At 69.8% G+C, this 47,980-nt stretch carries 47 protein-coding genes and 1 tRNA gene; 25 read left to right on the top strand and 23 right to left on the bottom strand.

Translation table 11 applies throughout. The annotated features are described in order from the left end of the window. From NS331_RS03255 to clpB, 3 genes are all read right to left on the bottom strand, one after another. The coding region (locus tag NS331_RS03255; protein WP_058640625.1) for an amidase family protein at positions 1–939 on the bottom strand (939 nt) is incomplete at its 3' end. A gap of 67 nt (positions 940–1,006) precedes the next feature. After that, positions 1,007–1,354: a hypothetical protein gene (locus NS331_RS03260; protein WP_242873633.1), complete on the bottom strand. Its 348-nt coding sequence runs from the start codon at positions 1,352–1,354 to the stop codon at positions 1,007–1,009. A gap of 156 nt (positions 1,355–1,510) precedes the next feature. Beyond that, entirely contained in the window at positions 1,511–4,132 is a 2,622-nt protein-coding gene (gene clpB / locus NS331_RS03265; protein ID WP_058640586.1) for an ATP-dependent chaperone ClpB, read from the bottom strand. A gap of 195 nt (positions 4,133–4,327) precedes the next feature. Here clpB and NS331_RS03270 point away from each other — a divergent pair, with 195 nt between their 5' ends. After that, the gene (locus NS331_RS03270) at positions 4,328–5,317 is read left to right on the top strand and encodes a Bug family tripartite tricarboxylate transporter substrate binding protein (RefSeq protein WP_058640587.1); all 990 of its coding nucleotides are present in this window, start codon (positions 4,328–4,330) and stop codon (positions 5,315–5,317) included. A gap of 135 nt (positions 5,318–5,452) precedes the next feature. Here NS331_RS03270 and NS331_RS03275 read toward each other — a convergent pair whose 3' ends face one another. Continuing rightward, on the bottom strand, positions 5,453–5,932 hold the full coding sequence (locus NS331_RS03275) for a molybdenum cofactor biosynthesis protein MoaE (protein ID WP_058640588.1): 480 nt from the start codon (positions 5,930–5,932) through the stop codon (positions 5,453–5,455). A gap of 274 nt (positions 5,933–6,206) precedes the next feature. Here NS331_RS03275 and dapA point away from each other — a divergent pair, with 274 nt between their 5' ends. Then, a complete protein-coding gene (gene dapA / locus NS331_RS03280; protein WP_058640589.1) occupies positions 6,207–7,121 on the top strand; it encodes a 4-hydroxy-tetrahydrodipicolinate synthase in 915 nt (304 codons plus the stop codon). A 63-nt stretch (positions 7,122–7,184) separates the two neighbouring features. Here the strand turns inward: dapA and moaD are convergent, their stop codons facing one another. The 6 genes from moaD to NS331_RS03310 form a co-directional block, all read right to left on the bottom strand. Beyond that, positions 7,185–7,445: a molybdopterin converting factor subunit 1 gene (gene moaD, locus NS331_RS03285; protein WP_058640590.1), complete on the bottom strand. Its 261-nt coding sequence runs from the start codon at positions 7,443–7,445 to the stop codon at positions 7,185–7,187. Beyond that, entirely contained in the window at positions 7,442–8,731 is a 1,290-nt protein-coding gene (locus tag NS331_RS03290) for a molybdopterin molybdotransferase MoeA (protein WP_058640591.1), read from the bottom strand. Before NS331_RS03290 ends, moaD begins: the two co-directional genes overlap by 4 nt. Continuing rightward, positions 8,724–9,269: a molybdopterin-guanine dinucleotide biosynthesis protein B gene (gene mobB, locus NS331_RS03295; RefSeq protein ID WP_058640592.1), complete on the bottom strand. Its 546-nt coding sequence runs from the start codon at positions 9,267–9,269 to the stop codon at positions 8,724–8,726. The genes NS331_RS03290 and mobB overlap by 8 nt, the downstream gene beginning before the upstream one ends. Continuing rightward, entirely contained in the window at positions 9,266–10,684 is a 1,419-nt protein-coding gene (gene thrC, locus NS331_RS03300; protein ID WP_058640593.1) for a threonine synthase, read from the bottom strand. The genes mobB and thrC overlap by 4 nt, the downstream gene beginning before the upstream one ends. 10 nt (positions 10,685–10,694) lie before the next feature. Continuing rightward, positions 10,695–12,017: a homoserine dehydrogenase gene (locus tag NS331_RS03305; protein WP_058640594.1), complete on the bottom strand. Its 1,323-nt coding sequence runs from the start codon at positions 12,015–12,017 to the stop codon at positions 10,695–10,697. A 65-nt stretch (positions 12,018–12,082) separates the two neighbouring features. After that, positions 12,083–13,306, bottom strand: a complete 1,224-nt coding sequence (locus tag NS331_RS03310) for a pyridoxal phosphate-dependent aminotransferase (protein WP_058640595.1) — start codon at positions 13,304–13,306, stop codon at positions 12,083–12,085. Between the two features lie 67 nt (positions 13,307–13,373). On the opposite strand from NS331_RS03310, the gene NS331_RS03315 reads away from it, so the two are divergent. The 6 genes from NS331_RS03315 to NS331_RS03340 all read left to right on the top strand — a co-directional run bounded on the left by NS331_RS03315 (position 13,374) and on the right by NS331_RS03340 (position 18,210). Continuing rightward, positions 13,374–13,760 (top strand): Mth938-like domain-containing protein, encoded by a 387-nt coding sequence (locus NS331_RS03315; RefSeq protein ID WP_058640596.1) that lies wholly within the window; start codon positions 13,374–13,376, stop codon positions 13,758–13,760. Positions 13,761–14,002: 242 nt separating this feature from the next. Further along, positions 14,003–14,476 (top strand): peroxiredoxin, encoded by a 474-nt coding sequence (locus NS331_RS03320; protein ID WP_058640597.1) that lies wholly within the window; start codon positions 14,003–14,005, stop codon positions 14,474–14,476. Between the two features lie 208 nt (positions 14,477–14,684). After that, on the top strand, positions 14,685–16,415 hold the full coding sequence (locus NS331_RS03325; protein WP_058640598.1) for a PhoH family protein: 1,731 nt from the start codon (positions 14,685–14,687) through the stop codon (positions 16,413–16,415). Positions 16,416–16,573: 158 nt separating this feature from the next. Then, the gene (locus NS331_RS03330) at positions 16,574–16,945 is read left to right on the top strand and encodes a VOC family protein (protein WP_058640599.1); all 372 of its coding nucleotides are present in this window, start codon (positions 16,574–16,576) and stop codon (positions 16,943–16,945) included. A gap of 4 nt (positions 16,946–16,949) precedes the next feature. Further along, a complete protein-coding gene (locus NS331_RS03335) occupies positions 16,950–17,453 on the top strand; it encodes an EVE domain-containing protein (RefSeq protein ID WP_242873634.1) in 504 nt (167 codons plus the stop codon). 10 nt (positions 17,454–17,463) lie between these two features. Further along, positions 17,464–18,210, top strand: a complete 747-nt coding sequence (locus tag NS331_RS03340) for a helix-turn-helix transcriptional regulator (RefSeq protein ID WP_058640600.1) — start codon at positions 17,464–17,466, stop codon at positions 18,208–18,210. Here the strand turns inward: NS331_RS03340 and dnaB are convergent. From dnaB to ppsA, 6 genes are all read right to left on the bottom strand, one after another. Beyond that, complete coding sequence (gene dnaB, locus NS331_RS03345; protein ID WP_058640601.1) at positions 18,207–19,619, bottom strand: replicative DNA helicase; 1,413 nt, start codon at positions 19,617–19,619, stop codon at positions 18,207–18,209. The two genes, NS331_RS03340 and dnaB, sit on opposite strands and share 4 nt — an antisense overlap. 198 nt (positions 19,620–19,817) lie before the next feature. Next, positions 19,818–20,270, bottom strand: a complete 453-nt coding sequence (gene rplI, locus NS331_RS03350) for a 50S ribosomal protein L9 (RefSeq protein ID WP_058640602.1) — start codon at positions 20,268–20,270, stop codon at positions 19,818–19,820. 19 nt (positions 20,271–20,289) lie between these two features. Then, positions 20,290–20,571: a 30S ribosomal protein S18 gene (gene rpsR / locus NS331_RS03355; RefSeq protein ID WP_017757858.1), complete on the bottom strand. Its 282-nt coding sequence runs from the start codon at positions 20,569–20,571 to the stop codon at positions 20,290–20,292. Positions 20,572–20,592: 21 nt separating this feature from the next. Next, a complete protein-coding gene (gene priB, locus NS331_RS03360) occupies positions 20,593–20,898 on the bottom strand; it encodes a primosomal replication protein N (protein ID WP_058640603.1) in 306 nt (101 codons plus the stop codon). Between the two features lies 1 nt (position 20,899). Continuing rightward, complete coding sequence (gene rpsF, locus NS331_RS03365) at positions 20,900–21,280, bottom strand: 30S ribosomal protein S6 (RefSeq protein ID WP_017757860.1); 381 nt, start codon at positions 21,278–21,280, stop codon at positions 20,900–20,902. Positions 21,281–21,521: 241 nt separating this feature from the next. Further along, entirely contained in the window at positions 21,522–23,915 is a 2,394-nt protein-coding gene (gene ppsA, locus NS331_RS03370) for a phosphoenolpyruvate synthase (RefSeq protein WP_058640604.1), read from the bottom strand. Between the two features lie 202 nt (positions 23,916–24,117). Here ppsA and ppsR point away from each other — a divergent pair, with 202 nt between their 5' ends. Then, positions 24,118–24,939 (top strand): posphoenolpyruvate synthetase regulatory kinase/phosphorylase PpsR, encoded by an 822-nt coding sequence (ppsR, locus tag NS331_RS03375; protein WP_017757862.1) that lies wholly within the window; start codon positions 24,118–24,120, stop codon positions 24,937–24,939. A gap of 11 nt (positions 24,940–24,950) precedes the next feature. On the opposite strand, the gene NS331_RS03380 is transcribed toward ppsR, so the two are convergent. Together NS331_RS03380 and NS331_RS03385 are read right to left on the bottom strand one after the other, a co-directional pair. Then, the gene (locus NS331_RS03380) at positions 24,951–25,271 is read right to left on the bottom strand and encodes a DUF3861 domain-containing protein (RefSeq protein WP_058640605.1); all 321 of its coding nucleotides are present in this window, start codon (positions 25,269–25,271) and stop codon (positions 24,951–24,953) included. Further along, positions 25,268–26,026: a PadR family transcriptional regulator gene (locus NS331_RS03385; RefSeq protein ID WP_153012733.1), complete on the bottom strand. Its 759-nt coding sequence runs from the start codon at positions 26,024–26,026 to the stop codon at positions 25,268–25,270. The genes NS331_RS03380 and NS331_RS03385 overlap by 4 nt, the downstream gene beginning before the upstream one ends. Before the next feature lie 12 nt (positions 26,027–26,038). On the opposite strand from NS331_RS03385, the gene NS331_RS03390 reads away from it, so the two are divergent. Then, positions 26,039–28,912: an adenosylcobalamin-dependent ribonucleoside-diphosphate reductase gene (locus tag NS331_RS03390; protein ID WP_058640607.1), complete on the top strand. Its 2,874-nt coding sequence runs from the start codon at positions 26,039–26,041 to the stop codon at positions 28,910–28,912. A 267-nt stretch (positions 28,913–29,179) separates the two neighbouring features. Continuing rightward, on the top strand, positions 29,180–29,848 hold the full coding sequence (locus NS331_RS03395) for a Crp/Fnr family transcriptional regulator (protein WP_058640608.1): 669 nt from the start codon (positions 29,180–29,182) through the stop codon (positions 29,846–29,848). 50 nt (positions 29,849–29,898) lie between these two features. On the opposite strand, the gene hrcA is transcribed toward NS331_RS03395, so the two are convergent. Continuing rightward, a complete protein-coding gene (gene hrcA / locus NS331_RS03400) occupies positions 29,899–30,912 on the bottom strand; it encodes a heat-inducible transcriptional repressor HrcA (protein WP_058640609.1) in 1,014 nt (337 codons plus the stop codon). A gap of 96 nt (positions 30,913–31,008) precedes the next feature. Here hrcA and NS331_RS03405 point away from each other — a divergent pair, with 96 nt between their 5' ends. Genes NS331_RS03405 through rapZ form a run of 3 tightly spaced genes read left to right on the top strand, consistent with a single transcriptional unit; the run spans position 31,009 to position 34,469 of the window. Next, positions 31,009–31,908: an NAD kinase gene (locus NS331_RS03405; protein ID WP_058640610.1), complete on the top strand. Its 900-nt coding sequence runs from the start codon at positions 31,009–31,011 to the stop codon at positions 31,906–31,908. Next, positions 31,909–33,585, top strand: coding sequence for a DNA repair protein RecN (gene recN / locus NS331_RS03410; RefSeq protein ID WP_058640611.1), 1,677 nt, complete (start codon positions 31,909–31,911; stop codon positions 33,583–33,585). It abuts the gene before it with no gap. 2 nt (positions 33,586–33,587) lie between these two features. Continuing rightward, complete coding sequence (gene rapZ / locus NS331_RS03415; RefSeq protein ID WP_242873635.1) at positions 33,588–34,469, top strand: RNase adapter RapZ; 882 nt, start codon at positions 33,588–33,590, stop codon at positions 34,467–34,469. Positions 34,470–34,505: 36 nt separating this feature from the next. Here the strand turns inward: rapZ and mutY are convergent, their stop codons facing one another. The 3 genes from mutY to mutM form a co-directional block, all read right to left on the bottom strand. Next, the gene (gene mutY / locus NS331_RS03420) at positions 34,506–35,570 is read right to left on the bottom strand and encodes an A/G-specific adenine glycosylase (protein ID WP_058640627.1); all 1,065 of its coding nucleotides are present in this window, start codon (positions 35,568–35,570) and stop codon (positions 34,506–34,508) included. A 50-nt stretch (positions 35,571–35,620) separates the two neighbouring features. Next, the gene (locus NS331_RS03425; protein WP_058640613.1) at positions 35,621–37,603 is read right to left on the bottom strand and encodes a dynamin family protein; all 1,983 of its coding nucleotides are present in this window, start codon (positions 37,601–37,603) and stop codon (positions 35,621–35,623) included. 209 nt (positions 37,604–37,812) lie between these two features. Continuing rightward, positions 37,813–38,628: a bifunctional DNA-formamidopyrimidine glycosylase/DNA-(apurinic or apyrimidinic site) lyase gene (mutM, locus tag NS331_RS03430; RefSeq protein WP_058640614.1), complete on the bottom strand. Its 816-nt coding sequence runs from the start codon at positions 38,626–38,628 to the stop codon at positions 37,813–37,815. Positions 38,629–38,865: 237 nt separating this feature from the next. Here mutM and NS331_RS03435 point away from each other — a divergent pair, with 237 nt between their 5' ends. The 8 genes from NS331_RS03435 to NS331_RS03470 all read left to right on the top strand — a co-directional run bounded on the left by NS331_RS03435 (position 38,866) and on the right by NS331_RS03470 (position 45,173). Continuing rightward, positions 38,866–40,494 carry a tetratricopeptide repeat protein gene (locus NS331_RS03435; protein WP_242873636.1) on the top strand — a complete coding sequence of 543 codons (1,629 nt, stop codon included), beginning with the start codon at positions 38,866–38,868 and terminating at the stop codon, positions 40,492–40,494. Then, positions 40,491–40,991, top strand: coding sequence for a lipoprotein insertase outer membrane protein LolB (locus tag NS331_RS03440; protein ID WP_058640616.1), 501 nt, complete (start codon positions 40,491–40,493; stop codon positions 40,989–40,991). The genes NS331_RS03435 and NS331_RS03440 overlap by 4 nt, the downstream gene beginning before the upstream one ends. Continuing rightward, a complete protein-coding gene (ispE, locus tag NS331_RS03445; protein ID WP_058640617.1) occupies positions 40,988–41,857 on the top strand; it encodes a 4-(cytidine 5'-diphospho)-2-C-methyl-D-erythritol kinase in 870 nt (289 codons plus the stop codon). Before NS331_RS03440 ends, ispE begins: the two co-directional genes overlap by 4 nt. A gap of 70 nt (positions 41,858–41,927) precedes the next feature. Continuing rightward, positions 41,928–42,004: transfer RNA gene (locus NS331_RS03450), tRNA-Gln, on the top strand. A gap of 54 nt (positions 42,005–42,058) precedes the next feature. Next, complete coding sequence (locus tag NS331_RS03455; RefSeq protein WP_058640618.1) at positions 42,059–43,033, top strand: ribose-phosphate pyrophosphokinase; 975 nt, start codon at positions 42,059–42,061, stop codon at positions 43,031–43,033. 128 nt (positions 43,034–43,161) lie between these two features. After that, positions 43,162–43,797, top strand: a complete 636-nt coding sequence (locus NS331_RS03460; protein WP_058640619.1) for a 50S ribosomal protein L25/general stress protein Ctc — start codon at positions 43,162–43,164, stop codon at positions 43,795–43,797. 204 nt (positions 43,798–44,001) lie between these two features. Next, the gene (pth, locus tag NS331_RS03465; protein ID WP_058640620.1) at positions 44,002–44,631 is read left to right on the top strand and encodes an aminoacyl-tRNA hydrolase; all 630 of its coding nucleotides are present in this window, start codon (positions 44,002–44,004) and stop codon (positions 44,629–44,631) included. 32 nt (positions 44,632–44,663) lie between these two features. Beyond that, positions 44,664–45,173, top strand: a complete 510-nt coding sequence (locus NS331_RS03470; RefSeq protein WP_153012734.1) for a hypothetical protein — start codon at positions 44,664–44,666, stop codon at positions 45,171–45,173. Between the two features lie 24 nt (positions 45,174–45,197). Here NS331_RS03470 and NS331_RS03475 read toward each other — a convergent pair whose 3' ends face one another. Beyond that, positions 45,198–45,476, bottom strand: coding sequence for a YfhL family 4Fe-4S dicluster ferredoxin (locus NS331_RS03475; RefSeq protein ID WP_058640622.1), 279 nt, complete (start codon positions 45,474–45,476; stop codon positions 45,198–45,200). 102 nt (positions 45,477–45,578) lie between these two features. Here NS331_RS03475 and NS331_RS03480 point away from each other — a divergent pair, with 102 nt between their 5' ends. The 3 genes from NS331_RS03480 to NS331_RS03490 all read left to right on the top strand — a co-directional run. After that, complete coding sequence (locus NS331_RS03480) at positions 45,579–46,538, top strand: ABC transporter permease (protein ID WP_058640623.1); 960 nt, start codon at positions 45,579–45,581, stop codon at positions 46,536–46,538. Beyond that, positions 46,535–47,428 carry an ABC transporter permease gene (locus NS331_RS03485; RefSeq protein ID WP_058640624.1) on the top strand — a complete coding sequence of 298 codons (894 nt, stop codon included), beginning with the start codon at positions 46,535–46,537 and terminating at the stop codon, positions 47,426–47,428. The genes NS331_RS03480 and NS331_RS03485 overlap by 4 nt, the downstream gene beginning before the upstream one ends. A gap of 48 nt (positions 47,429–47,476) precedes the next feature. Next, positions 47,477–47,980: ATP-binding cassette domain-containing protein (locus NS331_RS03490; RefSeq protein WP_153012735.1), on the top strand; the 504-nt coding region annotated here is incomplete at its 3' end.

Raw genomic sequence — 47,980 nt, forward strand, 5'->3', positions numbered from 1 at the left:
GGCGCGCCTGTCGGCCGCCGCCTCCACGGGCGAGAAGCCACCGGGGGCGTTGATGCGCGCGATCTCGGCCAGTTCGTTCAGCGGCAGCTCGACCACGAGGGCGCCGGCGGCCGACAGGCGCGCCAGGGCACGCTCGACGGCCCGCCCCACGGCCGGTTCGGCGCCGTCGAACATCAGCGCACGGGGCACCGCCAGACGCAGTCCGGCCACGCCGTCGCGGCGGCGCACGGCCAGCGGCGCGTCGGCGATGGCACTGTCCATGGCGAGGCAGTCTTCCACCGTGCGCGCCATGGCGCAAACGGTGTCCAGCGAACGGGCCAGCTCGAAGGCACCGTCGCGGGGCGTACGGCGCTGCGTGTTCTTGAAGCCCACCAGCCCGCACAGCGCGGCCGGGATGCGGATGGAGCCGCCGGTGTCCGAACCCAGCGCGCCCACGGCCAGTCCCAACGCCACCGACACGGCCGCACCGCTGGAGGAGCCGCCCGGGATGCGCGCCACCTGCGCATCGGCCGGGTTGCGCGGCGTGCCGCGGTGCGGGTTGATGCCCACGCCGGAGAAGGCGAACTCGGTCATGTTGGTCTTGCCGACGATGGCCGCGCCCTGCCGCCGCAGGCGGGCGACCGCCGCGGCATCGCGCGCGGCGGGCGCCTCACCCTCGCACACCACCGAGCCGGCGAGCGTGGTTTCGCCGGCCACGTCGTAGAGGTCCTTGACCGACACCGGCAGCCCGGCCAGCGGCGGCAGCGGCACGCCGGCGGCCTGCATCGCATCCGCATGGCGGGCGGCGGCGCGTGCGGCCTCCGGGTAAAGGCGGGTGAACACATGGGCCGCCTCGGGGGCCGACGCGCCGTCGAGCACCTGCTCGATCAGCGCTTCATGCGTGAGCGCGCCAGCGGCGATGCGCTGGCGCAATTCGGCGAGAGGGGGAAGAAAAGTCATGCGGGCGTTTCTAGCACGCCCCTGCTTGCCTCGGTGGCCCAACGGGCCCCGCGCGGCCCGGTGCCGCTCAGTCTTCGCGCCCCGCCGGCTTCGCGCTCACGTCGCTGACGTCGGCACCGAAGCCGCGGCGGCCGGCGGGCACCAGTTCGCCCCGGGCACGGGCCGCCATCTCGTCGGCCGCGGAGCGGGCAGGCTTGCGGGCCTCGGCCGCGGCGCGGAAGCGCTCGAAGCCGGCACGCGGGTCGAAGCGGCCGCCAAAGGCGGCCGCCCCCAGCGGCGACACGGGCTTGCCGGTGAGCCGCGCCCAGGCGCTGTGAACCATCCAGCCCAGTGCCAGCAGCAGCGCCACCACGGCGAGGCTCGCCGCGAAGACGAGGCCGAGGAACACGAGGACGAGACGGATCAGGAAGTTCATCATGAAAGCTTAGTCGACCGGCATCCGCGAGGGTTCCGCATCGATACGAATTGAAAAGAAGCATCGGCCGCCGACGCAGCCAAAAAAGAAGGCCCGCGCCCCGATGGGGCGCGGGCCAGGGGCGACATCCGCGACACGCCGGGCCGCCGCGCGATCTCAGGCCGCGGCCTCGGCCGCCTCGCCCGCCTTGGCGAAGTGGAAGGCGCCCGGCTCGCGGATCGGGTCCACGGTGACGCGCACCTCGTCCTTCGGCCCGAAGCGGCCTTCCAGCAGCAGCTTCGACAGCGGGTTCTCGATGCGCTGCTGGATCGCCCGCTTGAGCGGCCGCGCACCGAACACCGGGTCGAAGCCCACCTTGGCGATCTCGGCCAGGGCGGCCGGCGCCACGTCCAGGCCGATCTCCAGCTTGGCCAGGCGCGCCTTGAGCACCTCCAGCTGGATCGCGGCGATGGCCTCGATGTTCTTCGCGTCCAGGCCGTGGAACACCACCGTCTCGTCGATCCGGTTCAGGAACTCGGGGCGGAAGTGGTTGCGCAGCTCGTCCCACACCGCGTCCTTGACCTCCTGCTGGTCGCGTCCCGCCATCGCCTGGATGATCGGCGAGCCGATGTTGCTGGTCATCACGATCACCGTGTTCTTGAAGTCCACGGTGCGGCCCTGGCCGTCGGTCAGGCGGCCATCGTCCAGCACCTGCAGCAGGATGTTGAACACGTCCGGATGGGCCTTCTCCATCTCGTCGAGCAGCACCACGCTGTAGGGCTTGCGGCGCACGGCCTCGGTCAGGTAGCCGCCTTCGTCGTAGCCCACGTAGCCCGGGGGCGCGCCGATCAGCCGGCTCACCGAATGCTTCTCCATGAACTCGCTCATGTCGATGCGGATCAGGTGGTCCTCGCTGTCGAACAGGAAACCCGCCAGCGCCTTGCACAGCTCGGTCTTGCCCACGCCCGTGGGGCCGAGGAAGAGGAAGGAGCCGGTCGGCCGGTTCGGGTCGGACAGGCCCGAGCGCGAGCGCCGGATGGCATTGGCCACCGCGGTGATGGCCTCGTCCTGGCCCACCACGCGCTCATGCAGCTTGTCTTCCATGCGCAGCAGCTTCTCGCGCTCGCCCTGCATCATCTTGGACACCGGAATGCCGGTGGAACGCGAGACGACCTCGGCGATCTCTTCGGCGCCCACCTCGGTGCGCAGCAGGCGGTTGCCGCTGCCCTTGCCGTCGGCGCCGGCTTCCTTGTCCTGGGCTTCCTTCAGCCGCTTCTCCAGCTCCGGCAGGCGGCCGTACTGGATCTCGGCAACCTTGTTGAAGTCGCCCTTGCGGGTGGATTCCTCGATCTGGAAGCGCAGCTTGTCGATCTCTTCCTTGATCTGCGCCGAGCCCTGCGCCGCAGCCTTCTCGGACATCCAGATTTCTTCCAGGTCCGAATACTCCTTCTGCACCTTATCGACCTCCTGGTCGAGCAGTTCGAGCCGGCGGATGGAGGCCTCGTCGGTCTCTTTCTTCATGGCCTCGCGCTCGATCTTGAGCTGGATCAGGCGCCGGTCCAGCCGGTCCATCTGCTCGGGCTTGGAGTCGATCTCGATCTTGATCTTGGCCGCGGCCTCGTCGATCAGGTCGATGGCCTTGTCGGGCAGGAAGCGGTCGGTGATGTAGCGGTTGGACAGCTCGGCCGCCGCCACGATGGCCGCGTCGGTGATCTCCACGCCGTGGTGCACCTCGTACTTCTCCTGCAGGCCGCGCAGGATGGCGATGGTGTCCTCCACGCTGGGCTCGCCCACCAGGATCTTCTGGAAGCGGCGCTCCAGGGCGGCATCCTTTTCGATGTACTTGCGGTATTCGTCGAGCGTGGTGGCGCCGATGCAGTGCAGTTCGCCGCGCGCCAGGGCGGGCTTGAGCATGTTGCCGGCGTCCATGGCGCCCTCGGCCTTGCCGGCGCCGACCATGGTGTGGATCTCGTCGATGAAGACGATGGACTGGCCCTCTTCCTTGGCCAGCTCGTTCAGCACGTTCTTCAGCCGCTCCTCGAACTCGCCGCGGAACTTGGCGCCGGCCAGCAGTGCGGCCAGGTCGAGCGAGAGCACGCGCTTGCCCTTGAGCGAGTCGGGCACCTCGCCCGCCACGATGCGCTGGGCCAGGCCCTCGACGATGGCGGTCTTGCCCACGCCGGGCTCGCCGATCAGCACCGGGTTGTTCTTGCTGCGGCGCTGCAGCACCTGAATCGCGCGGCGGATTTCCTCGTCGCGGCCGATGACCGGGTCGAGCTTGCCGATGCGGGCCCGCTCGGTGAGGTCCAGCGTGTACTTCTTGAGTGCCTCGCGCTGGCCTTCGGCGTCGGCGCTGTTGACCGACTGGCCGCCGCGCACGGCGTCGATGGCGGCCTCCAGCGACTTGCGGGTCAGGCCGTTCTGGCGGGCGATGTCGCCCACGCTGCCCTTGGCATCGGCCACGGCCAGCAGGTAGAGCTCGCTGGCGATGAACTGGTCGCCGCGCTTGATGGCTTCCTTCTCGGTGGCCTGCAGCAGCCGGCCCAGTTCGGGGCCGACCTGTACGCCGTCGGTGCCCTGCACCTGCGGCAGATTCTTGACGGCCTGCTCGGCCGCCTGGCTGAGCCCGGAGACGTTGACGCCGGCCCGCTCGAGCAGCGGACGTGGGCCGTCGGACTGCCGCAGCATGGCGAGCAGCAGATGCACGGGTTCGATGTAGGCGTTGTCATTGCCGAGGGCGAGCGATTGGGCATCGACCAGGGCTTCCTGGAATTTGGTGGTGAGTTTGTCTTGGCGCATGGTGGTGCAAAACCTCCGTATTGGGAGGGAGATTGGGCCCCCGGCCGGCGATTCAAGCCCGGCGCGGCGTCAAACCACGTGCTGGCTCAAAGTTCGCTTCTGATCCATTGGTGAAACCGTGAACCATTGCGACAACAACAGGCCCGAATCCTGCATGCGTTTTGGGTACCCTCGCCTTTTCTCTGGAGCTTCCCCATGTCCCTTCCGTCTCTCTCCCGCCTGGGCCTTGTGCGCCGCACCCTCGCCCTGGGCGCGCTGCTGGCCGTGGCCGGCATCGCCCAGGCGCAGACCAGCACGCCGATCCGCCTGCTGGTCGGCTTTCCGGCCGGCGCCGGCACCGATGCCCTGGCCCGCACCATCGCCGACAAGCTCAAGGACGAACTGGGCGCGCCGGTGGTGGTCGAGAACCGCGCCGGCGCCGGCGGCCAGATCGCCGCGCAACTGCTGAAGAACTCGCCGGCCGACGGCCACACCTTCTTCGTCTCACACGACCACACGATCTCGATCCTGCCGGCCGTGACCAAGAACCCCGGCTTCAACCCCGCCACCGACTTCACGCCCGTGGCCGGCATCGCCACCTTTGCCAACGTGCTGGCCGTCTCGGGCGGCACGCCGGCCAACAACATCCAGGAGTACGTCAACTGGGTCAAGACCAAGAAGGACGGCAAGGACTCCATCGGCGTGCCGGCGCCCGGCTCCATCCCCGTGTTCCTGACCCAACTCATCGGCAAGAAGTACGGCATCGACGTGCAGGCCGCGCCCTACCGCGGCGGCGCACCGCTGCTGGCGGACATGATGGGCAACCAGATCGCCGCGGGCATCGCCGGCGTGCCCGACCTGATGGAGCTGCAGCGCACCGGCAAGGTCCGCGTGGTGGCGGCCGTGGGCGCCAAGCGCGATCCGCTGCTGCCGCAGGTGCCCACCTTCACCGAACTGGGCTTCGACAACCTGGCCGACTATCCCTGGTACGGCGTCTTCGCGCCGGTGGGCACGCCGCAGCCCGTCGTCGACAAGTTCGGCGCCGCGCTGCAGAAGGTGCTGGCCCAGCCCGACACCAAGAAGAAGCTCAGCGACATGGGCCTGCACGTCAACTACGAGTCGCAAGGCCAGTTCGCCGGCCGCGTGCGCAGCTACACCCAGACCTGGGAAGGCATCATCAAGGCGAGCGGCTTCCAGCCGCAATGAGTGGACGAGGCCCGCACAGGGCCTCGCCGCGCCGGAGCGAAGCAGACGCGGCCCTGGCCCCACCAGCCCCCGGCGCAACGCCGCGGGGCTTTTTTGTCGCCCGCGGCATCGATCCGGGGCACAACGCCCCATTCCTCAGGCGTTGGGCAGGTGCAGGCCCCAGCGCGCCAGCGCGTCGTCGTCGCTCACGCGGGCATCGACCCAGCGGGCCCCTTCGGGCGTGGACTCCTTCTTCCAGAACGGCGCCTGCGTCTTGAGGTAGTCCATCAGGAACTCGCAGGCCTGGAAGCTCTGGCCGCGGTGGGCCGAGACCACCGCCACCATCATGATCTGGTCCGTGGGCGCCAGCGGGCCCACACGGTGCACCACCCGCGCGCCCAGGATGTCGAAGCGGCGGTGCGCCTCGTCGATCATGGCCTCGATGGACGACTCGGTCATGCCCGGATAGTGCTCCAGCGTCATCGCCGCCACGGTGCTGCCCTCGCTGTGGTCGCGCACGGTGCCGACGAAGGAGCACACGGCGCCGATGCCCGCCTGGCCGGCCCGCAATTGCGCCACCTCGGCGGAAAGGTCGAAGTCCTGGGTCTGGATGCGCACGCGCGGGGCAACGGTCATGCGCACATTCTGCCGCGCCGCCGTTTAGACTCGCGCCCCATGGCCCTGCGCATGCTCTCGTCCCCGAACGCCCGGCGTCCCGCCGGCGGCAGGACGCCGCACGCCGCGGCCAAAGCCAAAAAAGTCCAGCTCATCTGACCGGAGCTGCGGCTGCCGTCGTCGGATGAGCGACACGGCAGCCGGGGGCCGCAGCAGTGGCCCGCCCGTTTCCCCGCACGCACATCCTTCGCCGGTCCGTCCTCGGTCGGACCCCTCGTTGCCAAGGAAAAAGCACGTGCCGTCCCTTCCCTCCTCTTCCGTCGCCGACCCCACCCCGCCCGACTTCTCGGGCCTGTGGGTCGCCCTCGTCACGCCCTTCCGTGCCGATGGCGCGGTGGACCATGCGGCCCTGGCCGCCCTGGCGCGGCGCCTCGCGGCGGCGCCCATCGCCGGCTTCGTGGTCTGCGGCTCCACCGGCGAGGCGGCCGCCCTCGACGAGCCGGAGCAGGACGCGGTGCTGGCCACTGTGGCGGAGGCCGCGCCGGGCGTGCGCCGCATCATGGGCGTGTCGGGCCATCACCTGGGCCGCACGGCGGCGCGGCTGGGCAGCCTGGCGGGCGCCGGGCTGGCCGGCGTGCTGCTGCCGGCGCCGGTCTACATCCGTCCGTCGCAGGCCGGCCTGCTGGACTGGTTCGGCCAGCTGGCGGACCGGAGCCCGGCGCCGGTGCTGATCTACGACATTCCCTACCGCACCGGCAGCACGCTCGCGCGCGAGACCTTGCTGGCGCTGGCCGCCCATCCCCGCATCGCCGGCATCAAGGACTGCGGCGGCGACGCGGACAAGACCCGCGCCCTGATCGCCGACGGCCGCTTGCAGGTGCTGGCGGGCGAGGACGCGAACATCTTCGCGACGGTGGCCGAAGGCGGCGCCGGCGCCATCGCGGCGAGTGCCCACGTGCACACGGCCCGCCTCGCCCGCGTGATCGCGCTGCTGCGCGACGACCGGCTGGCCGAGGCGCGGGCGCTGTGGCAGCCGCTGCTGCCGCTGATGGAGGCGCTGTTCGCCGAGCCCAATCCCGGCCCGATGAAGGCGCTGCTGGCGGCCCGCGGCGAGATGGCCGCGGTGTTGCGTGCGCCGATGACGGCGGCGAGCGAGGCGCTGTGCGCCCGCCTGCAGGCGCTGGATGCCGCGGTGGACGCGGCGGGCTGATCGTGGCCTGTGGGCGGACGCCGTGGGCGGTCGGTGCGCGTGGAGGCGGCCCGGTCTGCAGGCTCAGCCGCCGGTGACCGGCGGGAAGAAGGCGACCTCTGCGCCGTCGCGCAGGGCGGCGTCCTCCTTCGCCATCAGCTGGTCGACCGCCATGCGCACCGCGCGGCCGCGCGCCAGTGCCGAGGCGTAAGGCTCGCCGCGCGCGATCAGTTCGTCGCGCAGCGCGCCGAGCGTCGCCGCGGTGGTCTGCGCGCTTTCCTCGCCGCGCCCGAGCGTCTCGCGGATCGAGGCGAAGTAGCGCAGCTGCACGGTCTTGTCGCTCATGCCAGCCACGCCGAGAAGGGAATGAAGCGCACCGTGTCGCCGGCCGCGATGGCCTGGCCGCCGGGGTTGTCGATCACGCCGTCGCCCCACACGGTGGAGGTGAGCACGCCCGAGCTCTGGTTGGCGAAGAGTTCGAGCCGGCCGTCGGCCCCGATGCGCGCGCGCAGGAACTCGCGCCGCCGGTCGGGCCGCGGCCAGTCGAAGCCCGCCATCATCTGCACCGCGGCCGGCACGGTGTGGCGCGCGCCCAGCAGCGCCATCAGGAAGGGCCGCACCAGCAGCAGGAAGGTCATGAAGCTCGAGACCGGGTTGCCCGGCAGCCCGCAGACGTGGCACAGGTCGCGCCCGCCTTCTTCGATGGCCGGCCGCGCGATGGTGCCGCAGGCGAAGGGCTTGCCCGGCTTGATGGCCAGCGCCCAGTGCTCCAGCGTGCCGAGCGACTGCACGGCGGCCTTCACGTGGTCTTCCTCGCCGACGGACACGCCGCCGGTGGTGATGATCAGGTCGTTCTGCGAGGCGGCGGCGCGCAGGCCGTCGATGGTGGCCTCCAGCCGGTCGGGCACCAGGCCCAGGTCCTGCACCTCGCAGCCCATGCGCAGCAACAGCGCGCGCAGGAAGAAGCGGTTGGAGTTGTAGATGGCGCCGGGCGGCATGGCCTCGGGCGCGATGGTGCCGGGCATGACCAGTTCGTCGCCGGTGGAGAGCATCGCCACCCGCGGCCGGCGGCGCACCGGCAACGTGGCGAAGCCGATGCTGGCCGCCAGGCCCAGGGCCTGCGGCGTGAGGCGCTGGCCGGCGGTCAGCACCACGCTGCCGCGCTGCACGTCCTCGCCGGCGCGGCGGATCCATTGGCCGGCCTGCGGCACGGCCTGCACGCGCACCCGGCCCAGGCTGCCGTCTTCGGCCAGGGCTTCGGTGTCTTCCTGCATGACCACCGCGTCTGCACCTTGCGGGATGGGCGCGCCAGTGAAGATGCGCGCCGCCGTACCCGCTGCCAGGGGTTCGCCGGTGCTGCCGGCCGGGATGCGCTGCGCCACGCGCAGTTCGGCGCCCGGCGCCGCGCAGTCGGCCGTGCGCACCGCATAGCCGTCCATGGCGCTGTTGTCGGTCGGGGGCACCGTCAGCGCGGCGATCAGGTCCTTCGCCAGCACGCGGCCGTCGGCGTCGAAGGTGTTGCAGTCCTCGATGGCGGCGAGCGGCTGCGCCTGGGCCAGCAGGCGCGCGAGCGCCTCGTCCAGCGGCATCAGGGGGCGGCGACCGGCGGGGTTGGCGTTGGCGTCAGGCATGGTGGTCGGGCTCGTAGACGAAGCGCTCGCCGCTGGCGAGCAGCCATTGCGCCACGCCGGCCGCGTCGTCGAGGTCGAACATCGGCAGGCCGGTGGGCTGCGGCAGGTTGTCTTTCGTGTCGGTGGCGATGGCGCACACGGCGCCGTCCTGCGGGTAGAGCGCCGGGCGCGGCGCCTGGCCCGGCTCGATGCGGCGCATGACCTCGATCTTGGGCAGGTCGCAGTGCTTGAAGCCTTCGACCAGCACCCAGTCCACGCCGTCCCACAGCTCGGCCAGCAGGCGGTGCACGTCCGGCTCGGCCGGCTGCTCGTATTCGCGCATCAGCGCCATGCGCCGGTCGGAGGCGACGAGCACCTCGAAGGCGCCGGCCTGGCGGTGGCGCCAGCTGTCCTTGCCGGGATGGTCGATGTCGAACTTGTGATGCGCATGCTTGATGACCGACACGCGCTGCCCGCGCTGGCGCAGTTCGGCGATGACCCGCTCGACCAGCGTGGTCTTGCCCGCCCCGGAGTAGCCGGCAAAGACCACGACCTTCATGCGGCGCAATGCTCGGCGATGTAGCGCTTGACCTGCTCGGCATCGGCCGGCAGGCGCACCACGCGTTTGGGCAGGGACTCGATGCCGTCGAACCTGGCCGGCCGGTCCGGCTCGCGGCCGAGGGCTTCGACGATGGTGGCGGCGAACTTGATGGGCAGCGCCGTCTCGAGGACGACCATGGGCACGCCCGGCTCGACGTGCTCGCGCGCCACCTTCAGGCCGTCGGCCGTGTGGGTGTCGATGAGCACGGCGAAGCGCTCGTCGGTGTCGCGGATGGTCGCCAGACGGTCGGCATGCGTGCTGCGACCGGAGCGGAAGCCGAAGCGGCCGGCCGCATCGGCGAAGACTGGGTCGGTGCTCAGGTCGAACTGGCCCTCGCGCGCCAGCGCGTCCTGGAACAGCGCCTTGGTGCGCGCGCCGTCGCGGCCCAGCAGGTCGAACACGAAGCGCTCGAAGTTGCTGGCTTTGCTGATGTCCATGGACGGGCTGGAGGTCTCGTGCGTGTCGGCGGCGCCGCGCACGCGGTAGACGCCGGTACGGAAGAACTCGTCCAGCACGTCGTTCTCGTTGGTGGCCACCACCAGCTTGCGGATCGGCAGGCCCATCATGCGCGCCACGTGGCCGGCGCAGACGTTGCCGAAGTTGCCGGAGGGCACGGTAAAGCTCACCTCGCCGCCTTGCGGGCCCGTGGCCTCGATCCAGCCCTTGAAGTAGTACACTACCTGGGCCAGCAGGCGCGCCCAGTTGATCGAATTGACGGTGCCGATGCGGTACTCGCGCTTGAAGGCCAGGTCGTTGCTCACCGCCTTGACGATGTCCTGGCAGTCGTCGAACACGCCGGCGATGGCGATGTTGTGGATGTTGGCGTCCTGCAGACTGAACATCTGCGCCTGCTGGAAGGGGCTCATGCGGCCGTCGGGCGAGGTCATGAAGACGCGCACGCCCTTCTTGCCCTTCATGGCGTACTCGGCCGCGCTGCCGGTGTCGCCGCTGGTCGCGCCCAGGATGTTGAGCTGCTCGCCGCGGCGGCCCAGTTCGTACTCGAACAGGTTGCCCAGCAGCTGCATCGCCATGTCCTTGAAGGCGAGCGTGGGGCCGTTGGACAGGCCCTCGAGGTAGACGCCGTCTTCCAGCTCGCGCAGCGGCGTGATGTCGGCGCTGCCGAACACCTCTTCGGTGTACGTCTTCGCGCACAGGGCGCGCAGGTCCTCGGCCGGGATGTCGTCGATGTAGAGCGAGAGGATCTCGAAGGCCAGTTCGTGGTAGGCCAGCGTGCGCCAGCGGGCCAGCATGTCCGCATCGACCTGCGGATAGCGCTCGGGCAGGTACAGGCCGCCATCGGGCGCCAGACCTTCGAGCAGGATTTCGCAGAACTTGCGGGGCGTCGGGTCGCCGCGGGTGGAGAGGTAGTTCATCGCGTCGTGGTCAGCGCAGTTCTTCCTTGCGCAGGCGCACCACCGGTGCCAGCACCGTGGGCAGCGCCTGCAGCTCGGCGATCACGCTGTCGACGGCGCCTTCACGCGCGTCGTGGGTCAGGATGATCAGGTCGGTGTCGGTGGAGCCTTCGCCGCCCACATCTTCGGCCTCGCGCTGCAGCACGGCGTCGATGCTGATGCCGGCCGTGGCCAGCAGGCCGGTCACCTTGGCCAGCACGCCCGCCTGGTCGGCGACGCGCAGGCGCAGGTAGTAGCTGCTGGTGACCTCGCTCATCGGCAGCACCGGCAGGTCGCTCATCGACTGCGGATGGAAAGCCAGGTAGGGCACGCGGTGCTGCACGTCGGCCGAGTGCAGGCGGGTGATGTCCACCAGGTCGGCGATCACGGCACTGGCGGTGGGCTCGCTGCCCGCGCCCTTGCCGTAGTACAGCGTGGTGCCGACGGCATCGCCGTGCACGACGACGGCGTTCATCGCGCCTTCCACATTGGCCAGCAGGCGCTTGGCCGGCACCAGCGTGGGATGCACACGCAATTCGATGCCCTTGTCGGTGCGGCGCGTCACGCCCAGCAGCTTGATGCGGTAGCCGAGCTGCTCGGCGTACTTGATGTCCTGCGCAGCCAACTGCGTGATGCCCTCGACGTAGGCCTTGTCGAACTGCACCGGCACACCGAAGGCGATGGCGCTCATCAGCGTGAGCTTGTGGGCGGCGTCCACACCTTCGATGTCGAAGGTGGGGTCGGCCTCGGCATAGCCCAGGCGCTGCGCTTCCTTCAGCACGGTGCCGAAGTCCAGGCCCTTGTCCCGCATCTCCGACAGGATGAAGTTGGTGGTGCCGTTGATGATGCCGGCGATCCATTCGATGCGGTTGGCCGTCAGGCCTTCGCGCAGCGCCTTGATGATCGGGATGCCGCCGGCCACCGCGGCCTCGAAGGCCACCATCACGCCGCGCTGGTGGGCGGCCGCGAAGATCTCGGTGCCGTGCACGGCCAGCAGCGCCTTGTTGGCGGTGACCACGTGCTTGCCGGCCGCGATGGCCTCCAGCACCAGCGCCTTGGCGATGCCGTAGCCGCCGATCAGCTCGATCACGATGTCGATCTCGGGATTGGCGATCACCTCGCGCGCGTCGCCCACCACCTTCACGCCATCGCCGACCACGCGGCGCGCGCGCTCGGTGTCGAGGTCGGCCACCATGGCGATCTCGATGCCGCGGCCGGCGCGGCGGCGGATCTCTTCCTGATTGCGGCGCAGCACCTCGAAGGTGCCGCTGCCCACGGTGCCGATGCCGAGCAGGCCGACCTGGATGGGTTTCATGGATTCAGTCGTCATAGCGGGTCACTCCCTCTTCGTTCATCTGGATGCGCAGCGCGCAAGGGCGCTCAGGCGTGGCGCTGGCGGTAGCGCGCCAGGAAGCGCTCGATGCGGCCGATGGCCTCGCGCAGGTCGTCCTCGTGCGGCAGGAAGACGATGCGGAAATGCTGCTGGTCGGGAAAGTTGAAGCCGGTGCCCTGCACCAGCATCACGCGGGTTTCCTTGAGCAGCTCCAGGAAGAACTGCCGGTCGTCCGCGATGGGATAGACCTTGGGATCGAGCCGCGGGAACATGTACAGCGCCGCCTGCGGCCGCACGCAGCTCACGCCGGGAATGGACGTGATCAGGTCGTAGGCCAGGTCGCGCTGGCGGCGCAGCCGGCCGCCGGGACCGACCAGTTCGTTGATGCTCTGGTAGCCGCCCAGCGCCGTCTGGATGGCCCACTGGCCCGGCACGTTGGAGCACAGCTTCATGTTGGCCAGCATGTTCAGGCCTTCGATGTAGTCGCTGGCAGCGCGCTTGTCGCCCGAAACCACCATCCAGCCCGCCCGGTAGCCGCAGGAGCGGTAGCTCTTGGACAGCGAATTGAAGGTCAGCGTCAGCACGTCGGTCGACAGGCTGCCCAGCGCCGTGTGTCGGATGCCGTCGTACAGCACCTTGTCGTAGACCTCGTCGGCCAGCAGCACCAGTTCGTGCTCGCGGGCGATCTCCACCAGGCCCTTGAGCAACTCGTCGCTGTAGACCACGCCCGTTGGGTTGTTGGGGTTGATCACCACGATGCCCTTGGTGCGCGGCGTGATCTTGGCGCGGATGTCGTCCAGGTCGGGCATCCACTGGTTGGCCTCGTCGCACAGGTAGTGCACCGGCTTGCCGCCCGACAGGCTGGTGACCGCCGTCCACAGCGGATAGTCGGGCGCGGGCAGCAGCAGCTCATCCCCGTCGTCCAGCAGCGCGTTGGTGGCCATGGCGATCAGCTCGCTGGCGCCGTTGCCCAGGTAGATGTCCTCCAGCGTGACGCCGGCGATGCCCTGCTGCTGGGTGTAGTGCATCACCGCCTTGCGCGCCGCGAAGATGCCCTTGCTGTCGGAGTAGCCCGCCGACGCCGGCAGGTGGCGGATCATGTCCTGCTGCACCTCTTCGGGGGCGTCGAAGCCGAACGGCGCGAGGTTGCCGATGTTCAGCTTGATGATCTTCTGGCCCTCTTCCTCCATCTGCTTGGCCGCGTCCATGATGGGGCCGCGGATGTCGTACAGCACATGGGCCAGCTTGGCCGATTTCTTGATCGCTTTCAAAGTCCCTCCGAGGGGCGCCGCTAAAGGGGAAACCTACAATTGGAACACAGATGAAAGCCCAGGACCGATGAAGCTCCAGCCCGACAAACACGACGTCCAGACCGTCACCGGCACCGGGCCGGGCTGGGTCGCGATCAACGGCGAGCGGGTCGACAGCAGCGTCGTGGTGGGCTCGCGCAACGAGCGCTTCGGCTGGCCCTGCGAGGACTACGACGCCCTGACGGCCGAGCATTTCGCGCAGTTGGCGGCGCTCAAGGCCGAAGTGGTGATCTTCGGCAGTGGCGAGCGCATCCGCTTTCCGCGGCCGGCCTGGATCGCGCCGCTGATCGCGGCCGGCACCGGCGTGGAGACCATGGACACCGCGGCCGCGTGCCGCACCTACAACATCCTGGCCGGCGAGGGGCGCCACGTCGTGGCCGCCCTTCTTCTGGAAGCACGTACCGCTATCCGCTGACGGGCAATCCGGATAAAATCGGCGATTGCCGACCGGACCGCGTCCAATTGTGGAAAGTGGGAAAGCGCAGCAATTCCAGCAGGAGCGAGCGCTGGAATTCGGCATGTGGATTCCAGCACCGCGTGAGCCTCTTCGTGCAGCTTTGGCGTGACCTCGAAAACGCCGGGCGCATGGCGACGCTTGCTCAGCGTGCCCGGTTTTGCGTCACTTCTCGGGAACCCAGAGCGGAGATTACAAGTTTCATGGCGATCGTTGTCAACAAACCCATTCCCGAATTCGATGCCAGCGCCACCGGCGGAATCAAGGTCTCGAACACGTCCCACCTCGGCCAGACCGTCGTGCTGTACTTCTACCCCAAGGACAACACACCCGGCTGCACCACCGAGGCCATGCAGTTCCGCGACCACTACAAGGATTTCGTGAAGGCCGGTGCCGTCGTGTTCGGCGTCTCGCGCGACAACATGAAGTCGCACGACGAGTTCAAGGCCAAGCTGGAACTGCCCTTCGAGCTGATCGCGGACACCGAAGAGAAGATGTGCCACATGTTCGGCGTGGTCAAGAACAAGATCATGTACGGCAAGAAGGTCAAGGGCATCGAGCGCAGCACCTTCCTGATCGGTCCCGACGGCGTGCTCAAGGCCGAGTGGCGCGGCCTCAAGGTGCCCGGCCACGTGGACGAGGTGCTCAAGGAAGTGAAGGCGCTGAAGAAGGCCTGAATTGCCGCCTGATGCGGAGGTTGCCCACGCGGCAATGTCCGTCACGCAGGCGGTCAGGAGCGGTGTGCATAATGGCCACATGGTCTTGAGCCATCCGCTACCGACCCCCGTCTCCCCCATCCAAGCCGCTCTGGGTTTCCAGGCGGCTTTTTCGTTTTTTGGCCCCTCCCGCGCCAGCCGGCGCCTTTTTCAGCGAGTCTGATCCTCCATGCCCCTGCCTCCCGCCCCGACCAAGCGTGCAGCCCTGCTCTCGCCGGAAGCGCTCGACGCGCCGGCCCGCGCCGCCCCCAAGGCGCGCCGTACTTCGGCTGAACGGCAGACGGACGCGCGGAAAGAATCTCCCACGCTGTTCGACGACCGCCAGTTGCCCGACGCCGGCGGCCCGGCGCCTGTCGCGGTCCCCGCCCCCACGGCCGCACCCGTGGTGGCGCGCCAGCCCGAACCCGTGGCACCGCTGCCGCCCGCGCCGCTCGCCAGCCGTGCGGAAGCGCCCGCGCCGGCACGCGCCAAGCGCAGCGCCCGCAAGACCGGCCCCAAGCGCCTCTTCGTGCTCGACACCAACGTGCTGCTGCACGACCCGACCTGCCTGTTCCGCTTCGAGGAACACGACATCTACCTGCCGATGATCGTGCTGGAGGAGCTCGACGGCCACAAGAAGGGCACCACCGAAGTTGCGCGCAACGGCCGCCAGGCCAGCCGCACGCTCGACGCCCTGGCCGCCGCGCAAGGCGCCGACATGCGCGAGGGGCTCAAGCTCGACACCACCGGCCACAAGGAAGCGGGCGGCCGCCTGTTCTTCCAGACGCAGCCGCTGGACTACCAGCTGCCCACCAGCCTGCCGCAGGGCAAGGCGGACAACCAGATCCTGGGCGTGGTGCAGGCGCTGCGCACGCTGCACGAGAAGAACAAGGGCCCGGACCAGCGCGAGGTGGTGCTGGTGTCCAAGGACATCAACATGCGGGTCAAGGCCCGTGCGCTGGGCCTGGACGCGGACGACTACCAGAACGACAAGGCGCTGGAAGACGGTGACCTGCTCTATTCCGGCTCGCTCGCGTTGCCGGCCGACTTCTGGACCCGCCAGAGCAAGGCCGTGGAAAGCTGGCAGTCGGGCAGCAGCACCTTCTACCGCGTCACCGGGCCGATGGTGCCCAGCCTGTACATCAACCAGTTCGTCTACTTCGAGGCCCCTGGCGAGCCCAGCATGTACGCCCGCGTGACCGAGGTGCGCGACAAGACGGCGGTGCTCAAGACGCTCAAGGACTACAGCTCGGGCAAGCACGCCGTCTGGGGCGTGACCACGCGCAACCGCGAGCAGAACTTTGCCATGAACCTGCTCATGGACCCGGACATCGACTTCGTCACCCTGACCGGCACGGCCGGCACGGGCAAGACGCTGATGGCCCTGGCCTCGGGCCTGACGCAGGTGCTGGACGACCGCCGCTACACCGAGATCATCATGACCCGCGCCACCGTGAGCGTGGGCGAGGACATCGGCTTCCTGCCCGGCACCGAAGAAGAAAAGATGGGCCCCTGGATGGGCGCACTGGACGACAACCTGGAGTTCCTGGCCAAGGGCGACAACGGCGGCGCCGGCGAGTGGGGCCGTGCGGCCACCAATGAACTGATCCGCTCCAAGATCAAGATCAAGAGCATGAACTTCATGCGCGGCCGCACCTTCCTCAACAAGTACGTGATCATCGACGAGGCGCAGAACCTGACGCCCAAGCAGATGAAGACGCTGATCACCCGCGCCGGCCCGGGCACCAAGATCATCTGCATGGGCAACCTGGCGCAGATCGACACGCCCTACCTCACCGAGGGTTCGTCGGGTCTGACCTTCGCGGTGGACCGCTTCAAGGGCTGGCCGCACAGCGGCCACATCACGCTGGCGCGGGGCGAGCGCTCGCGCCTCGCCGACTTCGCCAGCGACGTGCTCTGACGCTGCGCCGCCTGAGGCGGCGGGCGGCACGGCCCGAACGAAAGCCCGCGCAGCCGCAAGGCCGCGCGGGCTTTCTCTTGGTGCCTCCTGACAACACGCTGTCAGGAGCCCCGGCGCAGCATCACGCTCCTGTTCAACACCACCGGAAGGAGCTTTCCATGCGCAACGCCAACAACTGGTTCGAGATTCCCGTCACCGACCTCGCCGCCGCCCAGCGCTTCTACGAACGCCTGCTCGACCGTCCCATGCGCGGGTCCGAGGACGTGGGCGGCGACCTCATGGTCGTGTTCGCGCACGACAAGCCCGGTGCCGGCGGCTGCCTGGTGCGTCGCGAGGGCCATCGCCCGGCCGAGGGCGGCATCGTCGTGTATCTGGACTGCGAGCCGGGCGTGCAGGGCGCCCTCGACCGCGCCGTGGCCGCGGGTGGCCAGATCGTCACGCCGCGCACGCTCATCGCCCCCGGCATCGGCTACTTCGCGCTCGTGCGCGATCCCGAGGGCAATGTGGTCGGCCTGCATGCCCAGGGCTGAAGCGATGCCGCCTCCGCCCTTCGGCCTGCTCATGCCACCGTGCAGCCCGCCCGCCCGGGCGGCGCGCCACTGGATCGCGGTGGCCAGCGCCGAGCATGCACGCCTGGGCCGCGACCATCGCCCTGCCGGCTTCATGCAGGTCTGCCACGGCCGCGGCGCGCCGCTGCGGCGCCTGGCGGCGGGCGATGCCGTGGCCTACTACGCACCCTCCAAGCGCTTCGGCGCGCGCGACCGGCTGCAGGCCTTCGTCTCGGTCGGCACGGTGGCCGCGGCAGAGCCCTACCAGGCCGACATGGGCGGCGGCTTCCTGCCCTGGCGGCGCGACGTGCATTACGCCGACGCGCAGGAGGTGCCCATCGCCGCCTTGATGGACGACCTGGACTTCACCCGCGACCGCCGCGGATGGGGCTATAAGCTGCGCTTCGGCCTGTTCGAGATCGGCGCGGCGGACATGCGCCGCATCGCGGACGCCATGCAGGCCCGCCTCCCCATCGCCGATCCTTGCTGACCCCTTGCCCATGCGCCGCGCCGACCGCCTGTTCCAGATCGTCCAGTTGATCCGCGGCCGGCGGCTCACCACCGCCGCCTTCCTGGCGGGGCGGCTGGAGGTGTCCGAGCGCACGGTCTACCGCGACATTGCCGACCTGCAGCACCAGGGCGTGCCCATCGAGGGCGAGGCCGGCCTGGGCTACCGGCTGGGCAGCGGCTTCGAGCTGCCGCCGCTGATGTTCTCGCAGGACGAGGCCCGGGCCCTGGTGGCCGCGGCCCGGCTGGCGCAGAGCTGGGTCGATCCGGCCCTGGGTGCGGACATCGACGCCGCGCTGGGCAAGATCCTGTCGGTGCTGCCCGCGGCAGCGCGGGCGGCCGCCGAATCGCTGGCGCTGTATGCGCCCACCATCGCCATGGACGAGGCCACGCGCGGGCACCTCGGCCTGCTGCGGGAGGCCCTGCAGACCCGCCGCAAGCTCTGGCTGGACTACCGCGACGAGCGCGGCGCGCCGAGCGAACGCACGGTTCGGCCGCTGGGCTGCTTCTACTGGGGCAAGGTCTGGACGCTGGCCGCCTGGTGCGAGCTGCGCGAGGACTTCCGCACCTTCCGCATGGACCGCATCCACGATGCGCGCATGCTCGACGCGCGCTTCCGCGACGAAGCCGGTCGCACGCTCGCCGACCTGCGGCGGCGCATCGAAGCCAACTGCCCGGAAGGCTTCGGCCCCGCCGGCCCGCGCGTGGGCGCGGCCGAGGGGCTACGCGCCCAACCCTAGTAGTCGTCGCCTCCGAAGCCGCCCGCCAGGTTCTCGAACTTGGTCAGCGGCTTCAGGAAGGCCAGCTTCACCGTCCCGGTCGGGCCGTTCCGCTGCTTGGCGATGATCACCTCGGCGACGCCGGGCTCCTTGGAGTCCTTGTTGTAGTAGTCGTCGCGGTAGATGAACATGATCACGTCCGCGTCCTGCTCGATGGCACCGGATTCGCGCAGATCGCTCATCATCGGGCGCTTGTCGGTGCGGCTTTCCACGCCGCGCGACAGCTGCGACAGCGCGATCACCGGGCACTTGAGTTCCTTGGCCAGCATCTTGAGGCCCCGCGAGATCTCGCCCACCGCCGTCGCGCGGTTCTCGTCGGCCATGCCGCCCGAGACGCTCATCAGTTGCAGGTAGTCGACCACGATCAGCCCCAGCTGGCCGCACTGGCGCGCCAGGCGCCGGGCATTGGCCCGCAGCTCGCTGGTGGACAAACCGGGCGTCTCGTCGATGTGCAGCGAGATGTTGCGCAGCTTCTCGATGGCTTCGGTCAGGCGCGGCCATTCCTCGTCGGTCAGCTTGCCGGTGCGCAGGTGGCCCTGGTCGATGCGGCCGATCGAGCCGACGATACGCACCGCCAGCTGCGAGGCGCCCATTTCCATCGAGAACACCGCCACCGGCAGCCCCTCGTTGAGCGCCACGTGCTCGGCGATGTTGATGGCCAGCGAGGTCTTGCCCATGGACGGGCGCGCCGCCAGCACGATCATGTCGCCGGCCTGCATGCCCGAGGTCATGCGGTCGAAGTCGTAGAAGCCGGTCGGCACCCCCGTGATGTCGTTGGGGTTGTCGGCCATCTCGGTCACGCGGTCCAGCAGCTCCACCACCAGCGAGTCCATGCTGTGGAAGCCCTGCTTGTTGCGCGAGCCCTCTTCGCCGATGTTGAAGATCTTCTGCTCGGCCTCGTCCAGGATCTTGTCCACGGCCTTGCCCTGCGGATTGAAGGCGGCGGTGGAGATCTCGTCGGCGGCGGAAATGAGCTTTCGCAGCACCGCCCGCTCGCGCACGATCTCGGCGTAGCGGCGGATGTTGCTCGCGCTCGGCACGAACTGCGCCAGCGAGTTGAGGTAGGCCAGGCCGCCCATCTCCTCGGACTGGCCGAGGTTCTGCAGGTGCTCGTGCACCGTGATCACGTCGGCCGGCTTGTTGCCGTTGATCAGTTGGCCGACGGCGGCAAAGATCAGCTTGTGCTCGTGGCGGTAGAAGTCGCCGTCGGTGAGCAGGTCACCCACGCGGTCCCAGGCGCTGTTGTCCAGCAGCAGGCCGCCCAGCACGCTGGATTCGGCCTCCACCGAGTTCGGCGGCACGCGCAGCTGGGCCACCTGCCGGTCGCCGGAAGGATCGTTGGGAGCGAAGGGGGAAAAGACAGCGGACATGGCGTGCGGTGCAGACAGCGATGCTAGGCCGCCATGGCAGCCGAGTCACGGGATAAGTCTGGGGACAACCCGTGGGTTTGCGGTGCGCAGGCCGGGATAACCCCGCGGTGCGCCAATGACAAGGCCGCCCGGAGGCGGCCTTGGTTGCGATGGCTGGCGGACCTTCGCCGAGGCGAACGCCCGCTTACCGAAGCGGGATCAGGCGGTTTCGCCGTAGACCGTGACGGTGATCTCGACGACCACGTCCGTGTGCAGGGCCACGCTCACCGTGGTGTCGCCCACGGTCTTGATCGGGCCGTTGGGCAGGCGCACCTGCGACTTGGCCACGTCGTAGCCGGACTTCTTCAGTTCGTCGGCGATGTCGTGGTTGGTCACCGAGCCGAACAGGCGGCCGTCGACGCCGGCCTTCTGGGTCAGCTTGACGGTGGAGCCGGACAGCTTCTCGCCCTGGGACTGGGCTTCGGCCAGCTTGGCAGCGGCGGCCTTTTCCAGTTCGGCACGCTTGGCTTCGAATTCGGCCTTGGCCGATTCGGTGGCGCGGCGGGCACGGCCGGTGGGGATCAGGAAGTTGCGGGCGTAACCGTCCTTGACCTTGACGATGTCGCCGAGCGCACCGAGGTTGACGATCTTGTCCAGAAGAATGACTTGCATGGGATGGATTCCTTCCGGCTCAGACGCGGTGCTGGTCGCTGTACGGCAGCATCGCGAGGAAGCGGGCGCGCTTGATCGCGGTGTTCAGCTGACGCTGGTAGATGGCGCGGGTGCCGGTCAGGCGCGCGGGGACGATCTTGCCGTTCTCGCCGACGAAGTCGCGCAGGGTGTCGATGTCCTTGTAGTCGATCTCTTCCACACCGGCGACGGTGAAGCGGCAGAAACGCTTGCGCTTGAACAGCAGCGACTGGGTGTTGCGCTTCGGACGCTTGTCCTTGTTGAATTTCTTGAACGTGGCCATTTGAGGGACCTCTGTCGAAAATTAATCTTGCTGAAAATCCGTGACGTGGAGCACCGGGTGCTTGCCGTTGCGGGGGTTGGCCAGGAAACCCTGGAACCGCCACTGGCTGCCCAGCGCCTGCCGCGCGAGCCGCTCGGCCACTGCGCCGAAGGCCACTGCCTTGAGTGCCGCCTTCACCTGCCGGGTCTGTCCGGCTTCGTCCTGGGTCGACGCATGGTCGAGCCGCAGGTCGATGGCCGGGAGCCCGGCCGGGGTGAAACGCAAGGCAGCGATCTCTTCGATGCAGGCCGTCAGGAGCAGGTGGTTGGCCGCCGCGGGCGCAGCCACATCAGTTGCTGCTGTTGTTGGCGGCGTACTCGGCCTGCTGGGCCTTGCGGGCTTCCTCGCGCTCGACGGTCTTCATCATCGAGGACGGGCCGGTGTCGGCCTTCTTCTTCAGCACGGTCAGGTGGCGCAGCACGGCGTCGTTGAACTTGAAGGCATGCTCCAGTTCGGACATCACGGCCTGGTCGGCCTCGATGTTGACGCACAGATAGTGGGCCTTGTTCAGCTTGTTGATCTGGTAGGCCAGCTGGCGGCGGCCCCAGTCTTCGACACGATGCACCTTGCCGTTGCCGGCGGCGATCATGCCCTTGTAACGCTCCAGCATGGCCGGAACCTGCTCGCTTTGATCCGGATGGATCAGCAGAATGATTTCGTAGTGACGCATGACACTCCTTGGGGGTTTGCGGACCCGGCGCGCATGCGCGCCCGTCCAGAAAAGCCACCCGCCGCGTCCAGGCGGTGTGGCAAGGGAAAGCCCACGAGTATATGCCGAAACGGGCCAGCGGTGCCAGCGACTCGCCGGTGGCAGCAAAAGCAAAGGGCAGCCCGCGCGAGCAGGCCGCCCATTCCGCTGTGGCACCGCCCCGGTGAAGTGCCGGCGCGGCCCCCAGGACCTCAGGCTGCGATCAACGCTGCGCCAGGCGCTGCCAGGTCTCGATCACGCTGTCCGGGTTGAGCGAGATCGACGCGATGCCCTGCTCCGCCAGCCACAGGGCGAAGTCCGGATGGTCGCTGGGGCCCTGACCGCAGATGCCCACGTACTTGCCCTGCGACTTGCAGGCCTCGATGGCACGCGACAGCATGGCCTGCACGGCCGGGTCGCGCTCGTCGAAGTCGGCGGCCAGCAGCTCCAGGCCGGAATCGCGATCCAGGCCCAGCGTGAGCTGGGTCAGGTCGTTCGAGCCGATGGAGAAGCCGTCGAAGAACTCCAGGAAGCGGTCGGCGAGCACGGCATTGCTGGGCACCTCGCACATCATGATGATCTTGAGTTCGGCTTCGCCGCGCTCGAGGCCGTGCTCGCCCAGCAGCGCGGTCACGCGCTCAGCCTGCTTCAGCGTGCGCACGAAGGGCACCATGATCTGCACGTTGGTCAGGCCCATCTCGTTGCGCACGCGCTTGAGCGCCTCGCATTCCATGGCAAAGGCCTCGCCGAACTCGGCGCTGATGTAGCGCGCCGCGCCGCGGAAGCCCAGCATGGGGTTCTCTTCTTCCGGCTCGTAGCGGCTGCCGCCGATCAGCTTGCGGTACTCGTTGGACTTGAAGTCCGACAGGCGCACGATCACCGGCTTGGGCCAGAAGGCGGCGGCGATGGTGGCCACGCCCTCGGCCACCTTGTCGACGTAGAAGGCCTTGGGCGAGGCATGGCCGCGGGCCACCGATTCTACCGCCTTCTTCAGGTCGGGATCGACCTGCGGATAGTCCAGGATGGCCTTGGGATGCACGCCGATGTTGTTGTTGATGATGAACTCCAGCCGCGCCAGGCCCACGCCCTCGTTGGGCAGCTGGGCGAAGTCGAAGGCGAGCTGCGGGTTGCCCACGTTCATCATGATCTTGGTCGGGATCTTGGGCATCTCGCCGCGCTGGACCTCGGTGATCTCGGTCTCCAGCAGGCCGTCGTAGATGCGGCCGGTGTCGCCCTCGGCGCAACTCACGGTGACCAGCGTGCCGTCCTTGAGCAGGCTGGTGGCGTCGCCGCAGCCGACCACGGCCGGGATGCCCAGTTCGCGCGCGATGATGGCCGCGTGGCAGGTGCGCCCGCCCCGGTTGGTCACAATGGCGCTGGCGCGCTTCATCACCGGCTCCCAGTTGGGGTCGGTCATGTCGGTGACCAGCACGTCGCCGGCCTGCACCTTGTCCATCTCGCTGATGCTGTGCACCAGGCGCACGGGGCCGGTGCCGATCTTCTGGCCGATGGCGCGGCCTTCGGCCAGCACCGCGCTCTTGCCCTTGAGCTTGAAGCGCTGCTCCACCTTGCCCTGCTGCTGGCTCTTCACCGTCTCGGGACGGGCCTGCAGGATGTAGAGCTGGCCGTCGGTGCCGTCCTTGCCCCACTCGATGTCCATCGGGCGGCCGTAGTGCTTCTCGATGACCATGGCGTACTTCGCCAACTGCTCCACCTCGGCATCGGTCAGCGAATAGCGGTTGCGCAGTTCGGTCTTGACGTCGGTGGTCTTGACCAGCTTGCCCGACGCCTTCTTTTCCTCGGGCGTGGCGAACTCCATCTGGATCAGCTTGGAGCCCAGGTTGCGGCGGATCACCGCGCGCTTGCCGGCTTCGAGCATCGGCTTGTGGACGTAGAACTCGTCGGGGTTCACGGCGCCCTGCACCACCGTCTCGCCCAGGCCGTAGCTGGAGGTGATGAAGACGACCTGGTCGAAGCCCGATTCGGTGTCGATGGTGAACATGACACCCGCGGCGCCCAGGTCGGAGCGCACCATGCGCTGCACGCCCGCCGACAGGGCCACCACGTCGTGGGCGAAGCCCTTGTGCACGCGGTAGCTGATGGCGCGGTCGTTGTAGAGGGAGGCGAACACCTCCTTCATCTTGTGCAGCACGTCCTCGATGCCGACGACGTTCAGGAAGGTTTCCTGCTGGCCGGCGAAGGAGGCGTCGGGCAGGTCTTCGGCGGTGGCCGAGGAACGCACCGCGAAGCTGGCCTGGTCGTTGCCCGCGCTCAGCTTCGCGAAGTGCTCGCGCACGGCCTTTTCCAGGTCGGCGGGGAAGGGCTGGGCCTCGATCCAGCTGCGGATCTCGGCGCCGGCGGCGGCCAGGGCACGCACGTCCTCGATGTCGAGCGTGGCCAGGCGCTGGCTGATGCGCTGCGTCAGGCCCTCGTGCGCGAGGAACTCGCGGAAGGCATGGGCCGTGGTGGCGAAGCCGGTGGGCACGCGCACGCCCTCGGGCAGCTGGGAAATCATCTCGCCGAGGCTGGCGTTCTTGCCGCCAACGGCCTCGACGTCGCTCATCCTCAGGTTTTCGAAGGGCACGACCAGGGCGGTCGCTTCGAACAGGGCAGACATGGGAAGACTCCGGAGTTTAAAAAGCGGTGCGTTCCATGCAGCGGACGGCCGGGCGCGATCGTTCTTCTTGCTCTGGGTGCGCGGGGCGACTGCATGGGAAGGGATGCGGATGCGGGCGCGCGGAGGGCGCACGCCGATAATCTGCGGGATTGTAGGCGGCGGTCCGCGCCGCCGCCGCAGGACAGAAACTACAGGCCGCCCCATGCACAAGCGCACCGTTTTCTTCGTTTCGGACGGCACCGGCATCACCGCCGAGACCTTCGGCAATGCCGTGCTCAACCAGTTCGAGCTCAAGGCGCGCCACGTGCGCATGCCCTTCACCGACACGGTGGACAAGGCCCACCAGGCGGTGCGCCAGATCAACCACACGGCCGAACTCGAAGGCTACCGCCCCATCGTCTTCACCACCCTGGCCAACATGGAGGTGCTGGAGGTGATCGAGACCGGCTGCAAGGGCATGCTGCTCGACCTGTTCGGCACCTTCGTGCGGCCGCTGGAGATCGAGTTGGCGATGAAGTCCAACCACCGCATCGGCCGCTTCTCGGACATCAGCAAGAGCAAGGAATACCACGACCGCATCGCCGCCATCGACTTCAGCCTGCAGCACGACGACGGCCAGAGCCATGCGGACCTGGAGGCGGCGGACGTGATCCTGGTGGGCGTGAGCCGCAGCGGCAAGACGCCGACCTCGCTCTACCTGGCCATGCAGCACGGGCTGAAGGCGGCCAACTATCCGCTGATCCCCGAGGACTTCGACCGCCGGCAACTGCCGCCGGCGCTGATCGCCTTCCGCAAGAAGATCTTCGGCCTGACCATCCAGCCCGAGCGGCTGGCCGAGATCCGCAACGAGCGGCGGCCCAATTCGCGCTATGCCAGCATCGAGAACTGCCGCTACGAGGTGAGCGAGGCCGAGGCCATGATGCGCCGCGCCGGCATCCGCTGGCTGTCGACCACCACCAAGTCCATCGAAGAGATCGCGACCACCATCCTGCAGGAACTGCGGCCGGAACGGCTCAATTACTGAGGCTGGCCGGCTTAGGCAGGAACGTCGCCGCTGCCGGGGCGCTGCGGGCCCTTCTTGAGGTGCTGCATGAAGGCGCGGAAGTGCGGCGCGAAATCCGCAAAGAGCGGATGGCCGCGGTTCTCCAGCATCACCTCGCTGAACAGCTTGAGGCCGACGGCCAGCGCATTGGCCGTCTCCGCCGGGAATTCGCCACGCCCGCGCATGCGTTCGGCGATGGCCAGGATGTCGTCGTGGTTGCCGGCCTCGAAGCGCAGCGGCTCGGCATGGGTGGACGGGTTGCCCCGGGCGTCGGCCAGGTGCTCGACGGTGATTCGGTAGCGGTGCTGCTTCATGGTCGTTCTTTCTGTTCTGGCGCCGTTGAGGCACGTTCCACCTCGACCGCGGCGCGGTCGATGATCTCGGCGAGCCGGCGGACGAGTTCCGTCGCCTCGGCCTCGCCTTCCAGGCGCAGGCGCAGCGCCATCTTCAGGTTCTCCATCGCACGCCGGATTTCCGGCAGCCGGCGCGCATGGGCCCGCGCGCGGGCATTCGCCAGGCGCTCACGCACCGCGGCGATGGCCGCCGCCTGCGCCTCGCGTTCGGCCTGGCCCTGCGGCGTCAGGTGGAAACGCTTGCGGCCACCATCGCTGGCTTCGGAACGGGCCAGGCCCAGATCCTCCAGCAGCGCGAGCGTCGGATAGACGGTGCCGGGACTGGGGCTGTAGTCGCCCCCCACCCACTCGCCGACCGCCTTGATCAGTTCGTAGCCATGGCTGGGCTGGGCGGCCAGGGCGTCCAGGATCAGCAGGCGCAAGTCGCCGGGCTCCAGCTGGCGCGAGCGCCGGGCGCCGCCACGGCCTTCGGACGCGCCGCCGTCCAGCAGACCGCCACCCGGCCGCCTGTGACGCCTGCCACGGCCGCCGGCGTCCGGGTCATCGTTCCATTCATCGTTCATCCAAAACCTTCTTTCAAGATGCGTCAATGATATATCTTGAAAGCTCTTTTTATGACTTGCCGCGCAGCGCCTTACCACCAGCAGGGTTTTCCGACAGACTTTTTCACTGGGTTTTTTTACAGTCATCACACTTCGTCGACGTCCGCCGTCCATTCAGGAGACACCATGCCGACCCTCCACCGCACCGCCCTCCCCGCCCAGCCGATCAGCCAGGACGTGCTGCGCGAGAAGTACGCCAAGGGCGACGAGCGCGAGGCCGCCGACGTCTTCCGCCGCGTGGCCCGCGCCCTGGCCGCTGCGGAGGTGCCCGAGCAGCGCGCCACGTGGGAGGCCGGCTTCCTCGCCGCGCTGGAAGGCGGCTTCATTCCAGCGGGCCGCATCCTCTCGGCCGCCGGCACCACGCTGGAGGCGACGCTGATCAACTGCTTCGTCCAGCCGGTGGGCGATGCCATCGCGGAGGACGACGACGGCCACCCCGGCATCTACACCGCCCTCACCGAAGCCGCCGAGACCATGCGGCGCGGCGGCGGCGTGGGTTACGACTTCTCGCGCATCCGGCCCAGGGGCGCGCGCGTGCGCAGCACCCAGTCCAGCGCTTCGGGCCCGGTGAGCTACATGCGGGTGTTCGACCGCTCCTGCGAGACGGTGGAATCGGCCGGTGCGCGGCGCGGCGCGCAGATGGCCGTGCTGCGCTGCGACCATCCGGACATCGAGGAATTCATCCACGCCAAGGACGCCGGCGACCTGCGCAACTTCAACCTGTCGGTGGGCATCACCGATGCCTTCATGCAGGCCGTGCAGGCGGACGCCGAGGTCGAGCTGTTGCACCGCGCCGAGCCCGGCGACGCGCAGAAGGCGGACGGCGCCCACCCGCGCGGGGACGGCCTGTGGGTCTACCGCCGCGTGCCGGCCCGGGCGCTGTGGGACCAGATCATGCGCGCCACCTACGACCATGCCGAGCCGGGCGTGCTCTTCCTGGACCGCATCAACGCCGACAACAACCTCGGCTACTGCGAGGCCATCGCCGCCACCAACCCCTGCGCCGAGCAGCCGCTGCCGCCTTACGGCTGCTGCTGCCTGGGCTCCATCGACCTGACGCGCTTCGTGCGCCAGCCCTTCGAGGCCGACGCCCGCTTCGACGAGGCCGCCTTCGACGCCCTGATTCCCACCTGCGTGCGCATGCTGGACAACGTGCTCGACGTGTCCATCTGGCCGCTGCCGCGCCAGCGCGAGGAAGCCATGGCCAAGCGCCGCATCGGCCTGGGCTTCACCGGCCTGGGCGATGCGCTCGCCATGCTGGGGCTGCGCTACGACGAGGAGCCGGCCCGGCAGATGGCCGCCCGCATCGCCGAGCGCCTGCGCGACGGCGCCTATGCCGCCTCCGCCGAGCTGGCCCGGGAACGCGGCGCCTTCGCCCTGTTCAATGCAGACCTGTACCTGCAGCGCGGCCGGTTCGCCGCCCGCCTGCCGGCCGCGCTGCGCGAGCGCATCCGCCGCCATGGCCTGCGAAATTCGCACCTGCTGTCGATCGCGCCCACCGGCACCATCAGCCTGGCCTTCGCCGACAACGCCAGCAACGGCATCGAGCCGCCCTTCAGCTGGACCTACCAGCGCAAGAAGCGCATGGCCGACGGCACCTTCCGCGAATTCGCCGTGGAGGACCATGCCTGGCGCCTGTTCCGCCACCTGCACGGGCCGGAGGCGCCGCTGCCGCCCGCCTTCGTCACGGCGCTGGAGATGAGCGCGCAGTCGCACGCGGCCATGGTGTCGGCGGTGGCACCCTTCGTCGACACCTCCATCAGCAAGACGGTCAACGTGCCGGCCGACTATCCCTACGCCGCCTTCCAGGACCTGTACCTGCAGGCCTGGCAGTCCGGCCTGAAGGGCCTGGCCACGTATCGGCCCAATGCCGTGCTGGGCGCCGTGCTGAGCGTGCCGCAGCCCGCCACCACCCTGCCCGCGCGCGACATCGCCGACCGGCGCCTGGCACTGGAGCGCCTGCCGCGCGAGCCGGTGCTGGCCTCGCTGCGCTGGCCCGGCCGGCCCGACTTTCCTGCCGGCAACGCGGCCTGGTGCACCATGGTCCGGCATCCGCATGGCCAGTTCGCCCTCTTCGTCGGCGAGGCGCCGGGCGGTGCCGATGCCGGCCGGCCGCTGCCCTTCGAAGTCTGGGTCAACGGCGCCGAACAGCCGCGCGGCCTGGGCGCGCTGGCCAAGACGCTGTCGATGGACCTGCGGGCCCGCGACGCCGAATGGGTGCGCCTCAAGCTCGATGCCCTGGCCACCGTGCAGGAAGAGCGGCCCTTCGACATGCCCTTCCCGCCCCACGGCGAGGTGCGCACCTTCCCCGGCGTGGTCGCCGCCACCGCCGCCGTGCTGCGCTGGCGCTGCGAGCAGCTCGGCCTGTGGAACCCGCCCGCGCCGGGCACGCCGGTGCTCGACGCCCTGTTCAGCCTGGACGAGCCCCACACCGGCCCCTCCGGCACGCTGGCCTGGGCGGTGGACATCGAGAACCCCGCCACCGGCGAAGCCTTCACGCTCACGCTCAAGGAAGTGCTGCTGCCCAGCCCGGGCGGCATCACCCACACGCGGCCCTGCGCCCTGGGTTTCTCGGGCAACTATCCGCGCGCCCTCGACGGCGTGGCACGCGTGCTGTCGCTGGACATGCGCGTGATCGACCCGGCCTGGATCGGCATGAAGCTGCGCAAGCTGCTGAGCTACGCCGAGCCGCTGGGCCACTTCATGGCCTTCGTGCCCAGCCTGGACCCCAAGGTGCGGCGCCAGCAGACCTGGCCGTCGACCGTGGCCTACCTGGCGCGGCTGGTCATCCACCGCTACGCGATGCTGGGCGTGCTGGACGAAGCCGGCTTTCCGATCCAGGAGATGGGCATCCTGGCCGCGCCGGCCGCCGCCGCGCCGGGCCTGCCGCCGCGCCCCCTGGCCGGCGCCACCTGTCCGGAATGCGGCAACGCCACCCTGATCCGCCGGGACGGGTGCAGCTTCTGCACGGCCTGCGGCTTCACCGGCCTGTGCGGTTGAGCCGGCGCACCGCCACCCGGCCGCCGACCCGCGCCGCGGCGACCGGGCGGGCACCCCCAGCACGGCGACGGCGCCGATCCTTGCGCTGGCTCAAGGCGCGTCCGGCCGCACGGAGGCAGAGTCGAAACCCGTCGATCCGATCCTGCCTGCCCCTCTTCCATGCTGCCGGCCCCATCCCCGTTCCCGCCCGATGCGCCGCGTGCTCCGGCCCGTCGGTGGAAGGCCGCCACCGGGCGGCGCCCCGTCCTGCTCTTCGGCGTTCCGCTGTTGCAACGGGCCTTCGCGCCATGCGAACCCGAGGCCGGCACGCTGGAGCGCCTGGCGGCGGCGCTGCGGATGCACGTGCTGCCCAAGGGCAGCGTGCCCGCGGTCAACGCGACCCAGCCGCCCTCCTGGTGGCTGGTGGCGGAGGGCCGCGTCGTCATGGGCCGCCCCGGCCCGGACGGCAGCCTGGTGGAGAACCGCATCCTCGGCCCCGGCCAGTGGCTGGACCTGACCTCGGCCTGGCTGGACACCGGCTGGCTCGAATCCGCCGTCTGCCCCACCCGCGTGGCGCTGGCCGCTTTGCCGCTGCAGGCGCTGTTGGACGAGGCCCGGCGCGATCCCGTTCTGCAGCAGGCCATGGGCATGGCCATGGCCGGACGCATCCGCGAACTCACCGAGGGCCGGCACGAACTCGCCACCAAGGACGTGCTGGCGCGGCTGGCCGGCTGGCTGCTGCGCGAGCCCTTCGAACCCCAGGGCGAGGCGCGCGTCGTGCGGCTGCCGGTGCAGAAGCGCTCCATCGCGCGCCAGCTGGTGATGGCCCAGGCCACGCTGTCGCGGTGCTTCCGCCGGCTGGTGGCGCTGGGTTGCGTGGAGATGGACGGCTATCTCGTGCTGATCCGCGACGTGCCCGCGCTGCAGGCACTGGCCGGCGACCCGGCCGCGCCCTGAGAGGGTGTCCCACACGAACGAACTTACGGCCCGACACCGGGCCTGCGCGCTCAGCCCTTCCCGTTCTTGTGGCTCAGCGCATTGCTGACCAGCCGCGAGGTGATGTCCACGATCTGGATCATGCGGTCGTACGGCATGCGCGTCGGACCGATCACGCCCAGCGTGCCGACCACCTCGCCGTTGACCTCGTAGTTGGCGCTGACCACCGACAGCTCTTCGTACGGCACGACCTGGCTCTCGCCGCCGATGAAGATGCGCACGCCGTCCGACTTGCTGGACATGTCCAGCAGCCGCATCAGCTCGGCCTTCTGCTCGAACAGTTCGAAGGCGCGACGCAGCTGGCCCATGTCGCTGGAGAAGTCGCTCACCGCCAGCAGGTTGCGCTCGCCGGCGATGATGACCTCTTCCTGCGCCTGCGAGATGGCGTCCGAGCTGGCCTGCACCGCCGCCTGCATAAGCGAGGCGATCTCGGCGCGCAGGCCGTCCATCTCGCCCTTGAGGCGGTCGCGCACCTGCTCGATCGACAGGCCGCCATAGTTCGTGGTGAGGTAGTTCGACGTCTCGATCAGCTCCGACTGGGTGTAGTCCCGGTCGGTGAAGATGACCTGGTTCTGCACGTCGCCCTCGGGCGAGACGATGATGACCAGCAGCCGCCGCTCCGACAGCCGCAAAAATTCGATGTGCCGGAAGGCCGTGGTGCGCCGCGGCGCCATCACCACGCCGACGAACTGCGACATGTTCGACAGCAGCTGCGCCGCACTGGCGATTACCTTCTGCGGCTGGTCCGGCGGCAGGCTCGGCGCCTGCAGCTGGGCGCGCTGCGCGGTGAGCATGGTGTCGACGAACAGGCGGTAGCCGCGCGCCGTGGGAATGCGTCCGGCGGAGGTATGGGGGCTGACGATCAGGCCCAGATCCTCCAGATCGGCCATCACGTTGCGGATGGTGGCGGGCGAGAGCTCAAGACCGGCGGCGCGCGACAGCGTGCGCGAACCGACGGGTTGTCCGTCGGCGATGTAGCGTTCCACCAGGGTCTTGAGCAGCAGCTTGGCGCGGTCGTCCAGCATCGGCAGATGATACCCGCCGGCCACCGCGCGCAGCCCGGCGGACAGCGCCTTCCCACGGCGTGGGAGGGCTCTGGCGTCGTGATGTAATTTGCCCTCATGAACGCACCCTTTCGCCACGTGGCGCTGATCGGCAAGTACCAGGCGACGGCGGCGCGCGAGCGCGACGCCGTCATCGAGGGCATTGCGGCGTTCCTGGAGTCGCGCGGCTGCACCGTCGTGCTCGAGCGCGGCAGCGCCGAATGCGGCGAGGACGGCGTGCCGCGCGCCGGCCGCTGGCCGGTGCTCACGGTGCCCGAGATCGGCGAGCAGTGCGACCTGGGTCTGGTCGTCGGCGGCGACGGCACGATGCTCGGCATCGGCCGGCAGTTGGCCCGCTACGGCGTGCCGCTGATCGGCATCAACCGCGGCCGCCTGGGCTTCGTCACCGACATCCCGCTGGAACATTACGAGGCCACACTCACCCCGATGCTGGCCGGCGACTATGAAGAAGACCACCGCAGCCTGATCCAGGCGCGGGTCATGCGCGCCGGCGAGGTCGTGTTCACCGCCCAGGCCATGAACGACGTGGTGGTCAACCGCGGCGCCACCTCCGGCATGGTGGAGCTGCGTGTCTCGGTGGGCGGTCACCTGGTGGCCAACCAGCGTGCCGACGGCCTGATCATCGCCACGCCCACCGGCTCCACTGCCTATGCGCTGTCGGCGGGCGGGCCCATGCTGCACCCGTCCATCCCTGGCTGGGTGATGGTGCCGATCGCGCCGCATACGCTGTCCAACCGGCCGATCCTGCTGCCCGATGCCGAGGAAATTTCGGTCGAGGTGGTGGGCGGGCGCGACGCCAGCGCCAATTTCGACATGCAGTCGCTGGCCTCGCTGGCCCACGGCGACCAGGTGCTGGTGCGGCGCTCCGAGCACCGCGTGCGCTTCCTGCATCCGCGCGGCTGGAGCTATTTCGACACCCTGCGCAAGAAACTTCACTGGAACGAAGGAGGCTCCTGAGTGGCCCTGCGACGCATCGTCCTGCGCGACTTCGTCATCGTCCGCGCGCTGGAACTGGACCTGGCCGAGGGCTTCACCGTGCTCACCGGCGAGACCGGCGCCGGCAAGTCGATCCTGATCGACGCCCTGCAGCTGGCGCTGGGCAACCGGGCCGACGCCGGCGCCGTGCGCGAGGGCGCCGAGCGGCTGGACGTGAGCGCCGAATTCGACGCCGACCCCGCCCTGGCCGCCTGGCTGGAGGAAGGCGGCTTCGAGGCCGGCGAGACCCTGCTGCTGCGCCGCACCGTCGACACCCAGGGCCGCAGCCGCGGCTGGGTCAACGGCAGCCCCGCCACCGCCGCGCAACTGCGCGAGCTGGGCGGCCACCTGCTCGACATCCATGGCCAGCATGCCTGGCAGAGCCTGACCCGGCCCGACGCCGTGCGCGGCCTGCTCGACGCCTATGCGGGCGTGCGCACCACGGCACTCGATGCCACCTGGCAGCAGTGGCGGCAGGCCGGCAGTGCGCTCGACTCGGCCCGCAACGCGCAGGAGACGCTGCTGCGCGAACGCGAGCGCCTGCAGTGGCAGATCGGCGAGGTCGACAAGCTCGCGCCCGGCGCCGACGAATGGGAAGAACTCTCCGGCCAGCACACGCGGCTGGCCAATGCCCAGTCGCTGATCGACGCCGCCCAGGCCGCTGCCGGCCTGCTGGACGAGGACGAGCAGGGTGCCCTCGCCCTGCTCTCGCGCGCCGCCGACCGGCTGCAGGACCTGGCCCACATCGAACCCGAATTCAAGACGCTGGGCGACGAGCTCGCGGGCAGCCTGGCCCAGGCCGCCGACGCGCTGCATGCGCTGCATGGCTACCTGCGCCGCACCGAGACCGACGCCGACCAGCTGCAGGCGCTGGACGAACGCCTGGGCATGTGGATGTCCCTGGCCCGCCGCTACCGCCGCCCGCCCGGCGAGCTGCCTGCGCTGCTGGCCGGCTGGCGCCAGGAACTGCAGACGCTGGAGGCCCAGGCCGACCTGGCCGCGCTGGAGCAGGCCGAGCAGCGCGCCCGGCAGGCCTTCGACAAGGAAGCCCGCGCCGTCGGGCAGGCCCGGCTGAAGGCGGCGCCCAGGCTGGCCGCCGCCATCACCGAGGCCATGCAGGGCCTGGGCATGCAGGGCGGCCGCTTCGCGGTGGCGCTGCAGCCGCTGGCCCAGCCGGCCCGGCACGGACTGGAAGACGTCGCCTTCCTCGTCGCCGGCCATGCCGGCGGCACGCCGCGCCCGGTGGGCAAGGTGGCCTCGGGCGGCGAGCTGTCGCGCATCGCGCTGGCCATCGCCGTGACCACCAGCCGCCTGGGCACGGCCCAGGCGCTGATCTTCGACGAGGTGGACACCGGCATCGGCGGCGCCGTGGCCGACACCGTGGGCCGCCTGATGCGCCAGCTGGGCCGCGATCGCCAGGTGCTGGCCGTGACCCACCTGCCGCAGGTCGCCGCCTGCGCCGACCACCATCTGCGCGTGGCCAAGCGCACCACCGGGGGCGCGGCCGGCGGCAAGGCGCCACCTGTGACGGAGAGCACCGTCGCCCCGCTCGACGGCGAAGGCCGCATGCAGGAGATCGCCCGCATGCTGGGCGGCGAGCGCGTGTCCGCCGCCTCCCTCGCCCATGCCCGCGAAATGCTGAGCCCGCAGGAAGGATGACGATGAGTGCTCCCATGGACCTGGTGCTGATCACCGGCATGTCCGGCTCCGGCAAGTCGGTCGCGCTGGCCGCGCTGGAAGACGCCGGCTACTACTGCGTCGACAACCTGCCACCCGAGCTGCTGGGCGACTTCATCCGCCTGCAGAAGGAGAACCAGACGCCGCGCGTGGCCGTCGCCATCGACGCGCGCAGCGGAACCTCGCTGTCGAAGGCGCCGATCCGCCTGGCCGCACTGCGGCAGGAGGGCATGGCGGTGCGCTCGCTGTTCCTGGACTCGACCACCGAGGCACTGGTGCGCCGCTATTCCGAGACGCGCCGGCGCCATCCGCTGTCGCGGCAGCTGGGCAGCGTGGACGCGCCCGAGCAGGAGCGGGCCCTGATCCAGGCCATCGAGCTGGAGCGCGAACTGCTGGCCGAACTGCGCGAAGGCGCCGACCTGATCGACACCAGCCTGATCCGGCCGGCCCAGCTGCGCACCTACATCAAGTCGCTCATCGACGCGCCGCAGCGCGCGCTGACGCTGGTGTTCCAGTCCTTCGCCTTCAAGCGCGGCGTGCCGCTGGACGCGGATTACGTGTTCGACGTGCGCATGCTGCCCAACCCGCATTACGTGGCTGCCCTGCGGCCGCTGACCGGGCGCGACCAGCCGGTGATCGACTGGCTGCGCGAGCACGACGCGGTGGCCCGCATGTATGCCGACATCGAGCAGTTCCTGCAGCACTGGCTCGACGCGCTGGCGGACGACCACCGCAGCTACGTGACGGTGGCCATCGGCTGCACCGGCGGGCAGCATCGCTCGGTGTTCCTGGTGGAGCAGCTGGCGCGAGCCTTCGGCGAGCGCTGGGCGGCGCTGCGGCGGCATCGGGAGCTGGACGCCGAGTAGGCGTCTTCGTTGCGGGCTGCGCCGCCAAATAGACGCTCAGTCTGCCGCGCGCGCTTCCAGCAGCAGCCGCACCGGCGCGGGCAGTCCGAGCGCCGGCCAAGCCGTATCCGCGACCCAGCGGCCGTCGATACCCGCGAGCGTCTGCGCATCCAGCCACACTTCGACCGGATGCAGGTGCAGGTCCTTGTGCGTCAGCACGTGCTTGAAAGCCGGCCAATGCCGCGCCGTGCCCCGCAGGGCCGCGGGCAGCGCCGCCTCCAGCGCCTCGGCGCTGTCGAAGGCCGGCAGCGCATGCAGCCCCGCCCAGATGCCGCTGGCCGGCCGCTTCTGCAGCCATACCCCCTCGCCCCCAGACGAACGCGCCAGCAGCAGCCAGAGCGATTGCGCACTGCGCTTGAGCTTGCGCGTCTTGACCGGCAGCCGCGCCGGATCGCCCTGGCGGCGGCCCTCGCACAGCGCCTCGACCGGGCAGATCAGGCACTGCGGCTGCCGTGGCAGGCAGACGGTGGCGCCCAGGTCCATCAGGCCCTGCGTGTAGCGTGAGATCGCCTCGGTGTCGCCGGCCGGCGGCAGCAGTTGGTCGGCCGCTTTCCACAGCAGCTTCTCGTTGGCGCTGCTGCCCAGGTCGCCCTCGAAGGCCAGCAGGCGCGACAGCACGCGCTTGACGTTGCCGTCCATGATCGACACCCGCTCGCCGAAGCAGAAGGCGGCAATGGCCGCGCCGGTCGAGCGGCCGATGCCCGGCAGCGTCTGCAGCAGTTCTGCGCTGGGCGGGAAGCGGCCGCCGAAGCGCGCCACCACCTCCTGCGCGCAGCGTTGGAGGTTGCGCGCCCGGCTGTAGTAGCCGAGGCCGCTCCACAGGCCCATGACCTCGTCCTCGGGCGCGGCGGCCAGGTCGGCGACGGTGGGGCAGCGCTGCAGGAAGCGTTCGTAGTAGCCGAGCACCGTCGACACCTGCGTCTGCTGCAGCATGATCTCGGACAGCCACACGCGGTACGGGTCGCGCGTGTTCTGCCAGGGCAGCGTGCTGCGGCCGTGCGTCTTCTGCCAGGCGACGAGCCGGCGCCAGAAGGCATCCGCGCACTGGCGGGCCTGCGCCAGGACCGGCGCCGCACCGGCCGCATCCGCCGCCGGCAATGCGTGGCGGCCGCTCACGCCGTGGCCAGGGGTGAGGTGCCGGCAGCGGCGAGGGCCGCCGGGCTGCCCGGAACGTCCGGCTTGCGGCCGGCCAGCACTTCGCACAGGTCGCGCAGCCGCCGCTCCAGCAGCCGGATGTGCTCGCCCTGGCCGGCGATCTCGGCCAGCCGGCCGTCCAGGCTGCCGGCGGCCTCGCGCACGCGGTCCATCGATTCGCCCCGCTTGGCATAGGCGGCGCGCCGTTCCTTGAGCTGGCGCTCCAGTTGCGAGAAGGCGCTGCGGCGCCAGTCCTCCAGTTCGCCGAGCGCCGCGTCGTTCACGGCGCGCACGCGGATCGCCAGGGCCTGGGCGAGCCGGCTGCAAAAGGCCGGCTGGGCCAAGCGCAGGACGTTGCCCACGCCCAGGTAATGCAGATGGCTCTGCTCGATGCTGCTCATCTCGTCAATGTACTGTGCCAGCCGGGGCTCGGCCGGCACCTGCAGGCCGAAGCCCTGCTCCGCATTGAGCCGGCGGAAGGCGGTCTGCAGCAGGCCCTGCTGCTCGCCCAGGCTGGCCTGCACTTCCGACAGGTTGTGGCGCAGCGTGTCGAAGGTGCGGCCGTAGACCTGCGCCAGCTGCAGCTTGATGCCGGGCCGGCGCAGCGCCTGCGCGAACTGGGCCAGGTCGGTCTTGAGGGCGGTGGCGCCGAGCACGGCCTGGGCTTCGTTCAGCCGCTGGTCCAGCGCACGGCGCAGCACCAGCACCTGGGCGGCGGCCGCTTCGAATTCGCTCTGCTCCTGCTCGACACGCTGGCGCATGTGGCGCAGCACGGCGGCGTTCTTGCCGCGCAGCCCTTCCAGCTCCATGGCCTGCTCGGCCAGTTCGCGCTGGCGCTGGCGCAGGATGCGGCCCGCTTCGGTGCGCAGGGCAGCGACGCCGGATTCGACGGCGCGCTGCAGGATGGCCTCGCGCTCGGCCAGCAGGCCGGGGCCAAGAAGGGCCTCCAGCGCCGGCAGACGGCTGGCGGCCAGCAGCTCGGCGTCCTTGGCAATGCGCGCCTGCAGCCCCTTCTGCGCCGACACGGCCAGCACCCGCGCAGGCGCGATGGCGAGCGTCTCGGCCGACGCGGCGCACTGGCGCGCGATCTGCGCCTCGATCTCGGCCGGGCTGCTGAGCGAGTCCCACAGCGTGTCGATCTTGTTGAGCACCACGATGCGGGCATCCGCCGCCTGGCCGGCCGCACCCAAGTGCTCGCGCCAGATGGCCAGATCGGAGCGGCTGACGCCGGTGTCGGCGCCCAGGATGAACAGCACCGCATGTGCCTGCGGCAGCAGGCTCATGGTGAGTTCGGGTTCGGCGCCGATGGCGTTCAGCCCCGGCGTGTCCAGGATCACCAGCCCCTGCTCCAGCAGCGGATGCGGCAGGTTCAGCACGGCATGGCGCCAGCGCGGCACCTCGACCAGGCCGGCTGCATCGAGCGGCGGGTTGTCGTCGGGTGCCTCGTCGCGCCAGAAGCCGAGGGCACGCGCCTCGTCCTGCGGCACCCGCTGGACCTCGGCCACCTTGTGCAGGGCCGCGGCGATCTGCTCGCCATCGGTCGGCACCAGCGGCATTTCGGTCCAGCCTTCGGCGGTCTCGCGCCAGTGCAGGAGCGATTCGGGCTGCAGCCGCGTGGCGATGGGCAGCAGGCGCAGGCCGGTCGGCAGGGCCGGGTCGTAGCGCAGTTCGACCGGGCACATCGTGGTGCGCCCGGCACTGGCCGGCATGATGCGGCGGCCATAGCCGGCGAAGAACAGCGCGTTGATCAGCTCCGACTTGCCGCGCGAGTATTCGGCCACGAAGGCCACCATGACGCGGCTGGTGCGCATCAGGGCCTCGACGGCGCGCAGCCGCTCGGCCACCGCCTCGTCCAGCAGGTCGTTGTCGGTGAGCCAGGCGGACAGCCAGCGAAGCCGGTGCGCCAAGCTTCGGCGCCAGGCGCCGTGCTGCTCGAACTGCTGGGAGAAAGGGCCGCTCAAGAGAATCCCGCGGGGTGATTTACAAAAGATAACATTTTAGGTTGGCGACTGCGCCTCAAGTGGACCGCGGGAGTCGCCAAGGCGCGCCGTGGGCGGCACGCACAAGTGGCGAGTCGGCGAACCTGCCCGATATTCTTCGCGCGAAATGAGGCCGCCTGCCCGCGCGCAGGCACCGCCATCCGGCGGACGCCGTCGTCCACCCGCCCTGCTCAGGGCTTTTGGCAGCGGGCGCAGTAAAACGTCGAGCGCTGGCCCTGGCGCAGCATCCGGATCGGCTCGCCGCACTGGCGGCAGGCCTGGCCGGCGCGGCCGTAGACCATGGCCTGCAGCTGAAAGTGGCCGGCCTGGCCGTCGATGTGGGAGAAGTCGCGCAGGCTGCTGCCGCCCAGTTCCACCGCCCGCGCCAGCACCTCGCGCACGGCCGCATGCAGACGCGCCGCCCTCGGCCGGGAGATGCGCGCCGCCGGCACCGTGGGCCGGATGCCCGCGAGGAATAGCGCCTCGGACGCATAGATGTTGCCCACGCCCACCACCACGTCGCCCGCGAGCAGCACCTGCTTGACCGGCGCGCGCCGCCTGCGCAGGCCGGCATGGAAGCGCTCGAGGTCGAAGCCCTCGTCCAGCGGCTCCATGCCCAGGCCGCCCAGCAGCTTGCGGGCGAGCGGGGCGTCTTCGCCATCCACATGGATCACCGCGCCGAAGCGCCGCGGATCGTTCAGCCGCAGCGTGCCGCGGGTGGTCACCAGGTCGAAGTGGTCGTGCGGCCCCGGCTCGGGCAGCGCGGGCGCGAAGCGCAGGCTGCCGGACATGCCCAGGTGCAGCAGCAGCAGGCCGGCGTCCAGGTCGATCAGCAGGTACTTGCCGCGCCGGCGCACCTGCACCACCGTGCGGCCCACCAGCGTGTCGGGCTCCACGGCCAGCGCCCAGCGAAGCGGCTTGCCCACGCGCAGCGCGGTGATGGTGGCGCCGGCGATGCGGTCGGCGAATCCGCGGCGGGTGACTTCGACTTCGGGAAGCTCGGGCATGAGAGGAACCACGCGGCCCGCCACCGGTCGGAAGAGAACCCTTCGCCCCTCCCGGATGCGGACAAAGTCATGGATTATTATGGTTTGATGAGCCCCTTGCCCCGCCGGCGCCATCTGGCGACAGCCCTCCTGACCCTCGCTTCGCTTCCCGCACTGGCCCAGCAGGCGCCCGCCGGCCCGCCGGCCGCAACGGCTCCCACGGCGGCGGCCTCTGCCGAGGCGGCGCGCCCCTCGGCCATGACCGCCGAACTGTTCTATGAGGTGCTGCTGGGCGAACTCAACGCCCGTGGCGGCGACCCCGTGGAGGGCTTCCAGCTGCTGCTGGATTCCGCGCGCCGCACCCGCGATCCCGCCCTCTTCCAGCGCGCCGTCGATGTCGCGGTACGCGCCCGCTCGCCGGAGGCCGCGCTCGTCGCCGTGCGGGCCTGGAAGCAGGCCCTGCCCGACGCCCGCGAGCCCCGCCGGCTGGAGCTGCAGATCCTGATCGTCCTCGGCCGCCTGGCCGAAACCGTCGAGCCGCTGCGTGCCGACCTGGCCGCCACCCCCGTGCCCGAGCGCCCCGCCGCGCTGGCCGCCATGGTGCGCGCCTATAGCCGCGCGCCCGACAAGGCCGCCGCCGCGCGGGCCGTCGAACAGGGGCTGGCCGACGAACTCAAGCCCGGCGCACCTTCCGCCGGCCTGGCCTGGGCCGCCGTGGGCCGCATGCGGCTCAATGCCGGCGACCCGGCCGGTGCGCTCGCCGCCGCCCAGCGCGGCAACGCGGTCGACCCCGATGCGGACGGCCCCGCCGTGCTGGCCCTCGAACTCATGGACCCGGCCCGGCCCGAGGCCGAGGCCCTGGTGCGCCGCTACCTGGCCCAACCCAATCCCCTACCCGAAGCACGCATCGCCTATGCGCGGGCATTGGCGCTCAACCAGCGCTATGCCGACGCCACGACGCAGATGGACGCCCTGACCCGCGCCCGCCCGGACCTGCCCGATCCCTGGCTGCTGCTCGGCTCGCTGCAGGCGCAGTCGCACCAGGACACCGCGGCCCAGGCCTCGCTGCAGCGCTACCTCGACCTCGCCACAAAGCAGAGCGACGCCGACGAACGCGCCCGCGGCATCGCCCAGGCCTACCTGCAACTCGCCCAGCTGGCCGAGCGGCGCAAGGACTTCGCCGCCGCCGAGCAGTACCTGGCGCGCGTCGAAGGCGACGAGGACATGGCCGCCGCGCAGATGCGCCGCGCCATGCTGCTGGCCAAGCAGGGCAAGGTGGCGGAGGCCCGCCAGCTGGTGCGCAGCATGCCCGCCCGCACCGACGCCGACCGACGCCAGCAACTGCTGGCCGAGGCCCAGGTGCTGCGCGAAGCCAGGATGAACCAGGCCGTGTACGACCTGCTCTCCAAGGCCAGTGCCGACGCGCCGAACGACCTCGATCTGGTCTACGACCTGTCCATGGCCGCCGAGAAGATCAACCGCCTCGACGAAATGGAGCGCCTGCTGCGCCGCGTGATCGCGGCCCGCCCCGATGGCGCCGCTGCGTACAACGCGCTGGGTTACTCCCTGGCCGACCGGGGCGTGCGGCTGGACGAGGCCCGGACGCTGATCCGCAAGGCCGTGCAGCTGGCGCCGGACGATCCCTTCATCGCCGACAGCTTGGGCTGGGTCGAGTTCCGCATGGGCAACCTGCCCGAGGCGCAGCGCATCCTGGAAGGCGCCTACAAGAGCCGCCCCGATCCCGAGATCGGCGCCCACCTCGGCGAGGTGCTGTGGGCCCAGGGCCAGCGCGACCGCGCCATCGGCATCTGGCGCGAGGCCTCGATGGCCGACGCGGAGAACGAGACGCTGCAAGCCACCCTGCGCCGCCTGCGGGTGAAGCTGTGAGGCGCCGCGCCCTGCTCGCGGGCGCTGCGGGCGCCGGCCTGCTGGTGGCCGGCTGCGCCACGCCGCGCAGCCGCTCCGCGGGCACCGACACCCCAGCACGCTGGAGCGGCCGCCTGGCATTGAGCGTGGACAGCACGCCACCCCAGACCTTCGCCGCCGTCTTCGAACTCGAAGGCTCCCCGGAGCGCGGCCAGCTGCTGCTGACGACGCCGCTGGGCAACACGCTCGGCGCCCTGCAATGGACGCCCGGCGAGGCCATCCTGCGCGACGGCAACCAGCAGCGACGCTATGCCTCCCTGGCCGAACTCACCCAGGCCGTCACGGGTGCCGCGCTGCCCGTGGGCGCCCTCTTCGACTGGCTGGAAGGCCGACCGGCCGAGGTGCCCGGCTGGCGCGCCGAACTGTCGCAGGTGCCCCAGGGCCGGCTGCAGGCCACGCGCGACGCACCGCTGCCCACTGCACAGCTGCGGCTGGTGTTCGACCGACCCGCGCCGTGAACGCCCTCTACGACCTGCCCGCGCCCGCCAAGCTCAACCTCTTCCTGCACATCACCGGCCGGCGCCCGGACGGCTACCACCTGCTGCAGTCGGCGTTCATGCTCATCGACTGGTGCGACACGCTGCACGTCGAGCTGCGGCGCGACGGCGGCCTGTCGCGGGAAGACCTGGGTCCGGCCCTGCCGCCCGACGACCTGGTGCTGCGCGCCGCGCGTGCGCTCCAGCAGTCCAGCGGCACCCCGCTCGGCGCGCACATCGGCGTGCTCAAGCGCGTGCCTGCGCAGGCCGGCATGGGTGGGGGCTCTTCCGACGCGGCCACCTGCCTGCTGGCGCTCAACCGGCTCTGGAACCTGCACCTGCCGCTGGCCGACCTGGCGCGCATCGGCCTGGCGCTCGGCGCCGACGTGCCATTCTTCCTGGGCGGCCGCAACGCCTGGGTGGAAGGCATCGGCGAACAGCTCACGCCGCTGGTGCTGCCCCCGGCGCGCTTCGCGGTGCTCAAGCCGGCCGCCGGCCTCGACACGCGTGAAATTTTTTCGTCACCCGATCTTCACAGAGCCACGGAAGCTGCTATAGTTGCGGTCTTCGCTGCTCAGGACGGCAAACGAATCTTCCGATTCGGACACAACGACCTGCAGCCGGTTGCCCAGCGGCTCTGCCCGCAGGTGCATCAGGCCCTTCAAAGGCTCGATGCCCATGGCCTCAGTGCCAGGATGACCGGCTCCGGAAGTGCCGTCTTCGCGCAGCTGCCGAACGATTCGCCGCAAGGCCTGGTTGACGACCTTTCCAGGGATCTTCCCGAAGGTTGGCAATACCGGACCTGCAGCAATCTCGCGATCCATCCGCTTTCGGATTGGGCCACGTAGGCATAGACCGGCCGCTCGCGGCTGGTTGCGACATTCATCGGTGGATGGTCACTTGGCCATCCTCCTGTGTAGGGGAGTCGCCAAGTTGGTTAAGGCACCGGATTTTGATTCCGGCATTCGAGGGTTCGAGTCCTTCCTCCCCTGCCAAATGCTCTCAAGCATCAGGCCCCACCTTTTCTCTCCGACTGCCGGGAAGCACGCATGCAGGCCCCACATCCTGATTTCATGGTTTTCACGGGCAATGCCAACCCGGGCCTGGCAGCAGAGATCGTCCAGCATCTCGGCACCTCCCTCGGCGCTGCGCGCGTCGGCCGCTTCTCCGACGGCGAAGTCACGGTCGAGATCAACCAGAACGTGCGGGCCCGCGAGGTCTTCGTGGTGCAGTCCACCTGCGCCCCGACCAACGAAAACCTGATGGAACTGCTGATCATGGTCGACGCGCTCAAGCGCGCCTCGGCCGAGCGGATCAGCGCCGTCATCCCCTACTTCGGCTACGCCCGCCAGGACCGCCGGCCGCGTTCCTCGCGCGTGCCGATCTCGGCCAAGATCGTGGCCAACCTGCTGCAGACCGTCGGTGTGTCGCGCGTGCTGACCATGGACCTGCATGCCGACCAGATCCAGGGCTTCTTCGACATTCCGGTCGACAACATCTACGCCTCGCCGGTGCTGCTGGGCGACCTGCGCACCAAGAACTACGAAGACCTGATCGTGGTGAGCCCCGACGTCGGCGGCGTGGTGCGGGCCCGTGCCATCGCCAAGCAGCTCGGCTGCGACCTGGCCATCATCGACAAGCGCCGCCCCAAGGCCAACGTCAGCGAAGTGATGCACGTCATCGGCGAGATCGAGGGCCGCAACTGCGTGATCATGGACGACATGATCGACACCGCCGGCACGCTGGTGAAGGCGGCCGAGGTGCTCAAGGAGCGCGGCGCCAAGAAGGTGTATGCCTATTGCACGCACCCCGTGTTCTCCGGTCCGGCCATCGAGCGCATCGCCCAGGGTTCGGCCCTGGACGAGGTCTGCGTCACCAACACCATCCCGCTGTCAGACGGCGCCCTGGGCTGCGGCAAGATCCGCCAGCTGTCCGTGGCCCCGTTGTTCGCGGAAACCATCCACCGCATCGCCAACGGCGAGTCGGTCATGAGCCTGTTCTCGGATTCGGACAGCGCCGCGTAAAGCGCGCCGCCCGGTCCTGGAACTTTCAGTGGGCGCCCTCGCGGCGCCTTTTTGTCGAACGGCACCGCACTGGTCGCGGTGGGTGCCACAGAGGCGGGCCTCGGGCCCTGGCCTCACAGGAGTCACTTATGAAATTCGTCGCTTTCGAGCGCGCCAAGCAGGGCACGGGTGCGAGCCGCCGTCTCCGCAATTCGGGCAAGACGCCCGGCATCGTCTACGGTGGCGAAGGCCAGCCGCAACTGGTCGAGCTCGACCACAACGCGCTGTGGCACGCCCTGAAGAAGGAAGCCTTCCACTCCTCCATCCTCGAGATGGACCTGGGCGGCAACGTCACCAAGGTGCTTCTGCGCGACGTGCAGTACCACCCGTACAAGCAGCTGGTCCAGCACGTGGACTTCCAGCGCGTGGATGCCCGCACCCGCCTGACCGTGAAGGTGCCGCTGCACTTCAAGGGTGAGGAAGAGTCCGAAGCCGTCAAGCTGCACCAGAACCTGGTGACGCACGTGATGACCGAAATCGAAATCAGCGTGCTGCCGGCCGACCTGCCCGAGTTCATCGAGGTCGACCTGTCGGGCCTGACCAACGGCGGCACCGTGTACCTCAAAGACATCAAGCTGCCCGGCCGCGCCAAGGCCATCACCCACGGCAAGCCGAACCCGGTGATCGCTTCGGCCGTCGCCCCGGTGCCGGAAGAGGAAGAGGCGCCCGCCGCCGCTGCCGCTCCGGCCGCCGAGCCCGCCAAGGGCAAGGGCAAGAAGAAGTAATTCGCGCCCTGGCCGCACCGCGGCCATTGCTCTAGGCCCGCCCCACCCGGCGGGCCTTTTTCATTGCCGGGCCGCCCAAATTGACAAGCGTCCCTTGGGGCAGCACCCCCACGAAGCGGGAAGTCGGGGGCCTTCTTCTGCGTTTCTGAACGACGCTGCCGCGCCTCGCGCAGCGCGCCGGCCCCCTCGGGATAATCCAGCCCCATGATCAAGCTCTTCGTTGGCCTCGGCAATCCGGGCCCCGACTATGAGGACACGCGCCACAACGCCGGCTTCTGGTGGATCGACGCCCTCGCCCGCGACTGGAAGCTCAACCTGGTGCCCGAGCGCAGCTACCACGGCCTGGTGGCCCGCGCCAACATCGGTGGCCAGACGGTCTGGCTGCTGGAGCCGCAGACCTTCATGAACCTCTCGGGCAAGTCCGTCGCGGCCCTGGCCCGCTTCTTCAAGATCGCGCCCGACGAGATCCTGGTGGTGCACGACGAACTCGACGTCGTGCCCGGCCAGGCCAAGCTCAAGTTCGGCGGCAGCCATGCCGGCCACAACGGGCTGCGCGACATCCATGCGCAGCTGGGCACCGGCGACTACTGGCGGCTGCGCATCGGAATCGGCCATCCGGGCGTGAAGTCCGAAGTCGTGGGCTGGGTGCTCAAGAAGCCGCTGCGCGAACAGCGCGAGGCGATCGACGACGCCATCGTCCGCAGCCTGCGGGCGGTGCCCACCCTCCTGGCGGGTGACATGACGACCGCGATGCAGCAGATCCACACGCATAAGCCGCCGCGGCCCAAGCCGCCGCGCCAGGAGAGCGCGCCTGGGGAGAAACCGCCAGGCTAGTCCCAACCATCCGTTTCGATCAGGGAGGAACCGTGCGACCCATTTACACAACACAACCGGCGCACACCGATCACCACCGCGGCCCCGGCCGCGGCATGCGGCGGCGCCTGCTGGGCGCGGCCATGGCCGCCTGCCTGTGCACTGCTGCTGTGGCCCAGCCGATGAAGTCGCAAAGCGGCACGATCTGGCGCTGCGGCAACACCTACAGCCAGTTTCCGTGCGACGACGGCAAGGCCATGAGCCAGCCGCCGGCCGCCTCGCCGCAGGCGGCGCGGGAATCTCAGGCGCAGACCGACCGCATCCAGCGCCACGCCGACGCCATGGCGCGCGAGCGCGAGCGGCAGGAGGACCGGGCGGCACGCCAGCGGCCCGGCGTGTTCGCGCACCCGTCCGGACAGCAGGCCACGTCGAGTCTCGACGGTGAGCGCCTTCACAAGCCGCGCTCGCCCAAGCGGCACACAGTGGGCGGCGACTTCACGGCACGGGGTGCGGGCGAAGCGCCGGCCGGCCCAAAGAAGAAAAAGAAAAAGCCCGTCGATTGAGCCGCCGGACGGCGGCGACCGGCTTCAGCGCTGGACGGAAGGCTGCGGCTGCGCCGCATCGCCGGTCAGCCGCTCGTACTTGGCCATCAGCATCGGCCGCGTCTCCACGTGCGCCGGGTTGACCGGGATGCAGGCCACGGGACAAATCTGCACGCACTGCGGTTCGTCGAAGTGGCCCACGCATTCGGTACAGCGGTGCGGATCGATCTGGTAGAACGATTCGCCCATCGAGATCGCGTCGTTGGGGCACTCCGGCTCGCAGACGTCGCAATTGATGCATTCGTCGGTGATCATCAGGGCCATCCCCGGATTATCCCTGGGTGGGCACGCAGGTTGCATGGGCGTGAACTATTCCCTCAGCGGTTATGCTGCGCCGCTTGCGCCGGCACCGGCCCTGCTTTCACGATGAGTCTCTTTCTTCTCAAGCGTCTGGCGACGCTGGTCGGCACCCTGATCGGGGCGTCGGTCATCATCTTCCTCGTTCTCGAGATCCTGCCCGGCAACGCCGCCCAGATGCTGATGGGCCCCGACGCCTCGCCCGACGCCGTTGCGGCCCTGGCCACCAAGCTGGGTCTGGACCAGCCGGCCTGGACGCGCTACTGGCACTGGGTGGGCGGCATGCTCACGGGCAACCTGGGCGACAGCTACACCTACGGCTCGCCGGTGGCCGAGCTGATCCTCGAGCGGCTGCAGCTGACCATTCCCCTCGCCTTCATGGCCATGCTGCTGACCACGGTGCTGGCGCTGGTGGTGGGCATGACCGCCGCCTCGCGCCACAACCAGCTGGGCGACGTGGGCCTGATGGGCCTGACGCAAGTGGGCATCGCCATCCCCAACTTCTGGTTTGCCATCCTGCTGATCCTGCTGTTCTCGGTGAAGCTGCAATGGTTCTCCGCGGGCGGCTTCGACGGCTGGGGCGAAGGCATGGGCGGCATCCTCGACGGCATCAAGGCGCTGCTGCTGCCCGCCCTGTCGCTGGGGGTGGTGCAGGCGGCCATCCTGGCGCGCATCACGCGCTCGGGCGTGCTCGAGGTGATGCGCGAGGACTTCGTGCGCACCGCCCGCGCCAAGGGCGTGAGCCAGCGCGCGGTGCTGTGGCTGCACGTGCTGCGCAATGCGCTGATCCCGGTCATCACGGTCATGGGCATGCAGTTCTCCGAACTGCTGGCGGGCACCATCGTGGTGGAGAACGTGTTCTACCTGCCCGGCCTGGGCCGGCTGATCTTCCAGGCCATCAGCAACCGCGACCTGGTCGTGGTGCGCAACTGCGTGATGCTGCTGGCCGCCTTCGTGGTGATCGTCAACTTCGTGGTCGACGTGCTCTATGCCGTGATCGACCCGCGCATCAAGGCTTCCGACATATGAGCAGCGCCGGCATTCCTGCGGCCACGACGCCCGCCACCGGCCGCACCGCGGGCCGGCACGGCTTCTGGCAGCGTGCGCTGCGCCACCGCAGCTTCATGATCGGCGGCGTCCTGACGCTGGCGCTGATCGTGGCGGCGGGCCTGTCCTTCGTGTGGACGCCCTTGTCGCCCTACGACATGGACATGGCCAACAAGCTGGCCGGTCCGTCGGCGAAGCACTGGCTGGGCACCGACGCCTTCGGGCGCGACGTGGCCTCGCTGCTGCTGGTGGGGGCGCGCGCGTCCATCCTGGTGGGCATCATCGCGGTGGGCATCGGCCTGGTGGCCGGCACGGCGCTCGGCCTGCTGGCGGCCGCGAAACGCGGCTGGGTCGAAGAGGCCATCATGCGCCTCACCGACTTCTCGCTGGCCTTTCCGGCCATCCTGCTGGCGATCATGCTGACGGCCGTGTTCGGCGCCGGCATCGTCAACGCCATCATCGCCATCGGCATCTACAACATCCCGATCTTCGCGCGCATCACGCGCGCCTCGGCCAATGCCGTGTGGTCGCGCGAGTACATCGCCGCCGCGCAGGCCTGCGGCAAGGGGCCGTTCGCGATCACCATGCAGCACGTGCTGCCCAACATCTCGGCGGTGCTGATCGTGCAGATCACCATCCGCTTCGCCATCGCCATCCTGGCCGAGGCCGCGCTGTCCTACCTGGGCCTGGGCACGCAGCCGCCGCAGCCCTCGTGGGGCCGCATGCTGAGCGAGGCGCAGACGCTGATGTTCCAGCAGCCGCTGCTGGCGGTGTGGCCCGGCGCGGCCATTGCCATGGCGGTGCTCGGGCTGAACCTCATGGGCGATGGCCTGCGCGACCTGCTCGACCCCCGCCTGGCGCGCGCACGATGACCGTCGCCTTCTCCCTCGCCTCTCTTCCTGCCGCCCGCTGACCCATCCATGGCCCTGCTTGACGTCCACGACCTGCACATCGGCCTGCAGACCCACCGAGGCCCGGCCGAGGCGGTGCGCGGCATTTCCTTCTCGCTCGAACGCGGCGAGACGCTCGGCATCGTCGGCGAATCCGGCTGCGGCAAGTCCATCACCGTGATGGCGCTCATGGGGCTGCTGCCCAACACGGCGCGCGTGACCGGCAGCATCCGCTTCGACGGCCAGGAGCTCGTCGGCCTGCCCGAGAAGGCGCTGTGCGGCATCCGCGGCAACCGCATCGGCATGGTGTTCCAGGAGCCGATGACGGCCCTCAACCCCGTGCACACCATCGCCCGCCAGGTGGGTGAGCCACTGCGGCTGCACCGCGGCCTGTCGAAGGCCGAGGCGCGCAAGGAAGTGCTGGCCCTGCTCGACCGCGTGGGCATTCCCGATGCGGCCTCGCGGCTGGACGCCTATCCGCACCAGTTCTCCGGCGGCCAGCGCCAGCGCATCGGCATCGCCATGGCGCTGGCC

Origin of the sequence: Pseudacidovorax intermedius (genome assembly GCF_001476815.1) — a bacterium.
Lineage (GTDB): Bacteria > Pseudomonadota > Gammaproteobacteria > Burkholderiales > Burkholderiaceae_C > Xenophilus > Xenophilus intermedius_A.

Bases quoted from the DNA above. Each gene is read 5' to 3' on its own strand.
- NS331_RS03380 (WP_058640605.1), bottom strand. From the start codon at position 25,271: ATGAAGCAGCACCGCTACCGAATCACCGTCGAGCACCTGGCCGACGCC.
- NS331_RS03325 (WP_058640598.1), top strand. From the start codon at position 14,685: ATGCCCCTGCCTCCCGCCCCGACCAAGCGTGCAGCCCTGCTCTCGCCG.
- ppsA (WP_058640604.1), bottom strand. From the start codon at position 23,915: ATGTCTGCCCTGTTCGAAGCGACCGCCCTGGTCGTGCCCTTCGAAAAC.
- NS331_RS03475 (WP_058640622.1), bottom strand. From the start codon at position 45,476: ATGGCCCTGATGATCACCGACGAATGCATCAATTGCGACGTCTGCGAG.
- pth (WP_058640620.1), top strand. From the start codon at position 44,002: ATGATCAAGCTCTTCGTTGGCCTCGGCAATCCGGGCCCCGACTATGAG.
- NS331_RS03270 (WP_058640587.1), top strand. From the start codon at position 4,328: ATGTCCCTTCCGTCTCTCTCCCGCCTGGGCCTTGTGCGCCGCACCCTC.
- rapZ (WP_242873635.1), top strand. From the start codon at position 33,588: ATGAGTGCTCCCATGGACCTGGTGCTGATCACCGGCATGTCCGGCTCC.
- clpB (WP_058640586.1), bottom strand. From the start codon at position 4,132: ATGCGCCAAGACAAACTCACCACCAAATTCCAGGAAGCCCTGGTCGAT.
- NS331_RS03435 (WP_242873636.1), top strand. From the start codon at position 38,866: ATGACCGCCGAACTGTTCTATGAGGTGCTGCTGGGCGAACTCAACGCC.
- rpsR (WP_017757858.1), bottom strand. From the start codon at position 20,571: ATGGCCACGTTCAAGAAATTCAACAAGGACAAGCGTCCGAAGCGCAAC.
- NS331_RS03290 (WP_058640591.1), bottom strand. From the start codon at position 8,731: ATGCCTGACGCCAACGCCAACCCCGCCGGTCGCCGCCCCCTGATGCCG.
- NS331_RS03320 (WP_058640597.1), top strand. From the start codon at position 14,003: ATGGCGATCGTTGTCAACAAACCCATTCCCGAATTCGATGCCAGCGCC.
- NS331_RS03340 (WP_058640600.1), top strand. From the start codon at position 17,464: ATGCGCCGCGCCGACCGCCTGTTCCAGATCGTCCAGTTGATCCGCGGC.
- NS331_RS03305 (WP_058640594.1), bottom strand. From the start codon at position 12,017: ATGAAACCCATCCAGGTCGGCCTGCTCGGCATCGGCACCGTGGGCAGC.
- NS331_RS03275 (WP_058640588.1), bottom strand. From the start codon at position 5,932: ATGACCGTTGCCCCGCGCGTGCGCATCCAGACCCAGGACTTCGACCTT.
- moaD (WP_058640590.1), bottom strand. From the start codon at position 7,445: ATGAGCGACAAGACCGTGCAGCTGCGCTACTTCGCCTCGATCCGCGAG.
- NS331_RS03335 (WP_242873634.1), top strand. From the start codon at position 16,950: ATGCCGCCTCCGCCCTTCGGCCTGCTCATGCCACCGTGCAGCCCGCCC.
- rpsF (WP_017757860.1), bottom strand. From the start codon at position 21,280: ATGCGTCACTACGAAATCATTCTGCTGATCCATCCGGATCAAAGCGAG.
- NS331_RS03260 (WP_242873633.1), bottom strand. From the start codon at position 1,354: ATGAACTTCCTGATCCGTCTCGTCCTCGTGTTCCTCGGCCTCGTCTTC.
- NS331_RS03485 (WP_058640624.1), top strand. From the start codon at position 46,535: ATGAGCAGCGCCGGCATTCCTGCGGCCACGACGCCCGCCACCGGCCGC.
- hrcA (WP_058640609.1), bottom strand. From the start codon at position 30,912: ATGCTGGACGACCGCGCCAAGCTGCTGCTCAAGACCCTGGTGGAACGC.
- NS331_RS03405 (WP_058640610.1), top strand. From the start codon at position 31,009: ATGAACGCACCCTTTCGCCACGTGGCGCTGATCGGCAAGTACCAGGCG.
- ppsR (WP_017757862.1), top strand. From the start codon at position 24,118: ATGCACAAGCGCACCGTTTTCTTCGTTTCGGACGGCACCGGCATCACC.
- rplI (WP_058640602.1), bottom strand. From the start codon at position 20,270: ATGCAAGTCATTCTTCTGGACAAGATCGTCAACCTCGGTGCGCTCGGC.
- NS331_RS03480 (WP_058640623.1), top strand. From the start codon at position 45,579: ATGAGTCTCTTTCTTCTCAAGCGTCTGGCGACGCTGGTCGGCACCCTG.
- NS331_RS03390 (WP_058640607.1), top strand. From the start codon at position 26,039: ATGCCGACCCTCCACCGCACCGCCCTCCCCGCCCAGCCGATCAGCCAG.
- NS331_RS03455 (WP_058640618.1), top strand. From the start codon at position 42,059: ATGCAGGCCCCACATCCTGATTTCATGGTTTTCACGGGCAATGCCAAC.
- dnaB (WP_058640601.1), bottom strand. From the start codon at position 19,619: ATGTCCGCTGTCTTTTCCCCCTTCGCTCCCAACGATCCTTCCGGCGAC.
- mutM (WP_058640614.1), bottom strand. From the start codon at position 38,628: ATGCCCGAGCTTCCCGAAGTCGAAGTCACCCGCCGCGGATTCGCCGAC.
- NS331_RS03330 (WP_058640599.1), top strand. From the start codon at position 16,574: ATGCGCAACGCCAACAACTGGTTCGAGATTCCCGTCACCGACCTCGCC.
- NS331_RS03315 (WP_058640596.1), top strand. From the start codon at position 13,374: ATGAAGCTCCAGCCCGACAAACACGACGTCCAGACCGTCACCGGCACC.
- NS331_RS03460 (WP_058640619.1), top strand. From the start codon at position 43,162: ATGAAATTCGTCGCTTTCGAGCGCGCCAAGCAGGGCACGGGTGCGAGC.
- mobB (WP_058640592.1), bottom strand. From the start codon at position 9,269: ATGAAGGTCGTGGTCTTTGCCGGCTACTCCGGGGCGGGCAAGACCACG.
- thrC (WP_058640593.1), bottom strand. From the start codon at position 10,684: ATGAACTACCTCTCCACCCGCGGCGACCCGACGCCCCGCAAGTTCTGC.
- NS331_RS03385 (WP_153012733.1), bottom strand. From the start codon at position 26,026: ATGGACGGCGGACGTCGACGAAGTGTGATGACTGTAAAAAAACCCAGT.